Origin of the sequence: Mesorhizobium sp. WSM4935 (genome assembly GCF_029625735.1) — a bacterium.
In the GTDB taxonomy this organism is placed as follows: Bacteria; Pseudomonadota; Alphaproteobacteria; order Rhizobiales; family Rhizobiaceae; genus Mesorhizobium.
Genome location: NZ_JARTVR010000004.1, coordinates 284,422 through 329,310, shown reverse-complemented (window position 1 = coordinate 329,310; position 44,889 = coordinate 284,422). Strand labels below are relative to the sequence as shown.

The following is a 44,889-nucleotide window of genomic DNA, read 5'->3' as shown; positions in this document are numbered from 1 at the left end:
AAGGTATCTTCACCGGCATCTCCGGCGGCGCCGCGCCTTCTCAGGCTTCGAACTGGCAGCTTGGCGTCGAGCGCGACAGCGCCGTTTCCTCGGCGTCCATCTCCGCCTCGATGCCATCGAAGAGCGGCGTCGACATGTAACGCTCGCCGGTATCGGGCAGCATGCACAGGATCACCGAGCCCGCCGGGGCCTTGCCCGCGATCTGCCGCGCGACGGCGAAGGTGGCGCCGCCGGAGATGCCGGTGAAGATACCTTCCTGCTGCGCCAGTGCCTTCGCCCATTTGATGCCATCGGGACCGGGGATCGGCACCACCTCGTCATAGTAGCGCCGGTCGATCGCTTCCTGCAGAACATTGGGGATAAAGTCCGGCGTCCAGCCCTGGATCGGATGCGGCTCGAAAGCCGGATGGCTGACGGCCGGCGCACCGCCGGCGCCGCGCTCCTGGGCCTTGCCGCTGCCGATCAGCTGCGCGTTCGCCGGCTCGGCCAGCACGATCTTCACCTCCGGCCGCTCGCGGCGCAGCACCCGGCCGACGCCGGCCACCGTGCCGCCGGTGCCGTAGCCGGTGACGAGCACGTCGAGACGCGACCCGGCGAAATCGTTGACGATCTCGCGGCCCGTGGTCGCCTCGTGGATGGCGGCATTGGCCTCGGTCTCGAACTGGCGCGCCAGGAACCAGCCATTAGCCTCGGCCAGCTCGACCGCTTTCTTATACATACCGAAGCCCTTCTGGGCGCGCGGCGTCAGCACCACCTTGGCGCCAAGCATGCGCATCAGCTTGCGGCGCTCGACGGAAAAGCTGTCGGCCATCGTCACCACAAGCGGGTAACCTTTCTGCGCGCAGACCATGGCAAGGCCGATGCCGGTGTTGCCGCTCGTCGCCTCGACCACCGTCTGGCCGGGCTTGAGCTTACCGCTGCGCTCGCCTTCCTCGATGATGTTGAGGGCCAGCCGGTCCTTTACCGAGGCCGCCGGATTGAAGAATTCGGCCTTTACATAGATCGTCGCGTGACCCGGCCCGAGATTGTTGATGCGGATGACCGGCGTGTCGCCGACCGTGTCGAGAATGCTATCGAATAGCCGGCCGCGCCCGGCCGTGGTCCTGATTTTCAACTGATGCAACATGCGGCTTTCTCCTCGATGTCCTCACGTGCCGGTTACAGACCGGCAGTTTTGGCGGCGCGGTTTCGACACCTGGCCGCGATAGGGTTTGCTCGACCTGCCGCATACGCGGCAACGGCGGCGTTCCGGCACGGAATGGGGCTGCCGGCTGCCTCCTGTCGTCTTTGGTGATAGAATATGGACCAACTGGTAAGCGTTGGAGAAAGCGTGGAAACATACGTGGAATCCACTCGACCGTGCATGGAAGGCAGCTCAGGCAGCCTTTCCGTGCGGTTGCTCGGGAAGCTGACGATCGCCCGTGACGGTGTGCCCGTCAGGCTCCCTTCCTCGCGCAAGCTGCGCGCGCTGCTCGCCTATCTGGCGCTGGCGCCCCACCCTGTCAGCCGCAGCCGTCTTTGCGAACTTCTCTGGGACGTGCCCAACGATCCGCGCGGCGAGTTGCGCTGGTGTCTGAGCAAGCTGCGTGCCGCGCTGGACGAACCGGGCTTGCGCCGGGTCGAGACGGAAGGCGACACCGTGGCGCTTCGCCTCGGCGGAGCGAGCGTCGATGCCGTCGAGGCCGCCGCAGCGGTGGCGGAAGGGATCGAGACGCTTCGCCTCGACCGTCTGCGGGCGCTTGCGCAACTGTTCGCCGGCGATTTTCTCGACGGGCTCGAGCTCGATCGCAGCCCGCATTTCGGCAGTTGGCTGACGGCGCAGCGCCGCCGTTTCAGTGCCTGCCATGTAGCGGTTCTGGAGCACATCATCAGTCTTGTCCCGCAGGGAGCCGATGAGGCCGGCGCCTATATCGACAAATGGCTGGAGCTTGCGCCCTTCGACGGCCGTGCCCATGTGGCGCTGCTGGAAAACCTGGCCCGGCGCGGACAGATCGGCGCCGGCGAGGAGCACCTTGCCACCGCGGCGGAGCTGTTTCACTCCGAAGAGCTGGATTTCACGCCGTTGCGTGAGGCGTGGCAGGAGATAAAAGCCCGCAATGCCAGCGCAACCCCATGCGCCCGATCCGGGCCGGCTTTCCCGCCCCCGGATCTGCCGGTCGCCGAGATCGAAACCGAACCGGCGGCGACGCGCCGGGCGTCGCTCGCGGTGATGCCGTTTGCGGAGAGCGCCGGCACTGGCGGCTTCCGTGGCGGACTGGCCGACGGCCTCACGCACGACATCATCACGCGGCTTGCCAAGCTTCGCGATTTCTTCGTCATCGCCCGTGGCTCGGTCTTTGCGCTCGCCGAGAAGAACATAGCGCCGGAAGACGCCGGACGCAGGCTGAATGTCGACTATGTCGCGACAGGCTCGGTGCGCAGCCTGCCGGGCCGGTTCATCGTCTCGGTCGAGCTTGTCGAGGTCCGCACGGCAAGGGTGGTCTGGGCCGAGACCTTCGAGCACAAGCCCGACGACATCTTCATCGTCAGCGAGAATATCGGCAACAGCATCGTCTCTTCCATCGCCGCCGAGATCGCGACGGTGGAGCGCAACCGCGCATTGCTGAAAGCGCCAAACTCGCTCAATGCCTGGGAGGCCTATCATCGCGGCCTCTGGCACATGTATCGCTTCACCCGCCAGGAAAACGAGCTGGCGCAGCATTTCTTCGGCGAGGCGCTGAAGCTGGACCCCACTTTCGCGCGCGCCCATGCCGGCATGTCGTTTACCCATTGGCAGAATGCTTTCCAGCGCTGGGGCGACCGCGATCGCGAAACCGCGCTTGCCTTCGAAAGCGCCGGCCAGAGTCTCTTGGTCGACGACCGCAACCCTGCCGCCCACTGGGCGATGGGCCGCGCGCTATGGCTGCGCGGCGAGCAGGACGGCGCGCTGCTGGAATTGGCGAATGCCGTCGATCTCAGCCCCAATTTCGCGCTCGGCCATTACGCGCTGTCCTTCGTCCATTCGCAGTCGGGCGATCCGCAATCGGCGATCGGCTCATCCGACCATTCGCGCCATCTCAGCCCCTTCGACCCGTTGCTGTTCGGCATGATGGGCGCGCGCGCCATGGCGCATGCGCGGCTCGGCGAATTCGACGCGGCGGCCGAATGGGCGCTGAAGGCGGCCGCAAGACCGAACGCCCATGTCATCATCCTGGCGATCGCCGCCCATTGCCTGGCACTGGCGGGCCGGCAGGACGAGGCGCGCAGCTTCGCAGCCAGGATCCGCAACACTTGGCCCGACTATCGCGCCGACGATTTCATCGCCACGTTTCGCTTCGACCGGGACGGGGAAGCCCTGTTCCGCAAGGGCGCCAAGCTGATCGGGCTGAATTGAGCCATTCAGCTTAATGCATCAGCGGGCCGCTGGCCTTCCGCCAGGCGTCGATGCCGCCCTGGATGTGGCGGGCACTGGCGATCCCGACATCCTGCGCCGCCTGCACCGCCATGGCCGAACGCTCGCCGAAGGCGCAATAGAACAGGATCTGCTTGCTCGTCGACTTCGCCAGTTCGTGCAGCATGCCGCCGGCGGCGATGTTCTCCTGCAGCCGCGCATAGGGCAGATGAATCGCGCCGGGGATGACGCCGTGGCGCTCGCGTTCGGATTGCTCGCGCAGGTCGATCAGCGCCACGTCGGGCCGCCCGACCAGCGCCAGCGCCTGCTCCGCGGTCACCGCCCAGCCGCGGCTGGCGATGTCATCCTGGTGCAGCCCGACCCGCATGTTGGCAGGCACGGCCACGTCCATCATTTTCGGGTTGGACAGATTGAGGTTGTTCATGATGTTCACATACTCATCGACCGACTTCACCTGCAGGCGCGGGTTGAAGGCCTTTTCCTCGCCGATCGTCGACACGGTCTCGCCCTTATAGTCATGCGCCGGGAAGATCAGCGTCTCATCGGGCAGCTTGAGCAGGCGGCCGAAGATCGATTCATATTGCTGGCGCGGATCGCCGTTCTGGAAGTCGGTGCGGCCGGTGCCGCGGATGAGCAGGGTGTCGCCGGTGAAGACCCGGTCCGGCAGGACGAAGCTGTAGGAATCGTCGGTATGGCCGGGCGTGTAGATCACGTCGAGCGCCAGCCCCTCGATCCCGAGCTTGTCGCCGTCGGCAAGCCGCATCGACACGACATCGGCCTTGGTCTGCTCGCCCATGACCGTCACGCAATGCGTTTTGTCACGCAACGCGCCAAGGCCGGTGATGTGGTCGGCATGAAGATGCGTATCCACCGCTTTGACCAGCCTGAGATCGAGTTCGTTGACCAGTTGCAGGTAGCGGTCGACCTTTTCCAGCACCGGATCGATGATCAGCGCCTCGCCGCCCCTGCGGCTGGCGAGCAGATAGGAATAGGTGCCCGAAACGGAATCGAACAGCTGACGGAAGATCATTCGCGCCCCCTTTCGCCTGACGCCGGCAGTCCGGCTGTCGGCCAGTTTAGAACAAGCACGAGGTGCCCGCCAGCGCGCGCACCTCAAGCTGCTCTAAAAGGCAAAACCTTATCGCCTCAGCACGGCGCTCAGCACGTCGCGAATGCCGATCGAGCCGACGAAACGCGAGCCTTCGTCGAACAGCGCCACCGGCGCCGTCTGCGAGCGGTGCATGGCGAGCATCACCGTTTTCAGCGGCGTGCCGGGATTGGCCCAGAACACCTGGGCGCCCTCCTCCGGCTGGCGCTCGACATCGGCGCAGGAGACCCACACCGCCGGCTTGCCGTCGCGCTCGGCGGCGGCCACAAGGCCGTGCTCGTCGATCTTGAAGCGCGTCGTCTTGCGCCGGTCGAGCCACACCCAGCCGTTGTCGCCCTGCTCCAGGTCGCGGCGGTCCCGCATGACGTTCCACGCCGTCAGCACCGACAACGGGTTCACATTGGCGATGAAGTCGCGGACATAGTCGTTGGCGGGCCTGAGCACGATGTCTTCCGGCGCGCCGGTCTGGACGATGCGGCCGCCCTCCATGATCGTGATGTGGCTGCCGATCTTCAGTGCCTCCTCAAGGTCGTGGCTGACGAAGATGATGGTCTTCTTCAGCTCCGCCTGGAGCTGCAGCAGCTCGTCCTGCAGCTTGGTGCGGATCAGCGGGTCGAGCGCCGAGAACGGCTCGTCCATCAAAAGGATCGGCGCTTCGGTGGCGAAGGCCCGGGCAAGGCCGACACGCTGCTGCATGCCGCCCGAAAGCTCATGGGCGTATTTCTTCGACCATTGGTCGAGATGGACAAGCTGCAGCTGCTTTTGCACCCGCGCCTTGCGTTCCGCCTCCGGCACGCCGGCAAGCTCCAGGCCGAAGCCGACATTTTCCTCGACTGTGCGCCACGGCAGCAGGCCGAACTGCTGGAACACCATGGCCACCTGCTTCTGCCGCAGCCGGCGCAAGGTCGTCTCGTCGCAGGTGACGACATCGACGATGCGGTCGCCGTCCTTGACCAGCACCTGGCCGCGCGACACGACGTTCAGCCGGTTGACGGCCCTGAGCAGCGTCGACTTGCCCGAACCGGACAGGCCCATCAGCACCGAGATCTCGCCTTCATGCACGGTGAGGCTGGCGCCGGCGCATCCGAGCACATTGCCGGTCTTTTCGAGGATCTCGGCACGCGTGGCGCCCTGGTCGATCAGCGCCAGCGAACCGGCCTGATCGGCGCCGAAGACGATGTCCACATTCTTGAAATCAACCGCGACGGTCATTTCTTGCCTCCAACGCCGATGCGGGTCATGCGGTCGAGCACGATGGCGAGCACGACGATGGCGAGGCCCGCCTCAAGCCCGAGATCGATGCGGCGCGAGCCGAGCGCGCGGTTGATTTCCGTGCCGAGGCCGCCGGCGCCGATCAGCGCGGCGAACACCACCATCGACAGCGACAGCATGATCGATTGCGTCAGGCCCGCCATGATGGTCGGCAGCGCCGAGGGCAGCTCCACCTTCCACAGAAGCTGGCGCTTGGTGGCGCCGAAGGCCTCGCCCGCTTCGATGATTGCCTTGGGCACGGAAACCACACCGAGATGGGTGAGCCGCACGGCCGTTGGGATCACGAAGATGATGGTGACGATGAGACCCGGCGCGTTGCCGAGGCCGAACAGGGTGAGCACCGGGATCAGGTAGACGAAGGTCGGCAGCGTCTGCATCAGGTCGAGCACCGGCAGCATGACGCGGTAGACCTTCGGTTTGTGCGCGGCCCAGATCCCGAGCGGCACGCCGATGGCCATCGCCATGGCGGCGGCGGCAACCACCAGCACCAGCGTCTGCACCGTCTGTTTCCACAGATTCTGGTTGATGATGAAGATCAGGCCGAGGAAGACGCCGATGGCAAGCGGCCGCGAACGCTGCAAGAGCCAGGCGATGATGGCGATGACCAACGCCAGCAGCACCGGCGGCACCATCAGCAGGAGGTTCACCGCCCCGTCGAGGATGAAGTTCAGCCCGTTTGAGAACGCCCGGAAGATGGTGTCGAAATTGTCGGTCAGGAAGCCGAAGAACGCCTTGCCCCATGGCCCGATCGGGATCTTGTAATCGGTCAGGAATTTAGAAATCGGATCCATCTTTCCCCTCTCGGCTTCGCCGCGCTTGCCGCACGGTCATCCTCTCACGTCTCCAGGCATATGAAAAAGGGCAGCCTCTTCAAGGGCTGCCCTTTTCCGGAATTATGCCGGTCCCAAGCGGATCAGCCCCCGAGCGCGGTCTTGACGGCCGCAGCCGCGTCGCCGCCGTCGAAGGTGGTGACGCCGGCGATCCAGGGCGTGATCGCGTCCGGATGCTTCTTCAGCCAGTCGGTCGCCACCGTCTGCGGGTCGCCACCTTTCAGGATCGCGTCCATCATCTCGCCTTCCATGTCGAGATTGAACTTCAGGTTGGCGATGAATTTGCCGGCGTTGGGGCATTCGGTGGTGTAGCCCTTGCGCACGATGGTGTAGACGGTGGCGGCGCCGAAACCGCTGTCGCCCATGCCGTCAAGATAGGTGATCTTCATGGCGCCCATCACTGGATGCGGCGTCCAGCCGAGGAAGGCGATCCACTCATTGTTCTTCATCGACTGCTCGGCCTGCGTCAGCATGCCGGCTTCCGAGGACTCGACCAGCTCGAAGCCGGCCAGATTGTCCTTCGGGTTCTTGATCATGTCGAGGATGATGCGGTTGCCGTCATTGCCGGCCTCGATGCCATAGATCTTGCCGTTGAACTTGTCCTTGAACTTGCCGAGATCGGTCAGCGTCTTGACGCCGGCGTCCGCGACATAGTTGGGCACGACGATGCCGTAGCCGGCGCCGGTCAGGTTGGTGCTGATCGTCTCGATCGAGCCCTCTTTGGTATAGTCCTTGATGTCATTGGTCATCGACGGCATCCAGTTGCCGAGGAAGACGTCGAGGTCCTTGTTCTTCAGCGAGGCCATGGTCACCGGCACCGAAAGCTGGATCGTCTGCGGCTCATAGCCGAGCGCGGTGAGCAGCACCGAGGCGAGCCCCGTGGTGGCCTGGATGTCGGTCCAGCCGACGTCGGAGAGCCGAACCGCCTTGCAGCTCGCCGGATCGCCGGCATAAGCGGCGGTCGTGGACAGAAGCGCCGCGAGGCCGAGGCCTGCGACGAAAGATTTCATACGTGACATGAACTTTTCTCCCATTAGAGTCCGAGGCGAAGCGAAGTCACGGTTCTTGCGCCCGCCTTGTTTCGTCAGCCAAACACCATTTTGAAGTTGTTTCAAGCGCTTCAACGTCGCGACGAACGGCGCGCGCTGGCCATTAAGCGACATGACAGGTTTTTGAACGACATCGGATTTTAGACGGCAAGGAGTTTTTGGTGGACGGAGCCGCAGGCCCTCTCCCCGTGCGCCGATATGTGAGCTTAGAAGGACGGCATGGCCAAGCTTTACTTCCACTACGCGACGATGAACGCCGGCAAGACGACCATGCTTTTGCAGGCGTCCTACAACTATCGCGAACGCGGCATGTCGACGATGCTGTTCGTCGCCGGCCACTATTGCAAGGGCGATAGCGGGCTGATCTCGTCGCGCATCGGCCTCGAAGCCGAGGCCGAGATGTTCCGCGACGGCGACGATCTTTATGCCAGGGTCGCCGAGCACCACCGGCATGCCCCGGTGCATTGCATCTTCGTCGACGAGGCGCAGTTCCTCGAGGAAGAGCAGGTGTGGCAGCTCGCCCGCATCGCCGACCGTCTGGACATTCCGGTCATGTGCTACGGCCTGCGCACCGATTTCCAGGGTAACCTGTTCTCCGGCTCGCGGGCGCTGCTCGCCATCGCCGACGACCTGCGCGAGGTGCGCACCATCTGCCGTTGCGGCCGCAAGGCGACGATGGTGGTGCGTCTGGGCTCCGACGGCAAGGTAGCGAAACAGGGGGAGCAGGTGGCGATCGGCAAGGACGTCTATGTTTCGCTCTGCCGCCGCCATTGGGAAGAGGAGATGGGCAGGGCGGCACCGGACGACTTCATCGGCTTTGTCGGCCCCTGAGCCGGAAGCTTTTTGGCTGCCGGGTGTCGGGTAGCCGGCTGCCACCTTCTTGCAGCCGCGCGATCTATGCTGCCCCTTGTTAAGGTCGGCGCTCTAATTTCCCGCCCAGCCAGAACCAGCCGGAGAACCCCTCAATGTTTCGAGCCATCACGCCCGCCGTCGTCTTGCTGTTCGCCGGCGGCCTTGCCGCGCATGCCGATGGCGATGCGGCACTGGGCAAGAAGGTCTTCAACCGCTGCATCGCCTGCCATGAGGCGGCGACGGATCGCGACAAGGTCGGCCCGCATCTCATGGGTGTCGTCGGCCGCAAGGCCGGCTCGGCGGAAAGTTTTCAGAGCCATTATTCGCAAGCCATGAAGGATGCCGGGGCCGCGGGCCTCGTCTGGGACGACGCCAGCCTCACCGAATATCTCAAGGCGCCCAAGCAGAAGGTTCCTGGCAACAGAATGGCCTTTACCGGCCTGACCAGCGATGACGACATCGCCAACGTGATTGCCTATCTCAAGGCCGACCCCAAGCCCTGATCGGCGTTGGAAGAAACCGGTATTGCCGCCGGCGCAACAGCAATTCCAGAAAGTGTGAGCGGTTTTCCGTCCGGAATTGCGCAAAAACAAAGAGATAGAGGGGTTTGCCGTTTCCGGGAAACGGTGAACCGCTCTAGAGATTTGCCGGCGCTGTTTCATCGCTTTGGGTGTCTGCAAAAACAATAACTTAAGGCATATAGGCTGAAGCCGTTCGACGGCAGCGCGCATTACTGGACACCATGCGCATGCTTGCCTTGTCTTTCAAGGGGCTGATCAATTCTTTTGTTTTGACGCCTCTCCTTGTCTTCCTTCTTTCAATCCCTTGAGGCCCCACATATATTCGCCGCCACGACACGGAAAACGCATGCCGAAGCGGGAGGCCCCAATGGCGACATTGCAGAATTTCGATGCCGAGATTGCCAAGACCAAGCAGGTCGTGCAGGACATGCGCACCAAGATCGAGCAGTCCGGCACCGTGCTCGACACGCTCGCCCAGGCCGACAAGAAGATCGGCGACGCCAATTTCGACATTGAGAACGCCCGCATCGAGGACGTGCTCAAGCAGCAGAAGGTCATGGAAGGCAACATCGCCGACCTGATCATTGGGCTTGAGGACGCCACCAACGTCTTCGGCGCCGAGTTCGAGAGCATGAAGAATTACACCGGCTGGGAAAATTTCGTCGGCATCTTCTCGGCGCAGCGCAAGCAGCGCATGCGCACCGACCGTGTCCGCAACATGTCCCTGGCCGGCAATCTGCAGGAGCTTCTGGCGAAGTCGGATACCATCGTCGGCATCCTGAAGGCGCAGAAGCAGGTCCTCGACCAGCGCTACAAGACATCCGAAACCAGCCTGTCGCAGGTGATCGAGCGCCGCAAGACGACCATGTCCAACCTCGAGGCGGTGCAGAAGCGCATCGAGGAATTGAACCCTCTGCTGCTCGACATCGAAAACAAGATCGCCTCCTCCACGACCCAGAAGGAGCGCACCGAGCTCGAGGGCGAGCGCTCGAAAATGGCGACCGAATACAACGAAAAGCAGGCCAAGGAGCAGGAGCTGCTGGCCGAAAGCCAGACGCTGGAACGTTACACCTCGATGTTCCAGACATTTGTGGATTCCCTTAACAACCAGATCGCCGCGCAGGCGACGCTGATCAACAAGCTCACCATCGACACCGAGCAGCGCATCGTGCTGTACAAGGCGCTGGAAGACTCGCTGAAGACCGCCGCCCAGCAGGACGTCGCCCACAAGATCAACACGCTGGGCAGCCAGGTCGACAACACTGCCGAGGAGACGATGGCCGGCATCGGCGCCGCGGCACAGAAGCACATCGGCGATCTGCTCGAGATGCACGAGAAGAACATGGTCGCCACCGCCGACATCCAGCGTCGCAAGAAGCTCGCCGACGATGCCTTCGCCCGTCGTTTCGACGAGGTGATGAAGAAGCACAACGCCGCCAACTACGTGCAGCAGTAGGCGTGCCGGCATTTTCGTCCAGGGCAGTGCCATGATCCCCGAAAATGATGCGGCGGCGCGCTACTTCTCCGCGATCAGGGCGGCCTTGAGCGGCCTCGAAGTGTTCATGCGCGACGACCGCTCGCCGCTCTACCGGCACGGCATCGTCGCCAAGGTCGTCGCCGAATACATCGCCCGCCTGGACAAATCCTTTTCCTGCTGGCGCAACCGGCTGGGTTTCATGGACACTTTCCGGATTTCGCGCGCCGACAGCGGCTATCCGGTCTTCCAAAACCTGCTCGAACTGGAGAACGACCGCCAGCAGGCCGATGCTCGCCTGGCCAACATCCCGCAGGCCGGTGAGCTGCGCGAGGAAATGGCCGACTTCATCCTACGGCATAAGGAATTTCCCGCCGCACTGCAGAAGTCGATGGCCGAGCGGCTCTATCTGGAGGGCGTCAAGAGCGAGGCGACCTTCGCTCCCTTCATTCTGGCGCAGACCGCCAAGGTCTCGGTCAATCCGAAGACCATGCGGCCCTATTATCTCGTCCACTGGGCGACGTTCGACGGCAGCGCCAACCTGCCGCTGGTCTATATGGTGACTGTGGAGGACTCCTCCGAAAGCATGGTGCGCCAGCTGGTCGACGTGAACGGCAAGCTGAACGAGAAGGTCGATATCCCGCTGCCCGTCGACGGCCTGCTCAACCCTGAGCTTGCGCACCGCTTCGATGACTTCACCGAGAAGAACTCGGCCTACGCGCTCTCGCCGGCGACGATCGCCGTCAATCTCGATAAAGATTTCGAGCCGCTGCATCCCAAGCAATTGCGGCGCGTCGTGCTCGGACCCTTCTACTCGGCCGGCATCACCGACAACAATTCGACGGTGGCCGAGGTGCTGGCCAAGGTGCGCAAGCCGGAGAACGCCTGGCTCTTGACCTGGACCATCCAAGAGGTCTTTTCGAAGGCGGAGAAACCCGGCCGCAAGGGCCTGTTTTCCAGCGAGAAGACGACGCAGGAATTCTTCATCAACACCGACGACCTTGAAGCGGCGCGCCAGGGCGTGTCGAGCTACGAGAACCACGCGCTGATCCCGCACGAGGCCTATCAGGCGCTCTATGCCGCAGGCGAGGCGCAGAAGATCTTTTCGGGCTACAAGGTCCACATTCTGTCCAAGGGGCAGGTCATCAGCGACGTCTGATTTCAACCGCGGAGCATCCTTCATGGACACCGGGCTGACCACGATTTCGGAAGCGGCAATCGAAAAGCACCGCGCGACCGCGCAGAGCTTCATCACCCGCATTGTCGTGCTGGAGGACCCCTCGCGCGAATCCGGCACCGCGCTTGCCGGCACCAACCGCCGCTTCGTCTCCACCGTGTCGGTCGGCTCGGTGCGGCGCACGCGCGAGGTCGAGCTCACCAAGACGGTTGCCGCGATCCATCCCGACGACCAGTTGATGACGATCCCGCAGCACACGCTGCTCTACCGCGCCCGGCGCGGCCTGGCGATCGCGCTCGCGATATCCGATATTTTCGCCGAGGGTTCCGACCTTGAAAGCCTGCAGGCAAAAAACGCCCGCGCGCCGCTGGAAGGCGACGAGGCAGCCACCTTCAAGAAGCTTTTGTCTGCGTCGGCTTACGTCTCCGCCTTCAGTTTCGCCTCCTATTTGTTCCAGCTGATCGACAGCGACGGCGAGGCGCCGAACGACATCCCCGAGCCCGACTTCCTGTTCGACACGCCTCAGGATGCCGTGAAGTCGATCGTCGCCGGACTCGACAAGGCGGTCGCAGGTTCGAAGGATGACGCCGATCTGGCGACACGGGCGCGTGCCTTTGCCCGCGTCGCCATCGACGGCCTTCTTGCGCGCAAAGGCCGCTTCGACGGCATCGGGCCGTTCGAGAACGCCCATATCCGCATCGATGTCGACGACTTCACCCTCGACGGCTTCGACGTCGCGCCGGGCAAACGCTCCAAGCCGCTGGTGATGACCTTCAAGAAGCCGGAAGAGGTGGTCGGCAACCACATCGCCAAATACCAGTCGGTCAAATTGGCCAAGATGCTGATGGCCTATGATTTCGAGCGCGAGCTGAACCCCTTCGTCGAGCTCGGCGGCTTTCTTTTCACCTTCATCGGCGACGGCGCGCCGGGCACCGGCAAGACGACGCTGATCCAGATGATCGCCGGCCTCGTCAACGGCTACTGCCAGGTCGCCGGTTATCCCTTCATCTATGAGAATTTCGGCGTCGACCAGATTTCGTCCTATCAGGGCAAGTCGGGCCAGAATTGCCGCCAGTTCATCAACAATGTGCTCAACCCGCGCGTCATCGGCTTCGGCACCATCGACGACATCGACCAGGTGGCGGCGCGCCGTTCCGACGACCGGGCATCGGCCGGCCAACAGGAGATCACCGGCGTGCTGATGGACGCTTTCGCCGGAGCCTCGACGGTCGTGCGCGGCAATTGCTCCTTCGGCATGTTCTCCAACTATCCCGAAAATGTCGACGATGCGCTGCGCCAGCGCGCCGGCGCGCGCTGGCTGGTCGACGGCCCGCAGACCCGCGACGACTATATCGACATCTTCGTGCTGCTTGCCGGCAAGAACCATAAGATACCGCTTGGGCCGCACGAGCTCTATGCCGCGCAGGAAATCCAGCGCGCCGTGGCCGAGGCTTATGAAGAGCATGAGAAGCCGCAGGAAGACGGGCTGATGAAGGTCTATGAGCGCTACATGAAGCAGAATGGCGCGCCGAAAACGATGGCCGACATCGGGACCTACCTGCACATGATCAAGGACGCCGAACCGCGCTTCACCGGCCGCGCCATCAAGAACGTCACCGACGCCATCAAGATGCGCGCCATGGACATCGAGCTGCCGGACGACTGGTTCGAGAAGCCGGAAGCCTTCATGCACAAAAGCTATGACGACAAGAAGGCGATGATCGAGGAACTGCGCGGGCCGTTCTCGATGGATATGGTCATGCAGGAGATCAACCGCTACGCCGATTCCGAATTCCGCTATTCCGATAAGTCCGACGATGCCGCGGTGGAGAAGCTTCTGCGCGACGCCAGGCTGCGCGAGAGAGCAGCGCGCGAGATGGAGGAGCTGAAGAAGAAGGGGCAGTGGAATGCGTGAAGCGCGCCTTCCCCTGGTCCCCTTGTGGGAGAAGGACAGGTGAAGAAAAAACCCGACCTTCTGCGCGACAACGAGCTGATCTACGGCCGCCTGCTGACCGTGGACGAGCCGCATCTTATCCAGCGCTACAACAAGGCGCTTGCCGCCTTCGGCCTGGAACCCACCAAGGTGAAAAGCTTCCAGATCGACCGCACCGGCTTTTCGCCCGAGATCGCCGAAGAGTGCGGCGACTACGATTATCTCGATCCCAACGAGGTCAATCGACGCTTCATCATCCTGACGCCGTCGCAGATCGACCTGCCGGTGGTGCACACCGCCTTCTCCAACACCTCGCAGCTGATGTTCGAGTTCATGTCGAAGAACCAGCGCGCCATCGACGCGCTGACCATCAAGGACGTGATCTACGGCGAGATCGAGGACTCGGTTCCTAAGGTCAACGACATCGAGGACCTGCTGTCGATCAACCAGGTCGAGTTCAGGGTCTTGTCGGCCGAGGATGTGCTCGGTAAGGCGGCCGAGCTCGGCAAGCTGGTCGACCGGTTGAAGCAGGAGCCCGACGCCTGGCGCGACAATGCCATGCTGCAGCGCATGGTCGATCTTGCCAAGGTCTGCGGCGACATACGCGAGAATGCGCTGGTGCCGGACCAGGTGATCTTCCGCCACAACGCTTACTGGACCAGCCATTTCGGCGGGCTCTATGTCTTCGTCGACCCCGATATGACGACGGTGATCAGCGACCCGGCCGCCCCCGGCTTCCGCCGCTCGCGGCCCTGGCAGGTGAGCTATCTATCGATCAACGACGCCGACAAGGTGTTCCGCTTCCTGGCCGCCACCGGCCGCCTCGACCTGCCGCGCGCCTCATGGATCGAGGCTTCCGGCTATCTCGAGCACCGCGCCGAGATGATCGTGCGCGCACTGATCCGCGACGCCGAGCCCAATCGCAATCTGACCGATGTCGACAAGGTCTGGCTGCAGACCTGGATTCATGGCCATGCCGACCTGATTGCCAGCGACGGCAATTTCCCGTTCCTCAATGCCGCCAAGCGTGAGATCGCCCAGTTCGGCCATCTCAAGATCGAGGATGTGCCGCCGCGCCAGCGCTTCCTGGTCGTGCGCGCCAAGCCCGATCATCCCGACGCCTGGCTGACCAACCAGCTGATCTCGGATTTCGTGCCGCAGGACTTCGTCTCGCGCTACGTCTTCAACAAGCCCGGTTTCTACAAGGACTATGACGGCTTCAGCGACGCCTGGCGAAGCCATGTTGTGGACGTTCTGAAAACCACATATTTGAAGGACAAGGCAGCGTTCCGCGCGCGCCTTTACGGATTGACTGACTAGAGCATGATCCCGAAAAGTGGGAACCGGTTTTCGGAGGAGATCATGCTCTAACAAAGAGTTAGATCAGGATGGCGTTTCATTGAAACGTCGTCCTGATCTAGAGCAATTCCACGAAAAGTGTGGGCGGTTTTCCGCCCGGAATTGCGCCAAAACAAAGGGTTAGGGCAGATCGCCGTTTCCCTTGAAACGGTGAAATGCTCTAAGGGGGTGACGAGAGCCATGCTTGACCCGATCGTGAATTTCTTCACCCGGATCTTCCAATGGATCGGCCGCGGCATCGGCTTTGTCATCGGCGTCATCCTGTGGCCGTTCATGTGGGTCGGCCGCTGGTACGGCCAGCGCGGCTGGATCCTCAAGGCGGTGGTCGGCCTTGCCCTGCTGGTGCTGATCGGCCTCTACGCCAACTTCTTCTACGCCACCCAATGGTGGAGCAATTTCAACCCGAACTATCCCGACAGCTACACGTTCGAGAAGCGCAACGTTTCGGCCGGCGAACAGGTTTCGGCCGGCAGCGGCACCGACACGGCCAAGACCTGCGGCAACTCGGCAATCGCCCAGGTTGCCGCTGATCTGACGGACTTCAACGTCAACCAGAATGCCTGGATCTCGTCGATGATCCTCTACAAGCTCGGTCTGTTCGGCATCAACTGGGACAACACGCCGTGGATGGACAACAAGGCCTCCTTCCAGCGCGGCATCAACCAGGCGGTGCGGCGCACCGCGACCGAGCTTGCCGACAATCTCGGCCGTGTGCGCACGACCTCGCAGATCGACGCCGACCTCCAGGATGCGCGTGGCAATCTGCAGTTCGATGAATACACCTGGTATTTCGGCCTGAATCCCTTCGGGCCCAAGACGCCGACGCCGAGCTATTACCGCGACGCCGTGCGCAAGCTACGGTCCTTCAATGCACGCCTGGCCTCCTGCCAGGCCACGTTCGACGCCCGCGCCGACAATCTCAAGCAATATATCGACCGTATCGCTTCGGATATCGGCTCGACCTCGGCCATCCTCAAGGAACGCGCCGAGAACCACAATGACGGCTGGTTCGACTTCCGCGCCGACGACCGCTTCTGGTTCGCCTATGGCCAGCTTTACGCCTATTACGGCCTGATGAAGGGCGCCCAGGCCGATTTCGAGGACGTGATCAAGGAGAAGCACCTGCAGAACCTGTGGGATACGATGGACCAGCAATTCGTATCGGCGCTGCGCATCCAGCCCTTCATCATCGCCAATGGCCGCGAGGATGGCTGGCTGTTGCCGACGCATCTGACCACGATGGGCTTCTACATCCTGCGCGTGCGCTCCAACATGGTCGAGATCAGCAACGTGCTCACGCAGTAGCGGCGTCTCGAGGCGACAGGGCGATGGCGGATTTGCGCCGTTGCCGCTGTCGCTTTTCGCGCATTAGGCGGCTGTTTTGAGACGGCGGAGCGGCACCCGCTCTGGCTTCTATACGCCGCAACGACCGGGCCCGGAATGACTACCTTGAAGAGGCCGGCGACAGGACACTCTTTCTTAACAGGAAACATAGTTGCATGGAAGTTGACGCCGCGACAGCGACAGGGTTACATGCCCTTACGTCCGGGCGGCGTTTCGACCATGCACGAATGATCGAACCCCTCCCCTCCACCGCCTACTCCAGAGGAAAGCCGCCATGGCCGAAGTGAAGTCCGACATCGAGATCGCGCGCGCCGCCAACAAAAAACCGATCCAGGAGATCGGCGCCAAGATCGGCATCCCCTACGAGCACCTTTTGCCTTACGGTCACGACAAGGCGAAGGTCTCGGCCGAGTTCATCAAATCGGTGAAGAACAACAAGGACGGCAAGCTGATCCTCGTCACCGCCATCAACCCGACGCCGGCCGGCGAAGGCAAGACGACGACCACGGTCGGCCTCGGCGACGGTTTGAACCGCATCGGCAAGAAGGCGGTCGTGTGCATCCGCGAAGCCTCGCTCGGCCCGAATTTCGGCATGAAGGGCGGTGCGGCCGGCGGCGGCCTCGCCCAGGTCGTGCCGATGGATGACATGAACCTCCACTTCACCGGCGACTTCCACGCCATCACCACCGCCCACAACCTGCTTTCGGCGCTGATCGACAACCACATCTACTGGGGCAACGAGCTCGGCATCGACATTCGCCGCGTCGCCTGGCGCCGCGTCATGGACATGAATGATCGCGCCCTTCGCGAGATCATCTGCTCGCTGGGCGGCGTCGCCAACGGCTTCCCGCGTGAGGCCGGCTTCGACATCACCGTCGCCTCCGAAGTGATGGCGATCCTGTGCCTCGCGACCGACCTCAAGGACCTCGAGAAGCGCCTCGGCGACATCATCGTCGCCTACCGTCGCGACAAGTCGCCGGTCTATGCCCGCGACCTCAAGGCCGACGGCGCCATGGCGGTGCTTTTGAAGGACGCCATCCAGCCCAATTTGGTGCAGACGCTGGAGAACAACCCGGCCTTCGTGCATGGCGGCCCGTTCGCCAACATCGCGCATGGCTGCAACTCGGTCGTCGCCACCACGACGGCACTCAAGCTTGCCGACTATGTCGTCACCGAAGCCGGCTTCGGCGCCGACCTCGGTGCCGAAAAATTCTTCGACATCAAGTGCCGCAAGGCGGGCCTGAAGCCGGCGGCGGCCGTCATCGTCGCCACAGTGCGCGCCATGAAGATGAATGGCGGCGTCAAGAAGGAAGACCTCGGCAAGGAAAACATCGAGGCGGTGAAGAAGGGCTGCCTCAACCTTGGCCGCCACATCGAGAATGTGAAGCAGTTCGGCGTGCCGGCGGTGGTGGCGATCAACCACTTCACCACCGACACCGAGGCTGAGATCCAGGCGATGAAGGACTTCGTCAAGGCGCAAGGCGCCGAGGCGATCCTGTGCAAGCACTGGGCGCAGGGCTCGGCCGGCATCGAGGACCTCGCCCGCAAGGTGGTCGAGATCGCCGAATCCGGCGCCTCGCAGTTCTCGCCGCTCTATCCGGACGAGATGCCGCTGTTCGACAAGGTCAACACCATCGTCAAGCGCATCTACCGTGGCGACGAGGCGATCGCCGACAAGTCGATCCGCGACCAGCTGCATGCCTGGGAACAGGCCGGCTACGGCAACCTGCCGGTCTGCATGGCCAAGACCCAGTACTCGTTTTCGACCGACCCGAACCTGCGCGGTGCGCCGACCGGCCACACCGTGCCGGTGCGTGAGGTCAGGCTCTCGGCCGGCGCCGGCTTCGTCGTCATCATCTGCGGCGAGATCATGACCATGCCGGGCCTTCCCAAGTCGCCGTCCTCGGAAAAGATCTTCCTCAACGAGCAGGGTCAGATCGAAGGCCTGTTCTAGACGGCGGTAGAGTTGAGATAAGGGGCGCCGCGGCAACCGCGGCGCCCTTTTCCACTCCCGAGTTCGGCTTGGCTAAGCCGCGTTGCGCTTGAGCGCCCGCTGGTTCGATGCATAGATCGTGTCGCGCTCCGGCAGCTTCCCGGTCTTCAGGCAATCGATCCATTCGGCGGTCTTCAGCACCGCGGCGAAGCGCGATTGCAGAACCACGCTCACCACCCGGTGTATGTCCTCGGCCGACGCGTAGCCGGCACTGTTGGCGTAAGGCACCGAGCCGCTGGCATCCGAAAGGAACTCGACGGCAAAGCCCATATGCACAGCGTGGATGATGGTCGACAGATCGCAATTGTGGGTCATATAGCCGACGACCGCTATCGTATCGATGGCGTTGGCGCGCAACCAGTCTTCGAGATCCGTGCCGGTGAAGGCCGAAGGCAGCGTCTTCTCGACATAGTGGTCGCGGCCGCGCCCGGCGATCTCGGCATGCAGCGAGCCGCCATGACTGCCCTTGGCGAAGATCGGCGACGTCTCGGGCGCCATCTGCTTGACGACGACGATCTTGATGCCGGCCGCCGCAGCCGCATCCATTGCGCGCGCAACATTGGCGACGGTCTCGGAGAAGGGCGGATGCTGGATGGCGAGATTGCCGCCGTCATAGTCGTTCTGGACATCGACGACGACAAGCGCGCGGCGCGGCTGGGTGGCAGGTGCTGACATGGCGGTTTCCTTTCGACCGGTTGATGGCACAAAGCTAGGCGGATGCTACAGGTCGAGAAAGTGGCCCGATTGACATCAATCGAAAGAATTGGGACATTCGGCTTTCAATAGAACGAAGCCTGCCATGAAGAACCCGATCATCGCCACTGTCGCTTTCGACGGCATCAGTCCGTTCCACCTCTCCGTACCGTGCCTTGTTTTCGGCGCCGATCGAACGAAGCTTGGGCTGCCGCGCTTCGACTTCCGCGTCTGCGCGATGGAGGAGGGACCCATTCATACCGATGCGGGGCTGACCATCGTCGTGCCGCATAGGCTTTCGGCGCTCGACGAGGCCGACATCGTCATCATCCCGAGCTGGAAGGATCTCGAGGATCCTTTGGCCGCGCCGTTCAAGGATGCTCTGCAGCGCGCGCATCGGCGCGGCGCGCTGATCGTTGGCTTGTGCCTCGGCACCTTCGCCATCGCCGGCGCCGGATTGCTTGCCCGGCGCAGGGCGACCACCCACTGGGCCTACACGGATCGGTTGCAGAAGATTCACCCCGACATCGCGGTCGACGCCGACGTGCTCTATGTCGACGAGGGCGACATCATAACCTCGGCCGGCGTCGCCGCCGGGCTCGACTGCTGCCTCCACATCGTGCGCGCCCGCTATGGCGCAGAGGCGGCGCTGCGGCTTGCCCGCCATGTCGTGCTCTCGCCGCACCGGCAGGGCGGGCAGGCGCAGTTCATCGAGCGCCCGCTCGCGCCGACGCCGAACGCCGACCGCTTCGCCAAGGCCCTCGATGAGGTGCGGGCATTGCTCGGCGAAGCCCACAGCCTGGACAGTGTCGCCGAAGCAGCGGGCCTTACCCGCCGCACCTTCACGCGCCGCTTCCAGAAGTCGATCGGCACCAGTTTCGGCGACTGGCTTGCCGACCAGCGCGTCGCGCTGGCGCAAAGGCTGCTGGAGCAGACGGACAAATCGATGGACATCGTGGCCTTCGAAGCCGGCTTTGGCAGCGCCACCTCGCTGCGCCAGCATTTTGCCGCTCGGCTCAGGACCTCGCCGAGGCAATACCGGCGCGAGTTTTCGAGAGGCACCCAGGTGCCAGGCGGGCTCAGCCTCTTGTAACGGCCCGCGCCGGATTGCCAACCACCGTCATGTTCGCCGGCACGTCGCGGGTCACCACCGCGCCCGCGCCGACGATGGCGCCCTCGCCGATGCTGACGCCGGCGAGGATCACCGCGCTGCCGCCGATCCAGGCGTTGTCGCCGATCGTCACTGGTTTTGCGATCTCCAGCCCGGCCAGTCGGCCGGTGGCTTCACGATGATGTTCGGCGCAGTAGATCTGCACATTGGGGCCGAGCAACGTGCCCTTGCCGATACGCACCGGCGCGGTATCGAGGATGGTGCAGCCGGCATTGAGGAAGACGCCCTCGCCGAGGAACAGGTTGAAGCCATAGGCGCAATGGAACGGCGCCTCGATGCGCGCGCCCTCGCCCGCGCCGCCGAGCAGCGCCCGCAAGGCGGGAGCGATATCGCCGCGCTGCCGGGGCGGCAGGCCGTTGTGCTCGAACACCGCATCGCTCGCGGTGACGCGAAATGCCTCCAGCTCATCGTCGATGCAGGTGTACCACTCGCCCGCCGCCATCTTCATGCGCTCGCTTGTCGTCATGGCGATACCTCCGGATTTTCGTCTGCTGCCGAAGCATAGTCGCCAAAGCATAATAGATTGTCAGACAAAGCCGCATGGCCAAACGCCTGGCTTGTGTTAGCCTGCCGTTGCGAGACATGCGACGGTCTCAGGTTGCGGGGGGTCGATCATGCTTTTCATTTTTGCACTGCTGATAGGCGTCGTTACCGGCTTGCGGGTCGGAACGGCGCTTGCGGTCACCGCCTGGGGCGCATGGCTCGGCTGGCTACCGGTCGGAGGCACCTGGGCGAGCTTCATGGGCCACTGGATCGCCGTCGGCATCTTCACCGTCCTGGCCGTCGTCGAGCTCATCACCGACCAGCTGCCGTCGACGCCGAGCCGCAAGGTGCCGCCGCAATTCGGCGCCCGCATCGTCGTCGGCGCCTTCTGCGGCGCGCTCATCGGAGCGGCCGCCGGCTCGACCATCGGCGGCGTGATCGCCGGCGCCATCGGCGCGGTGATCGGCACGCTCGGCGGCGCGGAAGCACGTGCGAGACTGGCCGCTGCCTTCGGCAAGGATCCGCCCGCCGCCTTCATTGAAGATGCGGTGGCCATCATCGGCGGCCTGCTCATTGTGGCGGCGGTCGCATGAGCGCAAAGAGCTTCGACGCGATCGTCATCGGCGCCGGCCAGGCCGGGCCGCCGCTGGTCGGCCGGCTCGAGGCCGCCGGCATGAAGGTCGCGCTGATCGAGCGCAAGTTCATCGGCGGCACCTGCGTCAACACCGGCTGCATGCCGACCAAGGCGATGGTGGCGAGCGCCTATGCCGCGCATCTCGCCCGCCGCGCCGCCGACTACGGCGTCGCGCTCTCAGGCCCCGTTGGCGTGGACTACAAACGCATCAAGGCGCGCAAGGACAAGGTCACCGACGACGCCCGCGGCAATCTCGAAAAATGGATCGCCGGCATGAAGGGCTGCACGCTTTATCGCGGCCACGCGCGTTTCGTCAGCGCCGACACGGTGCGCGTCGGTGACGAACTGCTCACCGCGCCGAAGATCTTCCTCAACACCGGCGGCCGCGCCTCGGTGCCCGACCTGCCCGGCGTCGACGACGTGCCCTACCTCACCAATTCCTCGATGATGGATCTCGATGTGCTGCCCAGCCATCTGATCGTCGTCGGCGGCAGCTACGTCTCGCTCGAATTCGCGCAGATGTTCCGTCGCTTCGGCTCCGAGGTCACGGTGATCGAGAAGGCGCCGCGGCTGACCGGGCGCGAGGATGAGGACACGTCCGCGGCCATCCTGTCCATCCTCGAAAACGAAGGCATCGCCGTCCATGTCGGCGCGGACAATATCGCCTTTGCCAGGCAAGGCAACGGGATCGCCGTCACCTTCTCCGCAGGCAAGCCGGCGGCGGTCGGCTCGCATGTGCTGTTGGCGCTGGGGCGCACGCCCAACACCGACGATCTCGGCCTCGACAAGGCCGGCGTCGCGGTCGACCAGCGCGGCTACATCCTTGTCGACGACCAGCTGCGCACCAACGTGCCCGGCATCTGGGCGATGGGCGACTGCAACGGCAAGGGCGCCTTCACACACACCTCCTACAACGACTTCGAGATCGTCGCCGCCAATCTGCTCGACAATGATCCGCGCAAAGTCAGCGACCGCATCGAAGCCTATGCGCTCTATATTGACCCGCCGCTCGGACGCTGCGGCATGACGGAAGCCGCGGTGAAGAAATCCGGCCGCCGCGCGCTCGTCGGACAGCGGCCGATGACGCGTGTCGGCCGCGCGGTCGAGAAGGGCGAAACGCAGGGCTTCATGAAAATCCTCGCCGATGCCGATACCGGGGAAATCCTCGGCTGCTCGGTGCTCGGCCCGGGCGGCGACGAGGCAATCCACTCAGTGCTCGACCTCATGTACGCCAAGGCGCCGATCTCGACGCTGGCGCGCGCCATGCATATACACCCGACCGTCTCGGAGCTGCTGCCGACCATCGCCCAGGAGCTCAAGCCGCTGGTCTGACGTCCGCCGTCGCGGTCGCCTCGCCGAAAGCTCCCCGATTTCTGCATTGCTGCGTTGCAGCAATGGCGCTTGCGCGTCGGCATGTCTGCGGACAGTCTCGATTTTGAACCGATTCAGTCCGGATATCCCATGCCGCTGCCGATCCTAGCGCTCGCCATTGCATCCTTCTGCATCGGCACCACGGAATTCGTCATTATGGGCCTGCTGCCGGAAGTGGCGGCAGATCTCGGCGTCTCGATCCCCTCCGCCGGCCTGCTAGTCACCGGCTATGCGCTGGGCGTCGTCTTCGGCGCGCCGATCGTGGCCATGGCAACCGCCCGCCTGCCGCGCAAGCCGGTGCTTGTCGGCCTCGCCGCCCTCTTCGTCATCGGCAATCTCTTCTGCGCCATCGCGCCGAACTATTGGCTCTTGATGGCCGCACGCGTCTTCACCGCCTTCGGCCACGGCGCCTTCTTCGGCATCGGCTCGGTGGTTGCGGCGAGTCTCGTGCCGCGCAACAAGCGGGCGAGCGCGATTGCGCTGATGTTCGCCGGCCTGACGCTGTCCAACATCCTCGGCGTTCCAGCCGGCACGGCGCTAGGCGAAGCCTTCGGCTGGCGCGCCACTTTCCTCGCCGTCGTCGGCATCGGTCTCATCTCGGTCGCGGCCATCGCCTGGCTGGAGCCGTCGGATGTCGCGGAACCCAGCGGCGGCGGCCTGGTGGGCGAGCTTCGCGTGCTCGGCAAGCTGCAGGTCTGGCTGGCGATGCTGATCGCCTCGCTCGCCTCCGCCAGCCTGTTCGCCGTCTTCACCTATATCAAGCCTTACCTCACCGGCGTCTCCGGCCTGTCGACGGCAACCGTCACCTGGGTGCTGCTCTTGTTCGGCGCCGGCATGACCATCGGCAACATCATCGGCGGCAGGCTGGCGGACTGGAAGCTGATGCCGACTGTGATCGCTACGCTGCTCGCCATGGCGCTGCTGTTCGTCGTCTTCACGGAGCTCGGCGCCATGGCAAGCGTGGCCGTGGCGATCGTCTTCCTTTGGGGCATGCTGATCTTCATCGTCGTGCCGCCCTTGCAGATCCGCGTCGTCGAGGCGGCTGCCGAAGGACCGAACCTGGCCGCCACGCTCAACCAGGGCGCCTTCAATGTCGGCAATGCCGGCGGCGCCTGGATCGGCGGCCTTGCAATCTCCTGGGGCGTGTCTTACGCCAACCTGCCGCTGGTGGGCGCGGCGCTTGCGCTTCTGGCTGTCGCTGTGGCCGTGCTGTCGCAGGCGCTCGACAGCCGAACAGTCCTGCAGCCGCAGCCGGCGGAATAAGGCTCGGCGTCTTCGCCGCAGCAGACTCGGCGCCTTCGCCGTAGCCACCCTGCCCCGACAGTGGCGGCCGCTGGACCAATCGACAGCTCGATCGCAAAAAGGCATGGGTGAAACCGCTTCAAGCGGAGGTACCCCATGCAGAAGACGGTCGAGCGCATCGCCGGCGACAGCGAAGGCGTCGCCTACGAATTTCCGGTCTTGCGTTTCGAGGGTAAGGACAAGGCGGCCCCTTCCGCCTATCTGCAGGCGGCACTGCATGCCGGCGAACTGCCAGGCGTCGTCGCTATCGACGCGCTGATGCCGATGCTTGCCAAGGCGGAAGCGGAAAGCCGCATCAGGGGTCCGATCACCATCGTGCCCTGGGCCAATCCGATCGGCCGCGCGCAATATCATTTCGGCGAGCATCAGGGCCGCTTCAATCTCGGCACCCGCACCAACTTCAACCGCTCCTTCCCGTTGCTTGCCACGCCCGACGCCAGGCTCCTGCCGGATATCAGCCTTGGCGGCGCCGATCGCCGGCTGAAGAACCGGCTCGTCCAGCTGTCGCTCGGCAACGACATCGTCCTCGACCTTCACTGCGACGACGAAGGTCTCGCCTATCTCTACATCCACACCAGCCTGTGGCCGCATATGGCCGACTGCGCCGCCGCCATGGGCATCGACGCGGTGGTGCTGTGGAGCGAGGACACGGACGGCACATTCGAAGGCGCCTCCATCATGCCCTACCAGAACGCGCCGGCGAACGTTGCACGCTTCGATCGCCGCGCCGTGACCACGGTCGAATATCGCGGCATACTCGATGTCGACGCCGCGCTGGCGGCCTCCGATGCCGAAGGGCTTTATCGGCTGCTGGTGACGCGCGGCATCATCCAGGATCCGTCGATCCCGAAATTCGAGACATTTTCCGGACCCGTCGTGCCGCTGGAAAACATCGACATGATGCCTTCGCCCAAGGCCGGCGCGATCCTCTACGACGTCAAGCCAGGCGGCCGCGTCAAGAAAGGCGACAGGCTGGCGACGATCGTCCATGCGCCCGGCGAGGCCGGCGGCCGCACGGAAGTGTTCGCCCCCCAATCGGGCCTCATCCTGACCCGCCGCGCGCGCCGCATCATCCGCGCCGGCGAGGATCTTCTGAAGCTCGCCGGCGATGCCAGGAGCGGCGACGCGCGCTCCGGCACGCTGGAAGACTGAAGCCGCGCGGTCGGAGTCGTCGTGAAATCCAGTTGCACGGACCTCCATTCGCCGCTATGGGAGTCGCCATGAACATGCGTTCGAACAAGACCGTTTGGTGGTGGGGCTGCTGACAGCGGCCTGTTCGTGCGCGTGCGCGTGAAATTTAAGGGTGGCCGCAACGGAATGTCCGGGCGGCCATTTGTTTTTAGAGCCATTCCCGGGTCCGTTGCCCAAAACGCTGATGGAGACGGCAATGACGACTAAAGTTCTGGACAACGGGGCCGAGCGCTTCGTCACCGCAGGCGGGGTGACGATCACCCGCGAGCGGCACGACCGGCCGTATGAGGGCGCGATCGATGCCTATGTCGACGGCCTGAATTCGCGCCGCGGCGCCGTGTTCTCCTCCAACTATGAATATCCGGGCCGCTACACGCGCTGGGATACGGCCATAATCGATCCGCCGCTGGTGATCTCCGCGCGCGGACGCACGATGCGCATCGAAGCGCTGAACAGGCGCGGCGAAGTGTTGCTGCCGGTAATCGGCAAGGCGCTTGACGAGCTCAGCGAAGTGACGATCGCCGAGACCTCGAAGACGCTGATCCGTCTCGATGTCGCCAAGCCCGGCCGGGTCTTCACCGAGGAGGAGCGCAGCCGCGTTCCGTCCGTCTTCACCGTGCTGCGCGCCATCACCGCGCTGTTCAGGACCGCCGAGGATGCCAATCTCGGCCTCTACGGCGCCTTCGGCTACGACCTCGCCTTCCAGTTCGATCCGGTCGACTACAAGCTGGAGCGCAAGGAAAGCCAGCGCGACCTGGTGCTGTTCCTGCCCGACGAGATCCTGGTCGTCGACCATTATTCGACCAAGGCCTGGACCGACCGCTATGACTATTCCGGCGAAGGCTTTTCGACCGAAGGCCTGGCCCGCGACGGCCATGCCGAGCCTTTCAAGACAGCCGACCGCATCCCGCCGCGCGGCGACCATGAGCCGGGCGAATATGCCAACCTGGTGCGCCGGGCGATGGAGAGCTTCAAGCGCGGCGACCTCTTCGAGGTCGTGCCTGGACAGATGTTCTACGAGCGCTGCGAGACGCAGCCCTCCGACATTTCCCGCAAGCTGAAATCGATCAACCCCTCGCCCTATTCCTTCTTCATCAATCTCGGCGAAAACGAATATCTGATCGGCGCCTCGCCGGAGATGTTCGTGCGCGTCAATGGCCGCCGCGTCGAGACCTGCCCGATCTCCGGCACCATCAAGCGTGGCGATGATGCCATCTCCGACTCGGAGCAGATCCTCAAGCTGCTCAACTCCAAGAAGGACGAGTCCGAGCTCACAATGTGCTCGGATGTCGATCGCAACGACAAGTCGCGCGTCTGCGATCCCGGCTCGGTGCGCGTCATCGGCCGCCGCCAGATCGAGATGTATTCGCGCCTGATCCATACCGTCGACCACATCGAGGGGCGGCTGCGCGAAGGCATGGACGCCTTCGACGCGTTCCTGTCGCACGCCTGGGCCGTCACCGTCACCGGCGCGCCGAAACTCTGGGCCATGCGCTTCATCGAGCAGAACGAGAAGAGCCCGCGCGCCTGGTATGGCGGGGCGATCGGCATGGTCAATTTCAACGGCGACATGAACACCGGGCTCACCTTGCGCACCATCCGCATCAAGGACGGCATCGCCGAAGTGCGCGCCGGCGCCACGCTGCTTTTCGACAGCGTTCCCGAGGAAGAAGAAGCCGAAACCGAACTGAAGGCATCCGCCATGCTCTCCGCCATCCGCGACGCCAAGACTGGCAACGCCACCGGAGCCGAGCGCACCACCGCGCGCGTCGGCGACGGCGTCAACATCCTGCTGGTCGACCACGAGGACTCTTTCGTCCACACCCTGGCCAACTACTTCCGCCAGACCGGCGCCAACGTTTCCACCGTTCGCACCCCGGTGCCGGAAGAGGTCTTCGAGCGGCTGAAGCCCGATCTCGTCGTACTGTCGCCCGGACCGGGTACGCCGACGGACTTCGATTGCGCCGCCACCATCAGACGAGCGCGCAGCCGCGACCTGCCGATCTTCGGCGTCTGCCTCGGTCTGCAAGCACTGGCCGAAGCCTATGGCGGCGAGCTCAGGCAGTTGCACATCCCCATGCACGGCAAGCCGTCGCGCATCCGGGTCTCGAAGCCCGGCATAATCTTTTCAGGGCTCCCCAAGGAAGTGACCGTCGGCCGCTATCACTCGATCTTCGCCGATCCGGTGCGCCTGCCCGACGGCTTCGTGGTCACCGCAGAGACGGAGGACGGCATCATCATGGCCTTCGAGCACCGCAAGGAGCCGATCGCGGCCGTGCAGTTCCATCCCGAATCGATCATGACGCTCGGCCATAACGCCGGCATGCGCATCATCGAGAACATCGTCGCGCATCTGCCGCGCAAGGCCAAGGAAAAGGCCGCGTAGGAACGATGACGGAAGCGCCGGAAACGACGACGGCCGCGGTGAAAGCCGCGGCCAGACAGAAGGTCGCAAGGCTGGCCTTCTGGTCGATCGTCGTCGCCGGCGTCGTGCTCGCCCTCAAGCTTGTCGCCTGGTATATCACCGGCTCCGTCGCGCTCTATTCCGATGCGCTGGAATCGATCGTCAACGTGATTGCGTCGGCTGCCGCTTTCTGGGCGATCCAGGTCAGCTACAAGCCGGCCGACCAAGACCATCCCTTCGGCCATCACAAGGCCGAATATTTCTCAGCCGTCCTTGAGGGCGTGCTGATCGTCGTTGCGGCCCTGCTCATCCTCAACGAGGTCTGGCGGTCCTGGCAGCATCCGGTCCCGCTAGAACAGCCTTGGGAAGGCCTTGCCGTCAACGGCGCCGCGACCGTCGTCAATGCGATCTGGGCCTTGACGCTGATCCGCGTCGGCCGGAACGCGAAATCACCTGCTCTCGTGGCCGACGGTCAGCACATCATGACCGACGTCGTGACGTCCCTGGGCGTGTTCGGCGGTCTCGTCGGAGCCGTGCTCACCGGCTGGCAGATCCTCGACCCGGCGCTGGCCGTGATCGTCGCGCTCAACATCCTCTGGCAAGGCTGGCATGTCATCGGCTCGTCGATGAACGGCCTGATGGACCGCGCCGTCGATCAACAGGAACACATGCAGATCCGTGACATCATCTCGGCCAACTCCAAGGGCGCGCTCGAGGTGCATGATCTGAAGACGCGTATTGCCGGGCGCGCCACCTTCATCGAGTTCCACCTCGTCGTCGACGCCGACATGACGGTCGGCGCCAGCCATGTCATCTGCGACCGTATCGAGGACGCGCTGAAAGCCGAGATCCCCTCGGTGCGCGTCATCATCCATGTCGAGCCGGACGACGAGGCCAAGCTGCCGAAAGGCACAACCGCAGTGCCTTTCGCCTGAATTATGGAGCGCAGGCCGACTGCGGCATGGGCGTCAATCGAAAGACCTTGTCGTCCGACTTCGTCTTGCCCTTCGCCGCTTTTGAGCAAAGATCGACGACCGCCACCGCATTGTTGGGGTTCGCAACCATCATCATGCCGCCAGCGCCGCGCTTGAGAAAAATCTCCTTCTGCGAGATGTCGCAGGAAAAATCGCTCATTTTCGCGCTGGCCGAGCAGCGCCACTGGTCGGCCTCGCCCTGGCAGGAATAGGTCTGCGTGACCTTTTTCCCCTTCTGCCTCGTCGTCACCGAAACGGCGATATCCGCCCCGTCGGGCCAGTTCGCGGCGTCCCCGCCGGCGGCGAAGGAGGCGAGCTCGATCGGGCCGCGGAAGACGCGGATCGATTGCGTGAGCTGGTTGGGGTGCGACTTCAGGTGCGCGTCGTCGTAATCGCGCCCGAAGCAGAAGGGCTGATCGGGCTTCAGCCGCACGCGCAGCGGGTCGCCAAGCGCCGGATCGATGGGGTCGATGCGCGCGAACTCCGCCTTGCAGGTCTCGACCGGCATCGGATCCAGCTTGAAGTTGTCGTCCTCGCTGCCCAGCGCCTGCTTGTTGTACTCGGCCTTGCTCATCGACTCCGACGCGTCGGGATCGAGATAGACGTCCGGCGACAGGCCGGACAGGAGCAGCTTTCCCTTGTCGTCCACTTTCAGCGAGGCCAGCGTGCGGTCACAATCCATGCCGCAACGGATGCCGCTCGCCTTGTCGCTCGGATCTTCCTTGTTGCACCAGCTGCTTGCCCATTCCGGCTTCTTGGCGCCGCGCACCGTGGTGGTGAGAAAGCCGTTATAGGACGTATCCTGGTTGGCCGGAGGTTCTTCGTTTGGCCGGCTGACCGGGTCGTGGCCGTAGAAGAAGAAGATGCGCGCCACCTTCTGGCGCGGATGCGTCTTGAGATGGGCTGCGTCGTAGACACGGCCGAAGCAGGCATCGGCGCCGGTCGGGCTGAGCTCGGGAAGCTTGGGCGGCTGTTCGGCGCGCGCAGCGCCGGCAAAAGCGGCAAGGGCGACGCAAAGCACCGCGCCCGCCATGGTCCTCCCCACAACGGTCCTCGATGCCATGTGACCCTCCTCCCACCGACAGGACCGCGATATGCTAATCTAGGAGCGTCGCCTGAACCATGCAAAATCGCGCGAGCAGGCGAGCGAACGGAGGATAGGATGCTGCGCCGTGACATTTTTCGTGCGGGTCTTGCGGGCGTCGCGGGTCTTTTCGGCCTGAGCCGTGCAAACGCGGCAACGCCTGAGGGAAGGCTGAAAGTCGCCTATCACCTCAGCGACGCGGACAAGGTCAACTTCGTCCTCGGCAACATCAAGAACCACTATGAAGGCACCGGCGGCAATGTCGATATCGTGCTTGTGGTGCACGGTCCGGCTCTCGCCGCCTTCAAAGCCAAGGGCGCTTCCGGCGCCGTTTCCAGCCGCTTTGCCGGCCTTGTCCAGCAGGGGCTTGTCCCGCAAGCCTGCGGCAACACCTTGCATGGCATGGACATCACGCTGACCGACCTGCTGGCGGGCTTCGAGCTTGCCGACAAAGGCGGCGTCGTGAAGCTCGCCGAGCTGCAGCACCAGGGCTATGTCTATCTCAGGCCCTGAGCGCGACCGGACTTGAACGCCCCCACTTGAACGCAAGGCCGGCAATGGCCTACGAAAGACGGCAACGCGGAGGCCGGCCCACATGACGACACTTGCCATCCCCGATCTTGCCGGAAAGGCGGTGCTGGTCACCGGCGCTTCGACCGGCATCGGCGCGGCCCTTGTTCGTGCCTACGCGGCGCAGAAGTGCCGCGTCGCGCTGCACTACAATGCGAGCCGCGAAGCCGCCGAGAGCCTGGCCCAATCCGTCCGCGACGATGGCGGCGAGGTGTTTCCGGTCCAGGGCGATTTTTCGATGCCTGCGGACGTCGAGCGTGTGGTCGAAGAGAGCGCAAACCATTTCGGCCGGCTCGACGGCCTGGTCAACAATGCCGGCGGCATGCTCGGCCGCGTCGCCTATGCCGATCAGGACGAGGCGCATTACGATGCCGTGATGGACCTCAATGCGCGCTCGGTGCTGACCGCCTCGCGCAAGGCGATCCCGTGGCTGAAGCGCCAGGGCGGCTTCATCATCAACACCACCTCGATCGCGGCCCGCAACGGCGCCGGCGGCGGCGCCGGGCTTTATGGCTCCGCCAAAGCTTTCGTTTCCAACGTGACTCGCGGCATGGCCAAGGAGCTGATCGGCTTCGGCATCCGCATCAACGCGGTGGCGCCGGGCACCATCCTGACGCCGTTCCACGAACGCTATTCGAACGCCGAGCAGATCAAGGCCATGGTCGCCACCATTCCGCAAGGGCGCGCCGGCACCGCGCAGGATTGCGTCGGCGCCTATCTGTTCCTGTCGTCCGACCTGTTGAGCGGTTACATCATCGGCCAAGTAATCGAGGTGAATGGCGGCCAGTTGATGCCGTGAGCCGGCGATTGCATACTTGGTGCAGCGTGCAACCTGGAGGGAGAGCAAGGGCATGTACGGACTGATCGGCAAGATGCGGGCGGCGCGCGGCCAGCGCGATGCGGTCATGGACGTGCTGCGCGAAAGCACCGCCGCGCTTCCCGGCTGCCTGAGCTACATCATCGCCACCGATCCGGCCGACGCCGACGCGATCTGGGTCACCGAAGTGTGGACCGACCAGGCGAGCCACAAGGCCTCGCTGCAGCTGCCGGAAGTCCAAGCGGCGATCGCCAAGGCGCGCCCCTTCATCGCCGGCTTCGAATTCCAGATCGAGACCCGTCCGGTCGGCGGCTTTGGACTTCCTGCTCCCGAAAAGGCTGATTGACCTCTCTTGCGCGAATTTGCCGAAAGCGGGTTCGCATTTGTCGGCGTCCGCTTTAAGAGCCCATATGGACTCCTCGCCAGAGCAATCATCGCAGGACCAGACGCCGACCGAGCGCATGGCGCGCCTGCGCCCGCCCCGGCAGTGGCTGGTGTTGCTGGTGTTTTCATTGCTCTTCGCCGGCGCGCTGGAGCTCGCCGCGCTGCCCGCGGCGCTGCTGATCGGCCCGATGCTTGCCGCGATCCTGGCCGGCACCAACGGCGCCACCGTGCACGTACCCCGTCCGCTGTTCGGCTCAGCCCAGGCGATCGTCGGCTGCCTGGTCGCCGGCTCGATCTCGGCCGACATCTTTCCGGTGTTCTATGCGGAATGGCCGCTCTTCCTCGGTGTGGTGATAGCAACCGTCGCCGCCTCCAGCCTGCTCGGATGGCTGATCAGCCGCTGGCGCATCCTGCCCGGCACCACGGCGGTCTGGGGCTCCTCGCCCGGCGCCGCAACGGCCATGGTGCTGATGGCCGGCGCCTTCGGCGCCGACCAGCGCCTCGTCGCCTTCATGCAATATCTGCGCGTGATCTTCGTCTCGATGACGGCCGCCCTCGTCGCCAAGATGTGGGTCGACACATCCGGCGTCGAAGTACCGCCCGTCGTCTGGTTTCCGGCCATCGATGCCTTCGCCTTCGCCGCCACTATCGGCATCGCGGCGGTGGGCGGCCTGGCCGGAAAGCTGGTCAGGCTGCCCTCGCCTTTCTTTCTCGGCGCCTTCATTTTCGGCGCGGTGATCCATCTCGGCCTCGGCGTGCCGATGCAACTGCCGCCCTGGCTGCTGGCGATCAGCTACGCCATGGTCGGCTGGTCGATCGGGCTGAATTTCACCCGGCCGATTCTGCGCCATGCGGCACGCGCCCTGCCGCAGATCGTCGGCTCGATCGTCGCGCTGATCGCCTTTTGCGGCGGCATGGGATTCGCCATCAGCCGCCTGCTCGGCATCGACCCGCTGACCGCTTACCTGGCGACCAGCCCGGGCGGCATGGACAGCGTCGCCATCATCGCAGCCGCGGCGCAGAACGTTGACATCTCCTTCGTCATGGCCCTGCAATCAGCGCGCTTCCTGGTCGTGCTGCTCATTGGGCCAAGCGTAGCCAGGCTTGTGGCGCGAAACCTCAGGGCCTGATCCGCTATATCCAGGGCATGGGCGCAAAAGCAATTCCCGGAAAAGTGTGCAGCGGTTTTCCGTCTGGAATTGCGTGAAAGCAAAAAATTTGAGCAGGGCAGCATCCCGATCGGGATGCCGAATTGCTCTAAGGGAGCGGAGGAGAATGCCATGAACCGTCGCGTGAATGCCGTCGATCTTTCCGGCCGCGTCGCCGTGGTGACCGGCGGCGCGCAAGGCATCGGCCTTGCTGTCGCCCGACGCTTGCTGTCGTCCGGCGCCGGCGTCGCCATCTGGGACGTCGACCAGGCCGCGATGAGCAAAGCTGCCGCCGAACTCGCGTCGCTCGGCCGCGTCGAGGCCATTCTCTGCGACCAGTCGCAGATCGAGGCCGTCGATCGCGCCGCCGCAGAGACCGAGCGGACGCTTGGCCCCGTCGATCTCCTCGTCAACAATGCCGGCATCGCCGGACCGGCGGCAACCGTGGTGGACTACGACCCCGCCGCCTGGCGTCAGATCGTCGATATCGACCTCAACGGCGTCTTCTACTGCTGCCGGCGCCTGGTGCCCGGCATGATCGCACGCAATTACGGCCGCATCGTCAACATCTCCTCGGTGGCCGGCAAGGAAGGCAATCCGAATGCCGCCGCTTATTCCGCTGCAAAAGCCGGCGTGCTGGCGCTGACCAAGTCGCTCGGCAAGGAACTTGCCGGACACGACATCGCCGTCAACGCGCTGACGCCCTCGCCCGCCCGCACCCGCATCTTGGAGCAACTCACCGAAGCACAGGTCGCCTATATGCTCGGCAAAGTGCCGCGCGGCCGTTTCGTCGAGGTCGAGGAGGCGGCCGCCATGGTCGTCTTCATGCTGTCGGACGAGAACTCCTTCACCACCGGCGCGACCTTCGATCTTTCCGGTGGACGCACGACCTACTGACCGTCGCCAAGCTGACGAGATGGCTTTCAACCGGCTGCTCATCGTGCTGGCGACGATCACCGTGCTTACTGTCATCATCGTCTTTCTCGGCCTTCGTCGCGGATCGGCGCGGGAACAACACGTCGCTTCTGTCCCGGCCTGCCAGGAAGGTTGACACTACGCCTCCATCAAGTCCGGCGAGGCAGCAAAAAATACTTGACTCACATACTCATATTTGAGAGCGCGGAAGCGCAAATCAAAACATGAGAATTGGAGACAGGTTAATGCCGAGGCGGTCGAGGACGTGGCGCTGGGGATTATCATTGCTGGCGGGCAGCGCCATCCTTAATCATGCCTGCCCGGCGATTGCGCAGGATGGCGGCGACGCCGTCGTTCTCGACAAGATCGAGGTAACCGCCGAGAGCAACGAGATCCTGAAGCAGGACGGCTATGTCGCGAAGAAGGATCGCATCGGCACCAAGACCGACACGCCGATCGCCAGAATCCCGCAGGCGGTTTCGGTCGTCACGCAAAAGCAGATCGAGGACCAGAAGCCGCGCACCCTGAACGACGCGCTGGGCTATACGGCGAGCGCCAATCCAAACAGCTTCGGTTTCGACACGCGCTACGACGCCTTCTTCCTGCGCGGTTTCCAGGCCTTCTACAACGGCATGTTCCGCGATGGGCTGCGCCAATACAATGGCCCTTCCGCCTGGTTCAAGACAGAACCCTACGGCATCGAGGGCGTCACCATCCTGAAGGGTCCGGCCTCGTCGCTTTACGGCGTCAGCGGTCCCGGCGGCATCGTCAACGTCGTGACCAAGCGGCCCAAGGACGAGCCGTTCCACGAGATCGAGCTGCTGGCCGGCGAGCACAACCGCTTCCAGGCGGCGCTCGATGCCTCCGGGCCGGTCAACGATGACGGCAGCATCCTGTATCGCTTCACCAGCCTCGGCCGCCTGAGCGAGACCGGCCTGCCCGACTACCCTGACGACAAGCTCTATCTGGCGCCAGCCGTCACCTTCAAGCCGGACGAGGACACCAAGCTCACCATCCTCGGCGAGTATTCGAAGTCCGTCACAGGCGGCACCGCCGCCTTCTACAACTCCGCCTATGGCGTGTTGTCGAACGTCTATGAAGGCGATCCGGCCTGGAACGATTTCACGCAAGATCAGGGGCGCATCGGCTACGAGTTCGAGCACCGCTTCAACGATTGGCTGACCGTGCGCCAGAACCTGCGCTACAACGCCGTCGACTCGGACATCGAATATAGCGGCCACTATTCGATCGGCGCCGACCAGCCGCTTGCGCGCTACTGGGGCCACTACACCGAGACGATGAAGAACTTCGTCGTCGACAACATGGCGCAGCTCGAATTCGATACCGGCCCGGTCAAGCACACCGCGATTGCCGGCATCGACTATGCCTGGTCGGACTATGATGCCGGCAGCGGGCTCTCCTATGTCTCGATCGAGGACATCAAGTCAGCCCCCGTCCCGCATTCCGGCGGGCAGGAGATGAACCAGCTCGGCGTCTATCTGCACGACCAGATGGAGTGGAACGATGTCACCCTGTTCACCAGTGGCCGCTACGACTGGGTTGACACAACGTCCACCGCGGCCGATTTCAGCCAATCGGAGCAGAAGGACAGCGCCTTCTCCGGCCGCGTCGGGCTGTCCTACCGGACCGAATGGGGCATCATCCCCTACATCAACTACTCGACCTCGTTCTCTCCCAACATCGGCTTCGTCTATGACGACGTTAATAGCCCGGTCGGCCGCGTCGCCCGCCCGACCATCGCCACGCAGAAGGAGATCGGCGTCAAATACGAGATCCCCGACCGTAACGCGACCGTCAGCGCCGCGCTGTTCGACATCGACCAGAAGGACGGTGTCGTCTTCGACGCCTCGACCGGCATCAACAAGCAGCGCCAGCTCGACCTCAACTCGCGCGGCGTCGAGCTGGAGGCCAACGCCTCTTTGGACAATGGCTTCAGCGTCATCGCCTCCTACACCTATCTGCGGGTGAAGATCGAACGAGGCGCCGAGGGCACCGACGGCAAGGAATTGTCGGCGACGCCGAACCACATTCTGTCGCTCTGGGGCCATTACCAGTTCGAGAACGGCACGCTGGAAGGGCTCGGTCTCGGCGCCGGTGTGCGCTTTGCCGGCGCGAGCTACGGCGACGACACCAACACCTTCAAGAACGATGCCCGCGCTTTCGTCGACGCCTCGCTGTCCTACGATTTCGGCTACCGCCACCCGAAGCTCGAAGGGGTCAAGCTGCAGATCAACGCCAAGAACCTGTTCGACAACCAGCAGACGATCTGTTCGGCCGGCTACTGCTACCGCGACGAGGGCCGCTCGCTGTTCGGCAGCCTGCGCTACCGCTTCTGATGTCGATCTCCGTCTCCAACCGGGCCGCATCGTCGCCGGCCCTCATCGTTACGGCGATCGGCGGCCTCTATGTGGCGCAGAGCGTGATCGGCGGCATCACCTGGACAGGTCTGCCGGCCGTCATGCGCGACCAGGGCCTGCCGCTCGACCGCATCGGCCTGCTCACCCTGATCGCCCTGCCATGGGCGCTGAAATTCCTGTGGTCGCCGGCGGTGGAACGCTACCGGCTTCCGTCGTCGGGCAGGAACCGCACCGGCACGATCATTCTCATCGGCGGCCTCGTTTCCATCATCGGACTGCTGGCCGTCGCCGAGCTCGGCCCGGCCGCTTTCTGGCCCGTGGTCGCCTGCCTGACGGTGGTCGCCTTCGCGGCCTCCACCGTCGATATCGCCTGCGATGGCTTTGCGGTGCAGAACCTTGCCGGCAGGAATCTCGGCTGGGGCAACGCGGCCCAGGTCGGCGGCGCCTATCTTGGTTCGGCGATCGGCGCCGGCCTTTTCCTCTATCTGGTCGAAATCCATGGCTGGCGCGCGGCGGTGTCGGCCATGGCCTCGCTGCTTGTGCTGCTCGGCCTGCCCTTCCTGTTCGGCATTGCCGGCCAATCGCGCAAGGAAGTGCGCGAGCACGTGCCCTCGCTCGGCGCGGCACTGCGGCGCCCGCAGATACGCCGCGGTCTGGCGGCGTCGGCGATCTATGTGCTGGCGCAGAAGGCGGCGCTGACCATGCTCGGCCCGTTTCTCGTCGATGCCGGGCTCAGCCTTTCCACCATCGGCCTGGTCAACGGCGTCGGCAGCATGATCCTCGGCGTTGCGGCCGCGCTTGCAGGCGGCGCTCTCGTCCGGTGGCTGGGCACACGCAGCGTGCTTGTGCTCGCACTCATCCTGCAGGCCGGATCGCTGCTCATCCTCGCGGCCTTCTCGCTTTCCGGCATTTTCCCGACAGGCCCGCTGGCGGCCGTCGCGATGCTGAGCTCCTCGGGCATCATGGCGCTTGGCTTCGTGGCGCTCTATGCGCAGTTCATGCGCTGGTCGGATCCGAGGCAGGCCGGCGTCGATTTCACGCTTTTCCAGTGCATGGACGCCTTGGTCAGCATGGCGGGCGGCATCCTGGCCGGCTACCTGGCGCAGCATCTGGGTTATGGCGCGCTGTTCGGCGGCGCAGGCCTCGTCGCGCTGCTGGCGGCGCCGGCGATCGCCATGGTCAGCGATCGCGACTGAAAAGACGGAACTATTCCTCGCCGGCACCGTCTTCGCCCGGCGCGCCACGGCGCCAGTAGGCGGTGACAAGATGCCGGTCGCGCGGCATGCCCCATTCCTTGCGCAGAATTCTGCGGATCTCGCGGAAATCGGCGAACTCGCACCCGGCCCAGGCAAAGAGATCGTCGGCTCCGCGGCCGCGCTCACGCAGCGCTTCCGGCAGCAGGCCGGCACGGCCTGCTTCGCGGCCATGCCGGTAAAGCCAGTGGACGGTAATGTTCTTGTCCGCCGCCAAAGCTACTCGGTCTTGCGGACCGTCGATCTCGATGAAGGCCTCGGCACGGACGGACGGCGCAAGCTCTTCCAGCATCCGGCCGATCGCCGGAAGTGCGGTATCGTCGCCCAGCAGAAGCAGGTTCGATGCCTTGGGCACATCGCCGCCGCCGGGTCCGATCATGCCGATGACGTCGCCGGCCCGCGCATTCTGCGCGAAACTCGCAGCCGGCGTCTCGGCGCCGGGATGGAGCACGAAATCGATGTCGAGCCAGCCCTCGGCCACGTCCAGCGCGCGGATCGTGTAGACCCGCACGGTCAGCGCATCCTCGCCCGACGGCCAGATGATCAGCCCGTCGGCGCCCATGGTCGGCCAGACCGCCTGGCGTCCGGCCGGCGGCAGCAGAAGCCGGACATGAAATCCGCCATGGGCGAAGCGGCCGAGGTCGCGGCCGGAGAAACGCAGGCGCTGCATATGCGGCGACAGCCGCGTCGAGGACAGGACCGATATCTCGCGGAAGAACACCGGCGTGCCGGCATCCTTGCCGTCACCTTGCCAGCGGAGGCCCTCGGTGGTGCGCAGATGCGCGGCGATGTGGCCGGCAAAGATCATCTTCATATAGGAGAGGCAGGTCTCGTCCTCCCCCGCGACGCGGACCAGCACGCCACTATCGTCGAACGAGGCGTTCAACGAGCCGTAATGCATGCGGAATTCCCATCGGCCGGCAACGCCGGTATCGACCTCGCTGTCGCCGTGCTCCTCGCGCAGCCTGTCCATCACCGCGCGGATATCATCGTTCTGGATACGGGTTTGCGCGCTCAAGAGCTTCATCGCCGGGCCTTTCGATATCGATGGCAGCGGCACCGGCCGAACCCGATGTCGCCGAGCGCCGGCATGCCACAGCGTCGGCAGCATTGCCACTAAAACATGATTATAAGAGTCATATTTTTGGACGGAACCGCGCGAAGGTCGGCAATGCATCCGGTTTTCAGCTGATGACCAGGCTTCCTCCAAGGCCGATCATTTCGATGATTGCACCATGGTACGGTGAACGTGAGACAGAGGTGATCGACGCGACTCAGAAGGGATTTCGAGAACTCATCGACACACGCCGTACACATGGCTTCAAAGACGTCGAGCAGCACGCCCCATAAGTTCCAACCACGGCGTGCGGCCTGGCCGGCACTTGCCTCCCGATGGCCGCTCCTGTAAGAGAGCCGCCATGACCTCGCGCGTCCGCTCCGTCGCTTCTTCTCGCACCGGCTTTGCCGGCGAGACTGCGCGCGCGCTCGCTTCGACCTTGCTTCTTCTCGGCCTTATCGGCGATCGCCGGGTTCGCTGAAGGAGCGCCCGGCGGTCGATACCCGCCGCTTCAGGCGCATGCTCCTTGGCAAAGTCACAATCATGCGAATGAAATTCTGGTAGAGGCGACGCTCGCCATCAATCCGCCCAAGGCGAACATGCGGGCCGCCCGGAGAAGAGACGATGAACGCACGAGAAGAAATCCGCGCCGGCGAGGCTGAAGCCGGGACGCGCGCGGCCGGTCACATGCCGGACGCGGCACGCAAATACCAGCCCTACCCGACCGTCGGCCTGACCGACCGCACCTGGCCGAACAAGGTGATCGACAAGGCGCCGATCTGGTGCTCGGTCGACCTGCGCGACGGCAATCAGGCGCTGATCGACCCGATGGGCCATGAACGAAAGGCGCGCATGTTCGCGCTGCTGCTCGACATGGGCTTCAAGGAAATCGAGATCGGCTTCCCCTCGGCCTCGCAGACCGATTTCGATTTCGCCCGTTGGTGCATCGAGGAAGGCGGCGTGCCCGCCGACGTGTCGCTCCAGGTGCTGGTGCAGTGCCGCCCCGAGCTGATCACGCGGACCTTCGACGCGCTCAAGGGCGCGCATCGTCCGATCGTGCATTTCTACAATTCGACCAGCGAGCTGCAGCGGCGCGTCGTCTTCGAGAAGGATGTCGCCGGCATCAAGCGCATCGCCACCGATGCCGCCAAGATGATCACCGACATGGCGGCCAAGGCCGGCGGCGGCTACCGTTTCGAATACTCGCCGGAAAGCTTCACCGGCACCGAGCTGGAAGTCGCGCTGGAGATCTGCAACGCCGTCACCGAGATCGTGAAGCCGACGGCCGACAACAAGCTGATCATCAACCTGCCCTCGACGGTCGAGATGTCGACGCCCAACGTCTATGCCGACCGCATCGAATGGATGTGCCGCAATCTCGACAACCGCGAGAACCTGATCATCTCGCTGCATCCGCATAACGACCGCGGCACCGGCATCGCCACCACCGAGCTCGGCCTGATGGCCGGCGCCGACCGCGTCGAAGGCACGCTGTTCGGCAATGGCGAGCGCACCGGCAATGTCGACATTGTCACGCTGGCGCTCAACATGTTCACCCAAGGCGTCGATCCGGAGCTCGACTGTTCCGACATCAACCGGATGAAGGATGTCTATGAGTATTCGAATCAGCTGAAGATCCCGGAACGCCATCCTTATGTCGGCGAACTGGTCTACACCGCTTTCTCCGGCTCGCATCAGGACGCCATCAACAAGGGTATGAAGGCGCTGAAGAAGGCCAACACACCACTTTGGGAAGTGCCTTATCTGCCGATCGATCCGGCCGATGTCGGCCGCACCTACGAGGCGATCATCCGCATCAACTCGCAGTCGGGCAAGGGCGGCATCGCCTATGTGCTGCACGCGGACTACGGCCTCAACTTGCCGCGCAATCTGCAGATCGAGTTTAGCCAGGCGATCCAGGCGATCACCGATGCGGAAGGCAAGGAAGTGCCTGCCAAGCGCATCCATGAACGCTTCCTCGAAACCTATGTCGACCAGCCCGGCGCGCGGCTGAAGTTCCTCGACCATCGCACCTTCCCCGACACCGAGGTGAAAGGCCGGCGTATCGTGGAGGCGGAGATCCTCGACAACGGCAAGGAAATGACCATCACCGGCTCGGGCACCGGTCCGATCGACGGCTTTGTCGATGCGCTCTCGCGCCATGTCGGCGTCGACATGTCGGTGCTCGACTATTCCGAGCATTCCCTGCAGCGCGGCTCCAACGCCTCGGCCATCTCCTATGTCGAGATGGAGTATCCGGGTGGCAAGCTGTTCGGCGCCGGCATCAACACCAACATCGTCGCCGCCTCGCTTGAGGCCGTTGTTTCGGCCGCCAACCGTATCATCGGCCGCCGGAGCAGCTGATGTGAAACGGTCCGGCTCGGCGGCGGGCTGACCGGGCAGATCTGGCTGAAGCGTGGCGCATACCAATTGCGCCCCGCTTCAGCCACAGACGCGAGAGCTGCCATTCGTTAACCGGTGGCGGAATTTCCGGTGGGCTTACGCGATCGCATAATAGAAGCATCCTTGTGCGACGGCGCGAGCGCTATATGATCGCGCCCTAACCTGTGCCGACTTCGGAAGGATCGACACTTGGAGCATGCCCCGCCTGCCGCCCCCGCAGTGCGCGAGACATTGGAGCGACTGCTTGCCAGCGAAACGTTCGGACGGTCCGAGCGTGCTCGCAGGCTTTTGCGCTATCTGGTTGAACGCGAGCAGGCCGGCGAGGCCGACAGGCTGAAGGGCATTTCCATAGCCATGGACGTCTTCGGCAAGGACGGCGATTTCGACGCCTCCACCGATGCCGTGGTCAGGGTGCAGGCCGGTCGGCTGCGCGAGCTCCTGGAGCAGTATTTCGCCAATGAAGGTGTCGCCGAGCCGGTGCGCATCGCAATCCCACGTGGCGGCTATGTCCCTTCCTACGAGCTGAATGCGATTCGGCTGCCTGGCGACGCCAGGTCCGCCTCCGAAACCATCGCGCAGCGGCCCAACGCATCGGCCGAAGCCGCTCCGTCGGTGTCCGAGCATCTCGACAACTCTGTGCCGGGCGAGCCTGTGGCGCTGACGGCGCCGGCGGCACCTGCGCAGTCGCTCACGCGGCAGCTGCGCTTCTTCTGGGCCGCCATGATCCTGGTCATTGTCATGCTGGGCGTGCTTATCGTGCGCCAAAGCAATGCCTTCCTTGGCGGCGACGCGGGCACACCGGTCGAAACGGCGGGCACGGCAAGCATCGCTGCCCAGCCGACATTCGACTCACTGCCGCTGATCTATATTGCGGTGAAAGCCGAGGGGCCGGAGGCGGCTCGCGTCGCGTCGTCCCTGCGCGCCGGACTTGCCGGTTTCGACACCATCGATTTCATCGGGCGCGATGCGGATTCGACGCGCGATCGGTCCGCCGATCCGATCAGTTTCGTTTTCGAAATTGTTCCCGGGCCGGCTGCCGGCGACGTCACGGTGGAACTGCAGAGCGTCGCGACCGGGCGGGTTCTCCTGTCACGCAACCTGACATCGGCCGAAAGTGCCCCCGATATGGTTGAAAGCAACATCGCCAGCCTTCTCACCTCGACCGTTCCCGCCTCCGGGGCGATCTACAGCTACATTGACCAGAGCGACATCCGAACCAGCCAGATCGCATGCCTGGTGCTCGACGACCGCTATTATCTCGATATGAGCGCCCAGACGTACGAGGCTGCGTATCGTTGCCTGCAGAAGCTGGTCAGCGAAGGCACCAAATCGTCGCTTGTCTACGCGGAACTGGCTTCGCTTCATGTGGAGGCGGTCAACGCCCACTATGCCTATCCGCCGGAAGCGACGCTCGAAAAGGCCATGTCGCTTGCGCACCGCGCCGTCCAGATGGGGCCGATGAGCCCGCACGCGCATCGCGCCTTAGGCTACCTGAACTCGCGCCTCGGCAACACGGACGAAGCAACCCGCTTGATGCGCAAAGCCTACGAACTCAACCCGTATGATCTCGGCATGGCCGCCGCCTATGGCTACGGGCTGATCTTCGCCGGCAAATATGACGAGGGGACGCCGATCCTGGATCACGCGGTCGAAGCCTTCAGTGGCCATCCGACCTGGTGGGATTATGGCCTGTTCATCGGAGCCTTCATGCAGGGCGATATGAAGAAGGCCGCGATCGCCAGCGAGTCGCTGCGCACGACGGCATCCAAGTCGCACTATCTGGCCGCGCGCCTGATCGGCGCTAAGATTTCAGGGCGCGACAAGCTGGCGGGCGAGCTTGCCAACGAGCTCGTCGCCGAATTCCCGAACTTCGTCGCCGACCCGCGCGCGACATTCGTCGACCGCAAATATCCCGCCGATCTCACCGACCGGCTGGTGCAATCCTTGCGGGCCGCCGGTATCGGCAACCCGAGCTAATCCAGCCCTGCGCCCGTGTTTGGGCCAAAGGATTTCAGCGGGCGGAAGTACGACGCCGATCCGTCAAGTATCGGGCGATGCTTGCGCGTCGGGCGCCTGACGGGGCGCTGTGGTCGCGAAGATTTTACTGGCCATCGGCCTGGATCGGGAGCAATTCAGCCACAATTCGCAATGGCTGCACGTCTGCCTACCGCTCCTTCTTTCATGCTTCCATTCCCTTATGCCGTCGAGCGCGGCGCTGGTCCGAAGACAATCGTCTTCCTGCACGGCTTCGGGGCCTGCCGTGAGATTTGGCGTGACGTCATGGCGTCGCTGGCGGCCGAAGCGAGAATGTTGGCTTACGATCTGCCGGGCCATGGGCAGTCCCTGAAATGCGAAGGCATGGGCGGTGCCAAGCCGGCCGCGCAGGCTATTCTGGCCGATCTGGCGGAGCGAGGGTTGAGCAAGGTTCATCTCGTCGGTCACTCCATGGGCGGCGCGATCGCGACATTGATGGCGCTTGCCGATCCCGATCGGGTAGCCTCGCTCACTCTGTTGGCACCCGGCGGTTTCGGCCCGGAAATCAACGCGGCCTTGCTGCGCCGCTATGCCGCCGCAACTGGTAGGAAAGGGATTCGGGCCTGCCTTGCAGCCATGTCGGGCCCGTGCAGTGTGCCGCCTGACCATGCGGTCGATGCAATCTGCCGGATGCGCAAACGGCCGGGCCAGTTGCAGACGCTGACCGACATGGCGGCGGCGATGACCAGGGATGACCGGCAAGGCGTTATTCCCGAGGCGCAACTGGATGCGCTCGACATGCCCGTGATGGTTGTCTGGGGAGCGGAGGATCCGCTCCTACCCGTCGTGCAGACCGAGGCTCTGCCGCCGCATTTCCATCTGCATCATGTTCTTGACGCTGGTCATATGCTGGTCGAGGAGACCCCGGCCCTGGTTGCCGAGATCGTGCGTCGCAACACGCGACGGCGCGCCAGACGGTTGCATCCGCCGCTGGGCGCCGCGGCGAGCTGATGCTGAGTACACTGCCGGGGTCGGCTCTCGCGGACCGACCTCGAAAGCATCCGAAACGCGCTTCATGCGGACCGGAGCGGCCGCGCCGCTGGTCGTCGGCAGTGCATTTTGCCGGCGACTGTGTTAACTCGCTGTTAACCAACAACGAGGCAGCCGCCCATGAAGGATGCAGGCGACAAGACCACTCCGATAGAGCCATCGCGAAAACTCTCGGACGCCATACGCGACGTCAAGAACGCCTTCGCCGACCGTGATGATGTGGTCGTCGACATGCGCGAGGCCCACCGCATGCGACTTGATCTCTTGGCAACCGAGCTTGCGCCGGTCTTTGCCGATGTCCCGGCCGACATGGACAGCTTCGACTTCGCCGTCTCGTCAGGCTTGCAGCCGCGGCTATGGATCGATGCGGTGAGTCACGTCGCCATGGGACGCGACCGCCGTACCTACCGCTTCCTCAAGGATACGCGCGTCGGCCGTGTCGTGCTGGCCGAGACGACCGAGATGAAAGCCATCGCCGATTCGGTGACGCGCTACGTGGCCGAACGGGTCGTCGAGCGGCAGCATATGATGGAGGGCGGTATCGAGAGCGCCGTTCCCGGCCTGCATCGGCCCGTGGTGCCGGAAGCGGAGCCGCCCATTCAATCCGAAAGCCGCCTCAATGGCTGGACGACCTTCTTCGCCGGCCTCGGCCTGATTGCCGCCGGTGCGCTTGTCGGCTTGGCGGTTTCGCTGGCGATGTTTTGGGATCGCATCGTGCACATGAAGATCAGCTTCTGACGAGCTCGCGGTTCGCGGCCGGCACGTCGAGATCCACCGTTTGCAGATCCGAAGGCGGCAGCGCCGGCCCGGTCAGGCCACGCCGCGTCAAGCGCACGCGCCAAGCGCCCTTTTCGCCATCGATCTCGAACAGATTGTACTGAGCGGCCGGATGCTTGCCGCCCGGCGCCTGGCCCGCAGCGGCAACCCCGACGACGGGCACTTTGGCGCCACGTGCGCCGATGACGAACAATGACGGCAGATGCGAATGGCCGTGCAGGACGAGCTCCGCGCCATGCCGGCGAATGACCTTGTGAAAACGGGCGATGCCGAACAGCCGCTTATGTTGCTGGACGGCGCCGCGCACCGGCGGATGGTGGATCATGATGGCGCGGAACAGCCCTTGTTTCGCCGCGTCGTCGAGAACCTTGCCGAGCCGCTCGGCCTGCCCTTCCATGAAGAAACCGTTGGCCATAAAGGGCGCCGTGGCGCGCGCCGTGGTGACGCCGATCAGCGCGACATTGCCGCGCACGCGCAGATACGGAAAGGAATTGCGGTCGATCGGAGTGTTGACGCCGTCGCCCGTCATCCAGGGAGCCCACGCCCGGCAGAC

Annotated in this window: 39 protein-coding genes (1 of these 39 only partly in view); 29 read left to right on the top strand and 10 right to left on the bottom strand. The window is 64.0% G+C overall.

Annotated elements, in window-relative coordinates; all coding sequences use genetic code 11:
* Positions 1 to 40: 40 nt before the first annotated feature.
* On the bottom strand, positions 41 to 1,126 hold the full coding sequence (locus P9273_RS13180) for a PLP-dependent cysteine synthase family protein (RefSeq protein WP_040996933.1): 1,086 nt from the start codon (positions 1,124 to 1,126) through the stop codon (positions 41 to 43).
* A gap of 237 nt (positions 1,127 to 1,363) precedes the next feature.
* Here P9273_RS13180 and P9273_RS13175 point away from each other — a divergent pair, with 237 nt between their 5' ends.
* A complete protein-coding gene (locus P9273_RS13175) occupies positions 1,364 to 3,373 on the top strand; it encodes a transcriptional regulator (RefSeq protein WP_278049523.1) in 2,010 nt (669 codons plus the stop codon).
* 10 nt (positions 3,374 to 3,383) lie between these two features.
* On the opposite strand, the gene P9273_RS13170 is transcribed toward P9273_RS13175, so the two are convergent.
* The 4 genes from P9273_RS13170 to choX all read right to left on the bottom strand — a co-directional run bounded on the left by P9273_RS13170 (position 3,384) and on the right by choX (position 7,620).
* Complete coding sequence (locus P9273_RS13170) at positions 3,384 to 4,421, bottom strand: MBL fold metallo-hydrolase (RefSeq protein WP_278049311.1); 1,038 nt, start codon at positions 4,419 to 4,421, stop codon at positions 3,384 to 3,386.
* Positions 4,422 to 4,529: 108 nt separating this feature from the next.
* Entirely contained in the window at positions 4,530 to 5,711 is a 1,182-nt protein-coding gene (gene choV / locus P9273_RS13165) for a choline ABC transporter ATP-binding protein (RefSeq protein ID WP_278049310.1), read from the bottom strand.
* Entirely contained in the window at positions 5,708 to 6,562 is an 855-nt protein-coding gene (gene choW, locus P9273_RS13160; RefSeq protein ID WP_040996939.1) for a choline ABC transporter permease subunit, read from the bottom strand. The genes choV and choW overlap by 4 nt, the downstream gene beginning before the upstream one ends.
* A 122-nt stretch (positions 6,563 to 6,684) precedes the next feature.
* The gene (choX, locus tag P9273_RS13155; protein ID WP_278049309.1) at positions 6,685 to 7,620 is read right to left on the bottom strand and encodes a choline ABC transporter substrate-binding protein; all 936 of its coding nucleotides are present in this window, start codon (positions 7,618 to 7,620) and stop codon (positions 6,685 to 6,687) included.
* A gap of 249 nt (positions 7,621 to 7,869) precedes the next feature.
* Between choX and P9273_RS13150 the strand changes: the two genes are divergently transcribed.
* The 8 genes from P9273_RS13150 to P9273_RS13115 all read left to right on the top strand — a co-directional run bounded on the left by P9273_RS13150 (position 7,870) and on the right by P9273_RS13115 (position 18,264).
* A complete protein-coding gene (locus P9273_RS13150; protein WP_278049308.1) occupies positions 7,870 to 8,481 on the top strand; it encodes a thymidine kinase in 612 nt (203 codons plus the stop codon).
* A 134-nt stretch (positions 8,482 to 8,615) separates the two neighbouring features.
* Complete coding sequence (locus tag P9273_RS13145) at positions 8,616 to 9,005, top strand: c-type cytochrome (RefSeq protein WP_278049307.1); 390 nt, start codon at positions 8,616 to 8,618, stop codon at positions 9,003 to 9,005.
* Between the two features lie 385 nt (positions 9,006 to 9,390).
* Entirely contained in the window at positions 9,391 to 10,479 is a 1,089-nt protein-coding gene (locus P9273_RS13140) for a hypothetical protein (protein ID WP_278049306.1), read from the top strand.
* 31 nt (positions 10,480 to 10,510) lie between these two features.
* Entirely contained in the window at positions 10,511 to 11,656 is a 1,146-nt protein-coding gene (locus P9273_RS13135) for a hypothetical protein (protein ID WP_040996946.1), read from the top strand.
* A 22-nt stretch (positions 11,657 to 11,678) separates the two neighbouring features.
* Entirely contained in the window at positions 11,679 to 13,589 is a 1,911-nt protein-coding gene (locus P9273_RS13130; protein ID WP_278049305.1) for an AAA family ATPase, read from the top strand.
* 39 nt (positions 13,590 to 13,628) lie between these two features.
* Positions 13,629 to 14,927 (top strand): DUF6638 family protein, encoded by a 1,299-nt coding sequence (locus tag P9273_RS13125; protein WP_278049304.1) that lies wholly within the window; start codon positions 13,629 to 13,631, stop codon positions 14,925 to 14,927.
* Between the two features lie 219 nt (positions 14,928 to 15,146).
* Positions 15,147 to 16,271: a DUF2333 family protein gene (locus tag P9273_RS13120; RefSeq protein WP_278049302.1), complete on the top strand. Its 1,125-nt coding sequence runs from the start codon at positions 15,147 to 15,149 to the stop codon at positions 16,269 to 16,271.
* Positions 16,272 to 16,584: 313 nt separating this feature from the next.
* Complete coding sequence (locus P9273_RS13115; protein ID WP_278049301.1) at positions 16,585 to 18,264, top strand: formate--tetrahydrofolate ligase; 1,680 nt, start codon at positions 16,585 to 16,587, stop codon at positions 18,262 to 18,264.
* Between the two features lie 72 nt (positions 18,265 to 18,336).
* On the opposite strand, the gene P9273_RS13110 is transcribed toward P9273_RS13115, so the two are convergent.
* Complete coding sequence (locus P9273_RS13110; RefSeq protein ID WP_278049300.1) at positions 18,337 to 18,978, bottom strand: cysteine hydrolase family protein; 642 nt, start codon at positions 18,976 to 18,978, stop codon at positions 18,337 to 18,339.
* A gap of 124 nt (positions 18,979 to 19,102) precedes the next feature.
* On the opposite strand from P9273_RS13110, the gene P9273_RS13105 reads away from it, so the two are divergent.
* Entirely contained in the window at positions 19,103 to 20,089 is a 987-nt protein-coding gene (locus P9273_RS13105) for a helix-turn-helix domain-containing protein (RefSeq protein ID WP_278049298.1), read from the top strand.
* On the opposite strand, the gene P9273_RS13100 is transcribed toward P9273_RS13105, so the two are convergent.
* On the bottom strand, positions 20,076 to 20,633 hold the full coding sequence (locus P9273_RS13100) for a sugar O-acetyltransferase (protein ID WP_278049297.1): 558 nt from the start codon (positions 20,631 to 20,633) through the stop codon (positions 20,076 to 20,078). The two genes, P9273_RS13105 and P9273_RS13100, sit on opposite strands and share 14 nt — an antisense overlap.
* Positions 20,634 to 20,781: 148 nt before the next feature.
* Between P9273_RS13100 and P9273_RS13095 the strand changes: the two genes are divergently transcribed.
* From P9273_RS13095 to P9273_RS13070, 6 genes are all read left to right on the top strand, one after another.
* A complete protein-coding gene (locus tag P9273_RS13095; protein WP_278049296.1) occupies positions 20,782 to 21,243 on the top strand; it encodes a DUF4126 domain-containing protein in 462 nt (153 codons plus the stop codon).
* Positions 21,240 to 22,616 carry an FAD-containing oxidoreductase gene (locus P9273_RS13090; protein ID WP_278049294.1) on the top strand — a complete coding sequence of 459 codons (1,377 nt, stop codon included), beginning with the start codon at positions 21,240 to 21,242 and terminating at the stop codon, positions 22,614 to 22,616. The genes P9273_RS13095 and P9273_RS13090 overlap by 4 nt, the downstream gene beginning before the upstream one ends.
* A 129-nt stretch (positions 22,617 to 22,745) precedes the next feature.
* Positions 22,746 to 23,918 carry an MFS transporter gene (locus P9273_RS13085; protein ID WP_278049293.1) on the top strand — a complete coding sequence of 391 codons (1,173 nt, stop codon included), beginning with the start codon at positions 22,746 to 22,748 and terminating at the stop codon, positions 23,916 to 23,918.
* A 135-nt stretch (positions 23,919 to 24,053) separates the two neighbouring features.
* Complete coding sequence (locus P9273_RS13080) at positions 24,054 to 25,109, top strand: succinylglutamate desuccinylase/aspartoacylase family protein (RefSeq protein WP_278049292.1); 1,056 nt, start codon at positions 24,054 to 24,056, stop codon at positions 25,107 to 25,109.
* A gap of 235 nt (positions 25,110 to 25,344) precedes the next feature.
* Positions 25,345 to 27,534 (top strand): anthranilate synthase, encoded by a 2,190-nt coding sequence (locus tag P9273_RS13075; protein WP_278049291.1) that lies wholly within the window; start codon positions 25,345 to 25,347, stop codon positions 27,532 to 27,534.
* A gap of 5 nt (positions 27,535 to 27,539) precedes the next feature.
* Positions 27,540 to 28,487 carry a cation diffusion facilitator family transporter gene (locus P9273_RS13070; RefSeq protein WP_278049290.1) on the top strand — a complete coding sequence of 316 codons (948 nt, stop codon included), beginning with the start codon at positions 27,540 to 27,542 and terminating at the stop codon, positions 28,485 to 28,487.
* A gap of 1 nt (position 28,488) precedes the next feature.
* Here the strand turns inward: P9273_RS13070 and P9273_RS13065 are convergent, their stop codons facing one another.
* Positions 28,489 to 29,589: a hypothetical protein gene (locus tag P9273_RS13065; protein WP_278049289.1), complete on the bottom strand. Its 1,101-nt coding sequence runs from the start codon at positions 29,587 to 29,589 to the stop codon at positions 28,489 to 28,491.
* Between the two features lie 99 nt (positions 29,590 to 29,688).
* Here P9273_RS13065 and P9273_RS13060 point away from each other — a divergent pair, with 99 nt between their 5' ends.
* From P9273_RS13060 to P9273_RS13025, 8 genes are all read left to right on the top strand, one after another.
* Positions 29,689 to 30,123, top strand: a complete 435-nt coding sequence (locus P9273_RS13060) for a DsrE family protein (protein WP_278049288.1) — start codon at positions 29,689 to 29,691, stop codon at positions 30,121 to 30,123.
* An 82-nt stretch (positions 30,124 to 30,205) separates the two neighbouring features.
* Complete coding sequence (locus tag P9273_RS13055; RefSeq protein ID WP_278049287.1) at positions 30,206 to 30,979, top strand: SDR family NAD(P)-dependent oxidoreductase; 774 nt, start codon at positions 30,206 to 30,208, stop codon at positions 30,977 to 30,979.
* 52 nt (positions 30,980 to 31,031) lie between these two features.
* Complete coding sequence (locus P9273_RS13050; RefSeq protein ID WP_040996976.1) at positions 31,032 to 31,343, top strand: putative quinol monooxygenase; 312 nt, start codon at positions 31,032 to 31,034, stop codon at positions 31,341 to 31,343.
* A gap of 64 nt (positions 31,344 to 31,407) precedes the next feature.
* Positions 31,408 to 32,511: an AbrB family transcriptional regulator gene (locus P9273_RS13045; RefSeq protein ID WP_278049286.1), complete on the top strand. Its 1,104-nt coding sequence runs from the start codon at positions 31,408 to 31,410 to the stop codon at positions 32,509 to 32,511.
* A gap of 162 nt (positions 32,512 to 32,673) precedes the next feature.
* Positions 32,674 to 33,426, top strand: coding sequence for an SDR family NAD(P)-dependent oxidoreductase (locus tag P9273_RS13040; protein ID WP_040997676.1), 753 nt, complete (start codon positions 32,674 to 32,676; stop codon positions 33,424 to 33,426).
* A 19-nt stretch (positions 33,427 to 33,445) separates the two neighbouring features.
* Positions 33,446 to 33,580 carry a hypothetical protein gene (locus tag P9273_RS13035; RefSeq protein WP_278049285.1) on the top strand — a complete coding sequence of 45 codons (135 nt, stop codon included), beginning with the start codon at positions 33,446 to 33,448 and terminating at the stop codon, positions 33,578 to 33,580.
* 148 nt (positions 33,581 to 33,728) lie between these two features.
* Positions 33,729 to 35,801: a TonB-dependent siderophore receptor gene (locus P9273_RS13030; protein ID WP_278049284.1), complete on the top strand. Its 2,073-nt coding sequence runs from the start codon at positions 33,729 to 33,731 to the stop codon at positions 35,799 to 35,801.
* Positions 35,801 to 37,018 (top strand): MFS transporter, encoded by a 1,218-nt coding sequence (locus P9273_RS13025; protein WP_278049283.1) that lies wholly within the window; start codon positions 35,801 to 35,803, stop codon positions 37,016 to 37,018. Before P9273_RS13030 ends, P9273_RS13025 begins: the two co-directional genes overlap by 1 nt.
* A gap of 10 nt (positions 37,019 to 37,028) precedes the next feature.
* Here P9273_RS13025 and P9273_RS13020 read toward each other — a convergent pair whose 3' ends face one another.
* Positions 37,029 to 38,102 (bottom strand): siderophore-interacting protein, encoded by a 1,074-nt coding sequence (locus tag P9273_RS13020; RefSeq protein WP_278049282.1) that lies wholly within the window; start codon positions 38,100 to 38,102, stop codon positions 37,029 to 37,031.
* 20 nt (positions 38,103 to 38,122) lie between these two features.
* Here P9273_RS13020 and P9273_RS13015 point away from each other — a divergent pair, with 20 nt between their 5' ends.
* The 5 genes from P9273_RS13015 to P9273_RS12995 all read left to right on the top strand — a co-directional run bounded on the left by P9273_RS13015 (position 38,123) and on the right by P9273_RS12995 (position 44,297).
* Entirely contained in the window at positions 38,123 to 38,425 is a 303-nt protein-coding gene (locus tag P9273_RS13015; protein WP_278049281.1) for a hypothetical protein, read from the top strand.
* Between the two features lie 394 nt (positions 38,426 to 38,819).
* Positions 38,820 to 40,496: a 2-isopropylmalate synthase gene (gene leuA, locus P9273_RS13010; RefSeq protein WP_442920219.1), complete on the top strand. Its 1,677-nt coding sequence runs from the start codon at positions 38,820 to 38,822 to the stop codon at positions 40,494 to 40,496.
* A gap of 228 nt (positions 40,497 to 40,724) precedes the next feature.
* Positions 40,725 to 42,512 carry a tetratricopeptide repeat protein gene (locus P9273_RS13005; RefSeq protein WP_278049279.1) on the top strand — a complete coding sequence of 596 codons (1,788 nt, stop codon included), beginning with the start codon at positions 40,725 to 40,727 and terminating at the stop codon, positions 42,510 to 42,512.
* A gap of 204 nt (positions 42,513 to 42,716) precedes the next feature.
* On the top strand, positions 42,717 to 43,520 hold the full coding sequence (locus P9273_RS13000; RefSeq protein ID WP_278049522.1) for an alpha/beta fold hydrolase: 804 nt from the start codon (positions 42,717 to 42,719) through the stop codon (positions 43,518 to 43,520).
* A 159-nt stretch (positions 43,521 to 43,679) separates the two neighbouring features.
* Positions 43,680 to 44,297 (top strand): hypothetical protein, encoded by a 618-nt coding sequence (locus tag P9273_RS12995; RefSeq protein WP_278049277.1) that lies wholly within the window; start codon positions 43,680 to 43,682, stop codon positions 44,295 to 44,297.
* Here the strand turns inward: P9273_RS12995 and P9273_RS12990 are convergent.
* Positions 44,287 to 44,889, bottom strand: the 3' portion of a protein-coding gene (locus P9273_RS12990) for a metallophosphoesterase family protein (RefSeq protein WP_278049276.1). The gene runs 330 nt beyond the window's last position; the window shows 603 of its 933 coding nt (coding positions 331-933); the start codon falls outside the window, past its right edge; its stop codon occupies positions 44,287 to 44,289. The two genes, P9273_RS12995 and P9273_RS12990, sit on opposite strands and share 11 nt — an antisense overlap.

What these genes read in the sequence shown, in the direction of transcription:
- P9273_RS13180 (WP_040996933.1), bottom strand. Translation starts at nt 1,126, where the DNA reads ATGTTGCATCAGTTGAAAATCAGGACCACGGCCGGGCGCGGCCGGCTA.
- P9273_RS13175 (WP_278049523.1), top strand. Translation starts at nt 1,364, where the DNA reads ATGGAAGGCAGCTCAGGCAGCCTTTCCGTGCGGTTGCTCGGGAAGCTG.
- P9273_RS13170 (WP_278049311.1), bottom strand. Translation starts at nt 4,421, where the DNA reads ATGATCTTCCGTCAGCTGTTCGATTCCGTTTCGGGCACCTATTCCTAT.
- choV (WP_278049310.1), bottom strand. Translation starts at nt 5,711, where the DNA reads ATGACCGTCGCGGTTGATTTCAAGAATGTGGACATCGTCTTCGGCGCC.
- choW (WP_040996939.1), bottom strand. Translation starts at nt 6,562, where the DNA reads ATGGATCCGATTTCTAAATTCCTGACCGATTACAAGATCCCGATCGGG.
- choX (WP_278049309.1), bottom strand. Translation starts at nt 7,620, where the DNA reads ATGTCACGTATGAAATCTTTCGTCGCAGGCCTCGGCCTCGCGGCGCTT.
- P9273_RS13150 (WP_278049308.1), top strand. Translation starts at nt 7,870, where the DNA reads ATGGCCAAGCTTTACTTCCACTACGCGACGATGAACGCCGGCAAGACG.
- P9273_RS13145 (WP_278049307.1), top strand. Translation starts at nt 8,616, where the DNA reads ATGTTTCGAGCCATCACGCCCGCCGTCGTCTTGCTGTTCGCCGGCGGC.
- P9273_RS13140 (WP_278049306.1), top strand. Translation starts at nt 9,391, where the DNA reads ATGGCGACATTGCAGAATTTCGATGCCGAGATTGCCAAGACCAAGCAG.
- P9273_RS13135 (WP_040996946.1), top strand. Translation starts at nt 10,511, where the DNA reads ATGATCCCCGAAAATGATGCGGCGGCGCGCTACTTCTCCGCGATCAGG.
- P9273_RS13130 (WP_278049305.1), top strand. Translation starts at nt 11,679, where the DNA reads ATGGACACCGGGCTGACCACGATTTCGGAAGCGGCAATCGAAAAGCAC.
- P9273_RS13120 (WP_278049302.1), top strand. Translation starts at nt 15,147, where the DNA reads ATGCTTGACCCGATCGTGAATTTCTTCACCCGGATCTTCCAATGGATC.
- P9273_RS13115 (WP_278049301.1), top strand. Translation starts at nt 16,585, where the DNA reads ATGGCCGAAGTGAAGTCCGACATCGAGATCGCGCGCGCCGCCAACAAA.
- P9273_RS13110 (WP_278049300.1), bottom strand. Translation starts at nt 18,978, where the DNA reads ATGTCAGCACCTGCCACCCAGCCGCGCCGCGCGCTTGTCGTCGTCGAT.
- P9273_RS13105 (WP_278049298.1), top strand. Translation starts at nt 19,103, where the DNA reads ATGAAGAACCCGATCATCGCCACTGTCGCTTTCGACGGCATCAGTCCG.
- P9273_RS13100 (WP_278049297.1), bottom strand. Translation starts at nt 20,633, where the DNA reads ATGACGACAAGCGAGCGCATGAAGATGGCGGCGGGCGAGTGGTACACC.
- P9273_RS13095 (WP_278049296.1), top strand. Translation starts at nt 20,782, where the DNA reads ATGCTTTTCATTTTTGCACTGCTGATAGGCGTCGTTACCGGCTTGCGG.
- P9273_RS13090 (WP_278049294.1), top strand. Translation starts at nt 21,240, where the DNA reads ATGAGCGCAAAGAGCTTCGACGCGATCGTCATCGGCGCCGGCCAGGCC.
- P9273_RS13085 (WP_278049293.1), top strand. Translation starts at nt 22,746, where the DNA reads ATGCCGCTGCCGATCCTAGCGCTCGCCATTGCATCCTTCTGCATCGGC.
- P9273_RS13080 (WP_278049292.1), top strand. Translation starts at nt 24,054, where the DNA reads ATGCAGAAGACGGTCGAGCGCATCGCCGGCGACAGCGAAGGCGTCGCC.
- P9273_RS13075 (WP_278049291.1), top strand. Translation starts at nt 25,345, where the DNA reads ATGACGACTAAAGTTCTGGACAACGGGGCCGAGCGCTTCGTCACCGCA.
- P9273_RS13070 (WP_278049290.1), top strand. Translation starts at nt 27,540, where the DNA reads ATGACGGAAGCGCCGGAAACGACGACGGCCGCGGTGAAAGCCGCGGCC.
- P9273_RS13065 (WP_278049289.1), bottom strand. Translation starts at nt 29,589, where the DNA reads ATGGCATCGAGGACCGTTGTGGGGAGGACCATGGCGGGCGCGGTGCTT.
- P9273_RS13060 (WP_278049288.1), top strand. Translation starts at nt 29,689, where the DNA reads ATGCTGCGCCGTGACATTTTTCGTGCGGGTCTTGCGGGCGTCGCGGGT.
- P9273_RS13055 (WP_278049287.1), top strand. Translation starts at nt 30,206, where the DNA reads ATGACGACACTTGCCATCCCCGATCTTGCCGGAAAGGCGGTGCTGGTC.
- P9273_RS13050 (WP_040996976.1), top strand. Translation starts at nt 31,032, where the DNA reads ATGTACGGACTGATCGGCAAGATGCGGGCGGCGCGCGGCCAGCGCGAT.
- P9273_RS13045 (WP_278049286.1), top strand. Translation starts at nt 31,408, where the DNA reads ATGGACTCCTCGCCAGAGCAATCATCGCAGGACCAGACGCCGACCGAG.
- P9273_RS13035 (WP_278049285.1), top strand. Translation starts at nt 33,446, where the DNA reads ATGGCTTTCAACCGGCTGCTCATCGTGCTGGCGACGATCACCGTGCTT.
- P9273_RS13025 (WP_278049283.1), top strand. Translation starts at nt 35,801, where the DNA reads ATGTCGATCTCCGTCTCCAACCGGGCCGCATCGTCGCCGGCCCTCATC.
- P9273_RS13020 (WP_278049282.1), bottom strand. Translation starts at nt 38,102, where the DNA reads ATGAAGCTCTTGAGCGCGCAAACCCGTATCCAGAACGATGATATCCGC.
- P9273_RS13015 (WP_278049281.1), top strand. Translation starts at nt 38,123, where the DNA reads ATGGCAGCGGCACCGGCCGAACCCGATGTCGCCGAGCGCCGGCATGCC.
- leuA (WP_442920219.1), top strand. Translation starts at nt 38,820, where the DNA reads ATGCCGGACGCGGCACGCAAATACCAGCCCTACCCGACCGTCGGCCTG.
- P9273_RS13000 (WP_278049522.1), top strand. Translation starts at nt 42,717, where the DNA reads ATGCTTCCATTCCCTTATGCCGTCGAGCGCGGCGCTGGTCCGAAGACA.
- P9273_RS12995 (WP_278049277.1), top strand. Translation starts at nt 43,680, where the DNA reads ATGAAGGATGCAGGCGACAAGACCACTCCGATAGAGCCATCGCGAAAA.